Origin of the sequence: Granulicella arctica (genome assembly GCF_025685605.1) — a bacterium.
GTDB lineage: Bacteria > Acidobacteriota > Terriglobia > Terriglobales > Acidobacteriaceae > Edaphobacter > Edaphobacter arcticus.
Map to the genome: position 1 here is coordinate 1 of NZ_JAGTUT010000003.1, position 56,668 is coordinate 56,668.

At 55.3% G+C, this 56,668-nt stretch carries 57 protein-coding genes; 24 read left to right on the forward strand and 33 right to left on the reverse strand.

Going from position 1 to position 56,668, the window contains the following annotated elements:
- A partial coding sequence (locus OHL20_RS22140; RefSeq protein WP_263385489.1) for an alpha/beta hydrolase family protein occupies positions 1–502 on the reverse strand: 502 nt, incomplete at its 3' end.
- Between the two features lie 39 nt (positions 503–541).
- The gene (locus OHL20_RS22145) at positions 542–1,372 is read right to left on the reverse strand and encodes an SDR family NAD(P)-dependent oxidoreductase (RefSeq protein WP_263385490.1); all 831 of its coding nucleotides are present in this window, start codon (positions 1,370–1,372) and stop codon (positions 542–544) included.
- 108 nt (positions 1,373–1,480) lie between these two features.
- Between OHL20_RS22145 and OHL20_RS22150 the strand changes: the two genes are divergently transcribed.
- Complete coding sequence (locus OHL20_RS22150; protein WP_263385491.1) at positions 1,481–2,101, forward strand: TetR/AcrR family transcriptional regulator; 621 nt, start codon at positions 1,481–1,483, stop codon at positions 2,099–2,101.
- 43 nt (positions 2,102–2,144) lie between these two features.
- Here OHL20_RS22150 and OHL20_RS22155 read toward each other — a convergent pair whose 3' ends face one another.
- Both OHL20_RS22155 and OHL20_RS22160 read right to left on the reverse strand, forming a co-directional pair.
- Positions 2,145–2,573: a hypothetical protein gene (locus OHL20_RS22155; protein WP_263385492.1), complete on the reverse strand. Its 429-nt coding sequence runs from the start codon at positions 2,571–2,573 to the stop codon at positions 2,145–2,147.
- A 76-nt stretch (positions 2,574–2,649) separates the two neighbouring features.
- Complete coding sequence (locus tag OHL20_RS22160; protein WP_263385493.1) at positions 2,650–3,690, reverse strand: aldo/keto reductase; 1,041 nt, start codon at positions 3,688–3,690, stop codon at positions 2,650–2,652.
- Between the two features lie 84 nt (positions 3,691–3,774).
- Here OHL20_RS22160 and OHL20_RS22165 point away from each other — a divergent pair, with 84 nt between their 5' ends.
- Positions 3,775–4,338 (forward strand): TetR/AcrR family transcriptional regulator, encoded by a 564-nt coding sequence (locus OHL20_RS22165; RefSeq protein WP_263385494.1) that lies wholly within the window; start codon positions 3,775–3,777, stop codon positions 4,336–4,338.
- 18 nt (positions 4,339–4,356) lie between these two features.
- On the opposite strand, the gene OHL20_RS22170 is transcribed toward OHL20_RS22165, so the two are convergent.
- From OHL20_RS22170 to OHL20_RS22240, 16 genes are all read right to left on the reverse strand, one after another.
- Positions 4,357–4,824, reverse strand: coding sequence for an HNH endonuclease signature motif containing protein (locus tag OHL20_RS22170; protein ID WP_263385495.1), 468 nt, complete (start codon positions 4,822–4,824; stop codon positions 4,357–4,359).
- Positions 4,821–5,090 carry a helix-turn-helix domain-containing protein gene (locus tag OHL20_RS25450; protein WP_449555761.1) on the reverse strand — a complete coding sequence of 90 codons (270 nt, stop codon included), beginning with the start codon at positions 5,088–5,090 and terminating at the stop codon, positions 4,821–4,823. Before OHL20_RS25450 ends, OHL20_RS22170 begins: the two co-directional genes overlap by 4 nt.
- A complete protein-coding gene (locus tag OHL20_RS25455) occupies positions 5,072–5,515 on the reverse strand; it encodes a recombinase family protein (protein ID WP_449555762.1) in 444 nt (147 codons plus the stop codon). The genes OHL20_RS25450 and OHL20_RS25455 overlap by 19 nt, the downstream gene beginning before the upstream one ends.
- Positions 5,516–6,619: 1,104 nt before the next feature.
- Positions 6,620–7,552, reverse strand: a complete 933-nt coding sequence (locus OHL20_RS22180) for an alpha/beta fold hydrolase (RefSeq protein ID WP_263385496.1) — start codon at positions 7,550–7,552, stop codon at positions 6,620–6,622.
- Between the two features lie 255 nt (positions 7,553–7,807).
- Positions 7,808–8,560, reverse strand: a complete 753-nt coding sequence (locus OHL20_RS22185) for an SDR family NAD(P)-dependent oxidoreductase (RefSeq protein ID WP_263385497.1) — start codon at positions 8,558–8,560, stop codon at positions 7,808–7,810.
- Positions 8,561–8,615: 55 nt separating this feature from the next.
- Positions 8,616–9,485, reverse strand: a complete 870-nt coding sequence (locus tag OHL20_RS22190) for an oxidoreductase (protein ID WP_263385498.1) — start codon at positions 9,483–9,485, stop codon at positions 8,616–8,618.
- A 78-nt stretch (positions 9,486–9,563) separates the two neighbouring features.
- Positions 9,564–10,490, reverse strand: coding sequence for an oxidoreductase (locus OHL20_RS22195; RefSeq protein WP_263385499.1), 927 nt, complete (start codon positions 10,488–10,490; stop codon positions 9,564–9,566).
- Positions 10,491–10,683: 193 nt separating this feature from the next.
- A complete protein-coding gene (locus OHL20_RS22200) occupies positions 10,684–11,508 on the reverse strand; it encodes an enoyl-CoA hydratase/isomerase family protein (RefSeq protein ID WP_263385500.1) in 825 nt (274 codons plus the stop codon).
- A gap of 193 nt (positions 11,509–11,701) precedes the next feature.
- Positions 11,702–12,442: an SDR family oxidoreductase gene (locus tag OHL20_RS22205; RefSeq protein WP_263385501.1), complete on the reverse strand. Its 741-nt coding sequence runs from the start codon at positions 12,440–12,442 to the stop codon at positions 11,702–11,704.
- Positions 12,443–12,496: 54 nt separating this feature from the next.
- Entirely contained in the window at positions 12,497–13,462 is a 966-nt protein-coding gene (locus OHL20_RS22210) for an alpha/beta fold hydrolase (protein WP_263385502.1), read from the reverse strand.
- A gap of 54 nt (positions 13,463–13,516) precedes the next feature.
- On the reverse strand, positions 13,517–14,119 hold the full coding sequence (locus OHL20_RS22215) for a YkgB family protein (protein ID WP_263385503.1): 603 nt from the start codon (positions 14,117–14,119) through the stop codon (positions 13,517–13,519).
- Positions 14,120–14,212: 93 nt separating this feature from the next.
- Positions 14,213–14,893, reverse strand: coding sequence for an LVIVD repeat-containing protein (locus OHL20_RS22220; RefSeq protein ID WP_263385504.1), 681 nt, complete (start codon positions 14,891–14,893; stop codon positions 14,213–14,215).
- Between the two features lie 105 nt (positions 14,894–14,998).
- Positions 14,999–15,646, reverse strand: a complete 648-nt coding sequence (locus OHL20_RS22225; RefSeq protein WP_263385505.1) for an HD domain-containing protein — start codon at positions 15,644–15,646, stop codon at positions 14,999–15,001.
- 220 nt (positions 15,647–15,866) lie between these two features.
- Positions 15,867–17,321, reverse strand: coding sequence for a catalase (locus OHL20_RS22230; RefSeq protein ID WP_263385506.1), 1,455 nt, complete (start codon positions 17,319–17,321; stop codon positions 15,867–15,869).
- 49 nt (positions 17,322–17,370) lie between these two features.
- The gene (locus tag OHL20_RS22235) at positions 17,371–18,819 is read right to left on the reverse strand and encodes a dihydrolipoyl dehydrogenase family protein (protein WP_263385507.1); all 1,449 of its coding nucleotides are present in this window, start codon (positions 18,817–18,819) and stop codon (positions 17,371–17,373) included.
- Between the two features lie 130 nt (positions 18,820–18,949).
- Complete coding sequence (locus tag OHL20_RS22240) at positions 18,950–19,828, reverse strand: oxidoreductase (RefSeq protein WP_317891005.1); 879 nt, start codon at positions 19,826–19,828, stop codon at positions 18,950–18,952.
- 925 nt (positions 19,829–20,753) lie between these two features.
- Between OHL20_RS22240 and OHL20_RS22245 the strand changes: the two genes are divergently transcribed.
- Positions 20,754–23,870, forward strand: a complete 3,117-nt coding sequence (locus OHL20_RS22245) for a sensor histidine kinase (protein ID WP_263385508.1) — start codon at positions 20,754–20,756, stop codon at positions 23,868–23,870.
- Positions 23,867–24,496: a response regulator gene (locus OHL20_RS22250; RefSeq protein ID WP_263385729.1), complete on the forward strand. Its 630-nt coding sequence runs from the start codon at positions 23,867–23,869 to the stop codon at positions 24,494–24,496. Before OHL20_RS22245 ends, OHL20_RS22250 begins: the two co-directional genes overlap by 4 nt.
- A gap of 162 nt (positions 24,497–24,658) precedes the next feature.
- Here the strand turns inward: OHL20_RS22250 and OHL20_RS22255 are convergent, their stop codons facing one another.
- Complete coding sequence (locus tag OHL20_RS22255) at positions 24,659–25,618, reverse strand: GlxA family transcriptional regulator (RefSeq protein ID WP_263385509.1); 960 nt, start codon at positions 25,616–25,618, stop codon at positions 24,659–24,661.
- A gap of 144 nt (positions 25,619–25,762) precedes the next feature.
- Here OHL20_RS22255 and OHL20_RS22260 point away from each other — a divergent pair, with 144 nt between their 5' ends.
- The 3 genes from OHL20_RS22260 to OHL20_RS25325 all read left to right on the forward strand — a co-directional run bounded on the left by OHL20_RS22260 (position 25,763) and on the right by OHL20_RS25325 (position 27,941).
- Positions 25,763–26,059, forward strand: a complete 297-nt coding sequence (locus tag OHL20_RS22260) for an SDR family NAD(P)-dependent oxidoreductase (RefSeq protein WP_263385510.1) — start codon at positions 25,763–25,765, stop codon at positions 26,057–26,059.
- A gap of 623 nt (positions 26,060–26,682) precedes the next feature.
- Positions 26,683–27,198: a sigma-70 family RNA polymerase sigma factor gene (locus OHL20_RS22265; RefSeq protein ID WP_263385511.1), complete on the forward strand. Its 516-nt coding sequence runs from the start codon at positions 26,683–26,685 to the stop codon at positions 27,196–27,198.
- 344 nt (positions 27,199–27,542) lie between these two features.
- Complete coding sequence (locus tag OHL20_RS25325) at positions 27,543–27,941, forward strand: MarR family winged helix-turn-helix transcriptional regulator (RefSeq protein WP_396272840.1); 399 nt, start codon at positions 27,543–27,545, stop codon at positions 27,939–27,941.
- Here OHL20_RS25325 and OHL20_RS22270 read toward each other — a convergent pair.
- Complete coding sequence (locus OHL20_RS22270) at positions 27,928–28,341, reverse strand: ester cyclase (protein ID WP_263385512.1); 414 nt, start codon at positions 28,339–28,341, stop codon at positions 27,928–27,930. The two genes, OHL20_RS25325 and OHL20_RS22270, sit on opposite strands and share 14 nt — an antisense overlap.
- A 974-nt stretch (positions 28,342–29,315) precedes the next feature.
- Positions 29,316–29,876: a TetR/AcrR family transcriptional regulator gene (locus OHL20_RS22275; RefSeq protein WP_263385513.1), complete on the reverse strand. Its 561-nt coding sequence runs from the start codon at positions 29,874–29,876 to the stop codon at positions 29,316–29,318.
- A gap of 261 nt (positions 29,877–30,137) precedes the next feature.
- Here OHL20_RS22275 and OHL20_RS22280 point away from each other — a divergent pair, with 261 nt between their 5' ends.
- On the forward strand, positions 30,138–31,013 hold the full coding sequence (locus OHL20_RS22280) for an alpha/beta hydrolase (RefSeq protein WP_263385514.1): 876 nt from the start codon (positions 30,138–30,140) through the stop codon (positions 31,011–31,013).
- Between the two features lie 590 nt (positions 31,014–31,603).
- On the opposite strand, the gene OHL20_RS22285 is transcribed toward OHL20_RS22280, so the two are convergent.
- On the reverse strand, positions 31,604–31,960 hold the full coding sequence (locus OHL20_RS22285) for a helix-turn-helix domain-containing protein (protein ID WP_449555763.1): 357 nt from the start codon (positions 31,958–31,960) through the stop codon (positions 31,604–31,606).
- Here OHL20_RS22285 and OHL20_RS22290 point away from each other — a divergent pair.
- Positions 31,856–33,439 (forward strand): DNA methyltransferase, encoded by a 1,584-nt coding sequence (locus OHL20_RS22290; protein ID WP_263385737.1) that lies wholly within the window; start codon positions 31,856–31,858, stop codon positions 33,437–33,439. The genes OHL20_RS22285 and OHL20_RS22290 overlap by 105 nt on opposite strands.
- On the forward strand, positions 33,334–34,239 hold the full coding sequence (locus OHL20_RS22295) for a type IIL restriction-modification enzyme MmeI (RefSeq protein ID WP_317891000.1): 906 nt from the start codon (positions 33,334–33,336) through the stop codon (positions 34,237–34,239). The genes OHL20_RS22290 and OHL20_RS22295 overlap by 106 nt, the downstream gene beginning before the upstream one ends.
- A gap of 215 nt (positions 34,240–34,454) precedes the next feature.
- On the opposite strand, the gene OHL20_RS25330 is transcribed toward OHL20_RS22295, so the two are convergent.
- The 3 genes from OHL20_RS25330 to OHL20_RS22305 all read right to left on the reverse strand — a co-directional run bounded on the left by OHL20_RS25330 (position 34,455) and on the right by OHL20_RS22305 (position 36,407).
- The gene (locus OHL20_RS25330; protein WP_396272764.1) at positions 34,455–34,766 is read right to left on the reverse strand and encodes an NYN domain-containing protein; all 312 of its coding nucleotides are present in this window, start codon (positions 34,764–34,766) and stop codon (positions 34,455–34,457) included.
- The gene (locus OHL20_RS22300) at positions 34,763–35,083 is read right to left on the reverse strand and encodes a hypothetical protein (RefSeq protein WP_263385516.1); all 321 of its coding nucleotides are present in this window, start codon (positions 35,081–35,083) and stop codon (positions 34,763–34,765) included. The genes OHL20_RS25330 and OHL20_RS22300 overlap by 4 nt, the downstream gene beginning before the upstream one ends.
- 277 nt (positions 35,084–35,360) lie before the next feature.
- Complete coding sequence (locus OHL20_RS22305; RefSeq protein ID WP_317891006.1) at positions 35,361–36,407, reverse strand: Y-family DNA polymerase; 1,047 nt, start codon at positions 36,405–36,407, stop codon at positions 35,361–35,363.
- Between the two features lie 208 nt (positions 36,408–36,615).
- On the opposite strand from OHL20_RS22305, the gene OHL20_RS22310 reads away from it, so the two are divergent.
- The 5 genes from OHL20_RS22310 to OHL20_RS22330 are packed head-to-tail and all read left to right on the forward strand — an operon-like array spanning position 36,616 to position 40,342.
- The gene (locus OHL20_RS22310; RefSeq protein ID WP_263385517.1) at positions 36,616–37,302 is read left to right on the forward strand and encodes a TetR/AcrR family transcriptional regulator; all 687 of its coding nucleotides are present in this window, start codon (positions 36,616–36,618) and stop codon (positions 37,300–37,302) included.
- Complete coding sequence (locus tag OHL20_RS22315; protein ID WP_263385518.1) at positions 37,299–37,814, forward strand: SRPBCC family protein; 516 nt, start codon at positions 37,299–37,301, stop codon at positions 37,812–37,814. The genes OHL20_RS22310 and OHL20_RS22315 overlap by 4 nt, the downstream gene beginning before the upstream one ends.
- Positions 37,815–37,851: 37 nt before the next feature.
- A complete protein-coding gene (locus tag OHL20_RS22320; protein WP_396272842.1) occupies positions 37,852–38,763 on the forward strand; it encodes an epimerase in 912 nt (303 codons plus the stop codon).
- Entirely contained in the window at positions 38,760–39,668 is a 909-nt protein-coding gene (locus tag OHL20_RS22325) for a DoxX-like family protein (protein WP_263385519.1), read from the forward strand. The genes OHL20_RS22320 and OHL20_RS22325 overlap by 4 nt, the downstream gene beginning before the upstream one ends.
- Positions 39,665–40,342, forward strand: a complete 678-nt coding sequence (locus OHL20_RS22330; RefSeq protein ID WP_263385520.1) for a DUF4166 domain-containing protein — start codon at positions 39,665–39,667, stop codon at positions 40,340–40,342. The genes OHL20_RS22325 and OHL20_RS22330 overlap by 4 nt, the downstream gene beginning before the upstream one ends.
- A 384-nt stretch (positions 40,343–40,726) precedes the next feature.
- Here the strand turns inward: OHL20_RS22330 and OHL20_RS22335 are convergent, their stop codons facing one another.
- Together OHL20_RS22335 and OHL20_RS22340 are read right to left on the reverse strand one after the other, a co-directional pair.
- Positions 40,727–41,482 (reverse strand): DUF3883 domain-containing protein, encoded by a 756-nt coding sequence (locus OHL20_RS22335; protein ID WP_263385521.1) that lies wholly within the window; start codon positions 41,480–41,482, stop codon positions 40,727–40,729.
- Between the two features lie 49 nt (positions 41,483–41,531).
- The gene (locus OHL20_RS22340; RefSeq protein WP_263385522.1) at positions 41,532–42,239 is read right to left on the reverse strand and encodes a hypothetical protein; all 708 of its coding nucleotides are present in this window, start codon (positions 42,237–42,239) and stop codon (positions 41,532–41,534) included.
- A 223-nt stretch (positions 42,240–42,462) separates the two neighbouring features.
- Here OHL20_RS22340 and OHL20_RS22345 point away from each other — a divergent pair, with 223 nt between their 5' ends.
- Positions 42,463–43,557, forward strand: a complete 1,095-nt coding sequence (locus OHL20_RS22345) for a tyrosine-type recombinase/integrase (RefSeq protein ID WP_263385523.1) — start codon at positions 42,463–42,465, stop codon at positions 43,555–43,557.
- A gap of 123 nt (positions 43,558–43,680) precedes the next feature.
- Here OHL20_RS22345 and OHL20_RS22350 read toward each other — a convergent pair whose 3' ends face one another.
- Positions 43,681–45,063: a nuclear transport factor 2 family protein gene (locus OHL20_RS22350; protein ID WP_263385524.1), complete on the reverse strand. Its 1,383-nt coding sequence runs from the start codon at positions 45,061–45,063 to the stop codon at positions 43,681–43,683.
- A gap of 185 nt (positions 45,064–45,248) precedes the next feature.
- On the opposite strand from OHL20_RS22350, the gene OHL20_RS22355 reads away from it, so the two are divergent.
- Positions 45,249–47,681, forward strand: a complete 2,433-nt coding sequence (locus OHL20_RS22355; protein ID WP_263385525.1) for a winged helix-turn-helix domain-containing protein — start codon at positions 45,249–45,251, stop codon at positions 47,679–47,681.
- A 117-nt stretch (positions 47,682–47,798) separates the two neighbouring features.
- Positions 47,799–48,635, forward strand: coding sequence for an AraC family transcriptional regulator (locus OHL20_RS22360; RefSeq protein ID WP_263385526.1), 837 nt, complete (start codon positions 47,799–47,801; stop codon positions 48,633–48,635).
- Positions 48,636–48,648: 13 nt separating this feature from the next.
- Here the strand turns inward: OHL20_RS22360 and OHL20_RS22365 are convergent, their stop codons facing one another.
- Complete coding sequence (locus tag OHL20_RS22365; RefSeq protein ID WP_263385527.1) at positions 48,649–49,344, reverse strand: hypothetical protein; 696 nt, start codon at positions 49,342–49,344, stop codon at positions 48,649–48,651.
- A 178-nt stretch (positions 49,345–49,522) separates the two neighbouring features.
- Here OHL20_RS22365 and OHL20_RS22370 point away from each other — a divergent pair, with 178 nt between their 5' ends.
- The 4 genes from OHL20_RS22370 to OHL20_RS22385 all read left to right on the forward strand — a co-directional run bounded on the left by OHL20_RS22370 (position 49,523) and on the right by OHL20_RS22385 (position 52,332).
- The gene (locus OHL20_RS22370) at positions 49,523–50,062 is read left to right on the forward strand and encodes a nuclear transport factor 2 family protein (RefSeq protein ID WP_263385528.1); all 540 of its coding nucleotides are present in this window, start codon (positions 49,523–49,525) and stop codon (positions 50,060–50,062) included.
- A gap of 270 nt (positions 50,063–50,332) precedes the next feature.
- Positions 50,333–50,887: a helix-turn-helix transcriptional regulator gene (locus OHL20_RS22375; protein ID WP_263385529.1), complete on the forward strand. Its 555-nt coding sequence runs from the start codon at positions 50,333–50,335 to the stop codon at positions 50,885–50,887.
- A 65-nt stretch (positions 50,888–50,952) separates the two neighbouring features.
- A complete protein-coding gene (locus OHL20_RS22380) occupies positions 50,953–51,492 on the forward strand; it encodes a YybH family protein (protein ID WP_263385530.1) in 540 nt (179 codons plus the stop codon).
- Between the two features lie 186 nt (positions 51,493–51,678).
- Positions 51,679–52,332 (forward strand): AraC family transcriptional regulator, encoded by a 654-nt coding sequence (locus OHL20_RS22385; RefSeq protein WP_263385531.1) that lies wholly within the window; start codon positions 51,679–51,681, stop codon positions 52,330–52,332.
- Positions 52,333–52,560: 228 nt separating this feature from the next.
- Here the strand turns inward: OHL20_RS22385 and OHL20_RS22390 are convergent, their stop codons facing one another.
- Entirely contained in the window at positions 52,561–53,802 is a 1,242-nt protein-coding gene (locus OHL20_RS22390; protein ID WP_263385532.1) for a winged helix-turn-helix domain-containing protein, read from the reverse strand.
- 147 nt (positions 53,803–53,949) lie between these two features.
- Here OHL20_RS22390 and OHL20_RS22395 point away from each other — a divergent pair, with 147 nt between their 5' ends.
- Positions 53,950–54,972: an alpha/beta fold hydrolase gene (locus OHL20_RS22395; RefSeq protein WP_263385533.1), complete on the forward strand. Its 1,023-nt coding sequence runs from the start codon at positions 53,950–53,952 to the stop codon at positions 54,970–54,972.
- Between the two features lie 192 nt (positions 54,973–55,164).
- On the opposite strand, the gene OHL20_RS22400 is transcribed toward OHL20_RS22395, so the two are convergent.
- Entirely contained in the window at positions 55,165–55,584 is a 420-nt protein-coding gene (locus OHL20_RS22400) for a winged helix-turn-helix transcriptional regulator (protein ID WP_263385534.1), read from the reverse strand.
- A gap of 115 nt (positions 55,585–55,699) precedes the next feature.
- Between OHL20_RS22400 and OHL20_RS22405 the strand changes: the two genes are divergently transcribed.
- The gene (locus OHL20_RS22405) at positions 55,700–56,512 is read left to right on the forward strand and encodes an SDR family NAD(P)-dependent oxidoreductase (protein WP_263385535.1); all 813 of its coding nucleotides are present in this window, start codon (positions 55,700–55,702) and stop codon (positions 56,510–56,512) included.
- Positions 56,513–56,668 lie beyond the last annotated feature (156 nt).

The following is a 56,668-nucleotide window of genomic DNA, read 5'->3' on the forward strand; positions in this document are numbered from 1 at the left end:
CGAGCAGCATCCCGGCGGTGTGCCCTCCCATGGAGTGCCCGACGACCGCTACGCGGCCGATATCTAGGCGTCCGGCGATGTCTGGAACTGCAGCTTCGATCTGATCGAGGCGGTCCAGGATGTGCATCATGTCTTCGACGCGAGAGCGCCAAAAAAGCGGCGCGCCCCGAGTCTCTGGGGGGAGACCCAGGGACTTTGAACTCAAATGAGTGGGTTGTATGACGACAAAGCCGTGAGCAGCCCAAAAGTTGACGACTGGCCCATAGCCATTCAGTGAGGACAGGTGGTTCGATCGTCCCTGGCCGTGCGACAGAAGGATGATCGGCAAGTCTCGTCCGCTGGTCGGTGCGGAAACACGAACTTGCAAATCGACCAAGCGCCCCGGAACGGACAATGTGATCGGACTGACACTGACGACCGGCGTGGACGGCGAGACGGGTATTTTCCCGGCCTCACCGATCAACGCGTGATCTTGAAGCGCGAGTGGGTTGTTGTCATTCATGATTTTCTCCTGTGATCGTGAGGCAGTGTGTGAGACCCGCTAAGAGGCTTTGCTTTGGGCAGAGTTGGAGACAGATTCCCAGGCTTCCCATGTCGCCAAGCGTTCTGCATATGCGGCGCGTACCGAAGGCAGGTTGTGGCTACCGAGAAACAGTCTGAGCGGCGGATCTTCCGCATCTACAACTTTGAAAACGGCATCCGGCGTCGCACTCGGGTCGCCACGTTCCATCGTCTTCAAACCGCCGAAAACCTTCTCCTTCAGGTCTGCGTAGATGTCCAGACTGGCTGCGTGTTTCAACGACGACGGGCTTCCAAACTCGGTGGCATAGGCCCCAGGTTCTACGATCGTGACCTTGATCCCGAAAGTTTTTACTTCTGCAGCTAAACTCTCGTGGATCGCTTCAAACGCCCACTTGGAAGAACAGTAGTAGCCGATCAACGGCATCGAGACATGGCCGAGAGTGCTGGAGATGCCGAGAATGTGTCCACTACCCTGCTCTCGCAGCAGCGGCAAGACCTCTTGGATCACGGACAATGCCCCGAAGATGTTCGTCTCGTAGAGCGCTCGGACCTCATCAGCGCTGGCTTCCTCAACCGTGCCGACAAGGGAGTAACCGGCATTGTTCACGACAACATCAAGCCGTCCGAAGTGCGCGTGAGCGTTAGCCACAACCTCTTTCACCTGGTCGCGCCTTGTCACATCCAATTCGAGTGTCAAAACGTTGTCGCCGTACTTCTCTTTCAGGTCGGCAATGCTTGCAAGCGTGCGTGCCGTTGCCGCGACCTTATCTCCACGTTCGAGCGCAGCATCGGCCCAAATTCGCCCGAAGCCTCGAGAACAACCAGTGATAAACCAAACTTTATTGGACATCGAACTCTCCTTGCCGACCTCTGGCTGCCGCTGCCCTGATATGCTGGAAGCTTACGGAACCATGTTCCATATAATAAGCGGAACGTGGTTCCAAATGCAAGGATGCCTATGAAGAAAGAAACTGAAAAGCAGAACGATGACCGGACCGAAGGCGTCGCACCTCGCGTCAAGCGCGCAGATGCGCAGCGTAAGATGGCCTCGCTGCTTCAGTCCGCTGCCGAGATCTTCACCAAGTCAGGGGTCGATGCCCCCGTGCGGGAGATCGCGGAACATGCGGGCGTAGGTCTTGGAACGGTTTACCGTCATTTTCCGCAGCGTTCCGATCTCATCGTAGCGGTGTTTCAGACGCAGGTAGATGGCTGCGCGGAAGCGGCTTCTGCACTCGCCAGCAAGTATGAGCCTGCGGAGGCTCTGGCTCGCTGGCTTCATCGGTATGCAGATTTTCTTTCAACAAAACGAGGGCTTGCCGCAGCGCTACATTCGGGTGACCCCGCCTATGCCGCCTTACCGGCCTACTTCGACAAGCGTCTCCGTCCTGCACTTCAAGGGTTACTCAATACGGCGGTGCTCGCAAAAACTCTGCGAGCTGATATAGAAGCCGAAGACCTCTTGCATGCGGTCGCGAATCTATGCAGAAGTCGGCGTGACGAGGAACCCGCCTATGCCCGCAGGATGGTCGATCTGCTCGTGGATGGCCTACGCTATCGGGGTCAAAGCAAAACGCACTAAATGGTTAACAGAGACGCCATACGTTACCCGAGATCAGCTCGGTTCAGTGTGTTCCGATCCACACTGCCACGGCGAGCGCGATAAGACCGGAACCAAAGGTTAGCGCAAGTTCCTGAGAGTTCGCGTAATGAGGTGAGGAGTCACCCTGACTGACAGAGTCTTTCCGCTCCGCGTTTCTCCTCCAAAGGCGGTAATGCGCCGCAACGCAAAGCGGATAAAAAGCGATCAGGACAAACGCGCCGCCCAGAACCCCACGAGCAAGAGACAGAGGTGAGCCAATCATCATCGGTGAAACAATGACGAGAGCAATGGTCGCGAAGAGGCTCATGATGTTGAACACGTCTGGAAGAGCTATCACCTCTTGCTTGTGACCGCCCTGCGCGTATATCTCCCGGTTCACTGTCCAACCCAAGGCCAAGAGCTGCATGAGGACCACTGGACCGGCAAGGCTGTACACCACTTCAAGCGTCATAGTCCCTCAGCGTTTCTGATTTATTCGGGTGAAATTCAAGAGCCGCGTCCGGCGTTTTGAACGCGGCTTCTGGGTGTCAGGCAGATATTTTGAAACCTGTTGTGGCCTGTATGGCGCGCGCCAACATCGCCGGGTCAGACACGCCTTGATAGTCCATACGGGGTGTGTAGGGCGCCTCCAGCGTCGCAATCTCGTCGGGGGTCAAATTGACCGAAAGAGTTGCAACAGCATCGTCGATGTGACCGGCTTTTAGAGCGCCCAAAATAGGAGCGGCGACGACCGCCTTGCTACGCAACCATGCTAATGCGATGACTGCCTGGCTCACTCCACGCTCTTTTGCAATCGCGCTAACCGCCTCGACGATCTTCTGGTCGCTGGCCGCATTAGTCGTATCCTTGTAGCCTGCGGCTGCTTCCGACTCGGATCGAGCTGTAGTCGATCCCCAGGGCCGGGCCAGAACGCCACGGGCCAGCGGGCTATACACAAGTGTTTGCACGCCTTCGTCTGTGCAGAGCGGCAACATCTCGCGTTCTTCCTCGCGTGTGACCAAGTTGTAGGTATCCTGCAAAGAAACGAAGCGAGACCATCCATTTTCCTTTTGAAGGTGGAGTGCTTTGCTGAATTCCCATGCCTTCATGGACGATGCACCGAGATAGCGGACCTTGCCCATCTTGACCAGATCGTGAAGGGCTTCCAACGTCTCTTCCCAGGGCGTGAGCTGGTCGCGACGATGAATCTGGTAAAGGTCCACGTAATCCGTCCCCAGCCGCGTCAGGCTGCGGTCGATCTCCCTCATGATCGACTTACGGGACAAGCCAATGGCGTTCGGACCGTCGTGCGTGGCCGAGGCGACCTTCGTCGCAATCACCACACTGTCTCGATTCGTGAACTCCTTGAGCGCCTTGCCTACAATTTCTTCGCTGCCGCCGTTGGAGTACATATTGGCGGTGTCGAAGAAGTTGATCCCTGCCTCAACCGCATGGCGGATCAGCGTCCGGCTGGACTCCTCATCAAGCGACCAGCTCGGATAGGCGCGTGAAGGCTCGCCGAACCCCATGCAGCCGATACAGATGGGGGAGATGTCAAGACCTGTGGTGCCAAGCTTCTTATATTGCATGCAACCTCCGTGCCGGTGTAAAAAGGGATAACTCTCCGGTTAGGATTGAGCGTAGCGGAGAGTTCTCCGCTTCGTCAAGAGGCTATGACTAAAATTGACACGCTGCGCTCCGATGCGCAGGCAAACAGAGACCGGATACTGGAAGTGGCACGCGATGCGCTCGCGGCTGAGCCGACTACTTCTCTGAACTCGATTGCGAAGGAAGCTGGGGTAGGAGCTGGCACGTTGTATCGCCACTTCCCCAGCCGTGAGTCACTGGTACTTGGCGTCTACCGCAAAGAGATCGAAACACTTGTGGCCCTCGCACCGGCGCTGCTTGCGAAGCATCCGCCTCTCCAAGCCTTCAAGATCTGGTGCGACCGGCTGGCAAAGTTCGGAAGGATGAAGTATGGGGTAGCTGACATCGTCCATGCTGCGGCGTCGGAGCAAGATGCGCAGAGCTCGTATGGACCCATGCTCACTGTAGTTCGCCAGTTGATGAGCGCCTGCAAGCAGATCGGGGCGATTGATCCTGGAGCTGACCCGGAGGACTTCCTGGTACTTGTAGGTCTTTTGTGGCGCATTCCTCCAACTGCCGCTGGCGAGGCGCAGGTAAAGCGGATTCTCGCGATGATCTACAAAGGATTAGGGATAAAAGGCTTGACGTAATTACGTCAATACAGAAAGCTACTGCCGCCGCGTTCGTCTTGCGGCCGGTAGGTCACCCATTTCTTTGAAGAGCGACACGTTCTTTGCTTGGGGCGCCGTCGTCGCGAAGCTTAAGGCGCTCTGCTCATGTTCTTCAGGATGTTGCTCTCGCCACAGAACTCGCAGGAACTCCGGCCAGTCGTCCTGCACGTAGAAGGTGCGCGTCACCTTCGCGTGACACGGCAAGCACAGCGTCAGCATTTTTGCCGGATCGCTGTTCCCCGCTTCCCTGTGATGTACCGCTACTGAGCGCTTCCCACGCTTCAGAGTTGTGCATCCTGGAACGCGGCAACGGTAGTCGTCACGCTTCAGCACTTCCTCACGATGACCACCGAAATATTCCTCATCCTGGCGCTTCAGCGTATAGCACGTCGAGCACAGGCCCTTGGCGAGGACTTTGCCGTTCCCACAGGGGCAATGCATCACGATCTGCTTCGGCTTCGTCATAAGGAGCCCGAGCCGATCGCTTTCGTTCTATAGCGGTGCAGAGTCATTCGCGAGACCCCAAACTCTCGCGCAAGCACCGACGGTTTTTCCCCGGCTTCAAACCTCTGCACGAGCGAAGCGATGACTTCCGCACTCAACGTTTTTGGCCTGCCTTTGTACACGCCACGTTTCTTCGCCAGCTCAATTCCCTCTCGCTGGCGCTCACGTATCAATTGCCGCTCAAACTCTGCAATGGCTCCCATGACGCTCAACAGCAGATTCGCCATCGGTGAGTCCTCGCCGGTAAAGATGAGATTTCCTTGCGGAACTCGACGCGTATGCCGCGCTCCGTCAAGCCGAACACCAGCTTGCGAAGATCATCCAGGTTGCGGCCGAGCCGGTCCATCGAGTGACACACCACTGTGTCTCCCTCGCGGACGAACGAAAGCATCGCTGTGAGTTGGGGTCGTTTTACGTCTTTTCCTGAAACGTGATCCACGAAACGACGGTCCACCGTCACGCCTTCGAGCTGGCGATCCTCGCGCTGATCGAGAGTGCTCACTCGGATGTACCCGACGCACTGACCCTTCGCCGGCCGAGCCGACTTTGCGACGTTTGCCGGCTTCGTGGACCGAGCCGGTTTCGCAGCCTTCGTCGGCTGCGTCTTTCTCGCGCTCTTTTTTGTAACAGTAAGCTCTTTGACCCGCGCCATTAGCCGTATCATAAAGGAGAATTCAACCTTTTCGATACGGGATTTCGAGGTGCGCTGTTACGTATCGTTGAGGTATACCCCAACACCACGCGGCTGTAGAGATGCGGAGACCTTAGTCACGCCACGGGAACGGTAATTATGGAAAGATCAAACACTTTCGACCGTTGTGTATATACATCCCCTTCGGGTCTCTGCCCGGGAGTGTCACCACTCCATCCAAAGGAGCATTACTTACCAGCGGGCCTCGGAAACTTCAAAGACGATGTCTTGCACCGAAATTTCATCTGTTACGAATGCCAAGAACGCTTCAGCAAATGTGAGGCTGTGTTTCTGCAGAACAGCACTGAAGCGTTTTTCCGGAAGATCATTGGCGTTACCGGACGTAGGAGTCACAAGCAAAAGAACATCTTTACTGAGCCAACGCTAGGTCTACCTCCGCTGACGGTGCGAGCCCTTCATCCGACTCTGGGGTACGAACTTCTTTGGCAAATGACTTCTCAAGGAGAAGCGTTCCAGCTTAACCAACTAATTGTTTAGGAAAGCAGATGGCACTCTTGAGCATGTCCCTATCCGTGATGGTCTGCTGGCCAGAGATTTAGCTCGCTTTGGAGAGCAATGGAAGACATGGCAGCTCATTGCCTGCATTGCTGGAGCGGCAAGTGAAGTAGAGCTGCACACCGTTCTGGTTGCGGCTTTGGTCGGGATGAAAGACGTAGCTGAGGAGGTGCAGCCAGGACATGAGATTGAAGGCGAGATGCGAGCCCAGATCACTCTCCCGTATGTCCAGGCGATTTGCAAAATAGCATTCCACTCCGTACTCGCTCGTTTTCACTTCACAGGATTCGAGCCTGAGTTTGACACTTTAAAGCGCTACATCTACTCAGGAGTCGGAACCCAACGAGCACTGATTGCCAACGAACCCCTGCTGCCACAGTTGCTTCCAGCCACCGATGTACTGTCGTTCGACCACGACGACTCCAGCCCAGGTCGACACGCAGAAAAGTTGATCCGCCGCTCTCTAAGTAAGGCTTCTATGCGAGCGGTTGCTCTTCGAAGCCGATTGCAACAAGTCGTGTTCGAAGACGGTTCTCCATTTGACTGCCCCTACCGAGTTGTGTTGCTTTCCTGAAGGAAGAGTGTTGCGTGTGCTACGAAACGCTCTGCGTATTGAAAGATTGCGCCATGCCCAGCATCTGGGTACATGATCAGCTGGGCGTCAGGCAGCTGTTGGGCCAGCTCAAATGCATTTATGGAAGGCACCATAATGTCCTCGGAGCCGTTCACCACCAAAACAGGATGCTTTATCGTCTCTAGCTGTTTCTTGTAGGCACCGAGTGACCCGTGGCCCCAGGCGCCTATAGCGTCTCCCTGTCTCTGCATGGCTTGCATGTTCGTGGGAATGTCACGATCTTCTCTTCGAAGCAATGTTCGGTCGATAAACGCAGCTCCGGCCTCTTGGCTCGTTTTTGAAGTTGCAAAAAATAAGAATCCCTTTTCGCGACCTTCGAGCGGGAACTTGGTCGCGACAGCCGTTACATCCGGTGTGTACCCTTGCATGCCATGACCCCCCTGCGGGCCTGTACCCGCCAGGATCGCACGACGTACAAGTGAAGGCCGATCGAGCAGCACCTGCTGGCCTACAAACCCGCCGAGTGAAAAAGCAAAGAGATCGATCTGCTTCAGCCCAAGCGCGTCGACAAACACCAATGCGTCGTGCGCCATCGCGGCAACGCTGTCGGGAACCTCTCCACTTGACCGCCCGATCCCGACATTGTCGAAAAGGATGACAGTTCGCCCCAGCGCCAGGCCGTCCGTGATCCACGGGTCCCAATCGTCCATAGTGCCACGGAAGTGTTGAAGAAAGAGCAGCGGGGGGCCATCGCCCTCACCGAACCGCCTATATGCATAACGAACCCCGTTGGCTTCGAGGTATTCGGTAGGCGCTGTCGCATTTGTCGGCGTCGCCGAAACAAGCCTTGCATTTGGAAGACCCAATTCTAAATGTTTCAATATGTTGGTACTCGCTGCGTAAGGCATGGTGAACCTTCCTATGGGTTGAAGTGGCTGCGCTATTGAACCAAGATCGTATTCGTTATCAAGCCCGTTTCAGAGCATGGTCGAAGGAGTGACGAGAAAAGCCCGATAAGACCTTTGAGCATCGTGGGATGGTGAACAGCATCGCCAACGATGTGTAAGGTAAGCCCTACGCGTTGCGATCTGCACGGCTCCCACGATCTCGCCAGCGCTGACGAAGAAGGTGGTGAAGCCGAGGAGGAGTGCTGCGAATCTGCTTTAACGAGCTCCGCCCGAAGCATGAATAATTTCGCCGGTAAGCCACCTTGATGCATCCGAAGCCAGAAAGACGGCAACTGGAGCGACGTCATCTGGTTGACCGAAGCGTCCGAGGGGCGTTTGAGCGATGATGTGCTTTTCGAAATCGCTGCCGATCACTCCCAAGGCGCGAGCACCCTCAGTATCGGTCCCTCCCGGGTTGATCGAGTTGACACGAATCTTCTTCGGCCCAAGCTCTTTCGACAACACTCGGGTGACTGAATCGACGCCGCTCTTGGTCGCGAGATAAAGGACCATGTTTGGAGAGCCAGTCTGGGACGCAGCCGTTCCGATGTTGATAATGCTGCCGCCGCCGCTACCCTTCAGGTGCTTCACCGCCTCCTGAGTGACAGTGAGCAAACCGAGAACGTTCGTGTTGAACTGACGATGGAACTCTTCCTCCGTTACTAATTCCAATGGGCCAAACGAGTAAACCCCAGCATTGTTCACGAGGATATCGAGCGATCCCAGAGCCGTTACTGTCTCCGTGACTAAGCGTTTCGCTTCGCTAGCCTTCGAGATGTCTGCCTGAATCGCGACACCTTTGCCGCCTTTGCCCATGATTTCAGCAACGACCAGATCGGCACCGGTTTTATCGGAAGCGTAGTTGACCACGACGCTTGCACCCGCCTCTGCCAAACACTTCGCAATTGCTGCTCCTATGCCCTTTGAAGCGCCGGTAACCAGTGCGTTTTTTCCCTCAAGTACCTTCATAAATCCTCCTTTGCGGCTGAAAGCCGTCGTTATCACGTGGTGTCCACTCAGTTAATTACTGCAAAGAAAAGGGGGTGATTCCGGGATCTACGGAGACAAAGTCCGTGCTCCGGGCGACCGCTTCAGAAGCGGCATATTCCTGCTGAAGTGTAGCCAACTTCCCCATGATCCCGGCATACGCATCAGTCCCAAGCACAAGGCGGCGTGTCAATGTCTTCTCGTCAACCGCATGGAGAATGGCAATTGCTGCACGATCTGGATCTCCCGCGATGCTCTCCTCAGGCATCCCTTGTACGTATTGGCGAACTGCACCTGCAGTCTGCAAATAAGCGCTGATGGGATCAGAGGTTTTGCCTCGCTGTGCCATGCCGGTTCGAAAGCCACCGAGTTCAACCAGCATTGCCTTTAGGCCAAGGGGTTCGATCTCCTGCCAAAGAGCCTCAGTAAGCCCTTCCAACGCAAACTTGCTGGCGCTGTAATAGCCCATGCCCATCATTCCGATGAACCCGGCCACCGAAGATACATTGACGATCGTCCCTTGGCCACGCTCGCGCATTCCCGGCAGGACAGCTCGCGTAAGCGCAGCCGGACCGAAGAAGTTTGCCTCGAACTGCCAGCGAATCTCTTCCTCCTGACCTTCTTCGACTGCGGCGATGTAACCTACTCCGGCATTGTTCACCAGGACATCAATGGACCCAAAATGCGATTCCGCTATTGTGACGGCTTCGTGGATCTGTTCTGCTTTCGTGACGTCGAGCGGCAGGACCAAGCTGTTGCCGGGATACCGGGTTGCGAGTGGCTGCAACGTGTCGATTGTTCTTGCGGTGAGGACGACTCGATGGCCGGCGGATAGAACGGCTTGGGCCAGGGCGCGCCCGATACCACTAGAGCAGCCTGTAATAAACCAAACTGGGGACTTCACCATGATTTCTCCTATGCTAAAAAGCTTTGTTGTTGATGGCTGTAATTACGAAAACAGCTTCCTTATCGAAGGAAGTGGGCACTACTGCCCGTTCAACCAGGATGTTCCAGATAACTGCTCTGCCGTCCGCCATAACCGGCTTGCGGCTTCTTCGTCCAGCGCAGGCTTTGGGATTTCCACCGGCACGGGGTCGCCCTTGAGATGGAACATTTTGTCGGGGGCGTAATAACTTCCGGAGGCCGCGTCTGCCGCGGTGGCTGCCCGCAAAGTCGGTAAAGCTCCGTGAGCTGCATCGTGAGACATGAAGGGGGTCAAGAAGCTCTCGATCGCATTCAGTTCCCGACCCGGTCCCGACGTCTGGAGGTTTGTTCTCGCGTACCCAGGATGCGCTGCATTGCTTATCAATGGCGATCCTGCCGTTCTGCCGCGACGGCCCAATTCGATGGAAAACATGAGGTCGGCCAGCTTCGATTGGCAGTACGCCTTCCAGGGGCCGTACGACTTCAAGCCCTGCAGATCGTCGAAGTTGATCCGTTTCAACCCCATGTTCGCCGCTCCACTGGACAGGGTTGTCACTCGGGGCGCGTCAGAACGTAAGAGCGATGGCATGAGGAGCATCGTTAAGGCGAACGGGCCGACAAAGTTCGTTTCAAACTGCTTTTCGAAACCGTCTTCAGTCAGTTCGCGTGTTGGCACCCGCATCACGCCTGCATTGTTGACGAGCAGGTCTATCCTTCCTTCACTGCTAAGGTTCTTGGCAAATGCTCTCACCGATCTCAGACTTGCCAGATCCAGCGCTTCAAACCTGACGCTCGCGCCGGGTACTTCCTTCCTGATGCGTTCTACCGCGTCAATGCCTTTGGCTGGCGTTCGTGCCGCAACGATCACCTTGCCCCCAGCCCGCGCCAGTTCAAGCGCGGTATGCCATCCGATTCCACTATTCGCCCCGGTTATTACTGATAGGCGGCCTGCTTGTGAAGGAATGTCTGCTACTGTCCATGCTTTCATCTGTAATACTCCAGTTGTCTCGCTATTGCTCATGGGTCGCGAACCTTCTTGTCTCAACTCTAAGTAGCCTATGAGCATCTGACAGACGCAACACAAATACAGCTAGTCAAAACCTTCATCGCTGTGGACCTGATCCGCTGATCAGAAGATAGGCCTATAGAACTGATCTCCATATCCCTTTACGGTGGATTCTTCAGCCATCAATAAGGGTGACTTCTCGCTGCTCGGCGGATTGACTGGCAAAGATGTTCGAAGGTATGGGTTGGCCCAGGCTGATTGCCTCCACAGCGGTGCGCAGTGCGGACTGAACAGCAGTCGTCTCGAAGAGGGGCATGGTAATTTCATACAGTGCAGCGCGAGCGGCAGATGCGCCCTCCTGCTGCCATACCTGCAGTAATGACTTGGTGGCCGCATAGGCTTGAGGAGAGCCAGATGCCAGCCTTCGAGCCAGCGTCTCTGCCTCTGTTATCAATCGACCTTCGTCGACCACCTTGTTCACAACGTTCCACTCTGCCATTCGTGTTGCTTCCACCATCTCCGACAGAAGAACCATCTCCATCGCTTTATTACGACCGATTCGCTCCGCCAGCCGGTAGACGCCGCCCTGCAAGGTTGTGATTCCAAGCAGAGCTTCAGGAAACATGAAGCCTGCCGACGTACTAGCGATGATCAAGTCGCAGCTAAGCGCTAATTCGAATCCGCCCCCCATGCATCGCCCCTGGACCACTGCGAGCGTTGGAATCGTGAGGGTATCGAGCACGTCAATCGCTTTTGCAAAGACTTCAAGACGGGGTTGCAGTTCCGATGCCCTAAGACCCGGCCAGTCTCTTATGTCGCCACCCAAACAGAAATCGCGACCCTGAGCCTTTACCAGAAGCACTCGACTATCACTCGTCGCAACCTGCCCAAAAGCTTCGAGGAGTTCCTCGCGCATTTGAAAGTTTATGCGATTGCCTGCGGGATGATCTAATGTCACGGTTGCAATTTGTTCACTGAATTCGAGGTGGACGAACTTCATGGAATTCCTTACTGCTTCTGAGCACTGATGTCAGCTGCGGTTGCGATAGCGAGAGGGCGGACTACGGTTGGGCGTGCTCCCAATCATCCGCGTTGGTTGTAGCCCGGTTCACTATCTGGGCGAATAGTTCCTGAGGTTATCTGTGGTGGAAGGGTTGGCAAACCCGCCTCCACCAGAGCTTGTCGACAGCAGACTACCAAGGCAGTTCTTCGTCCATGTGAACAAAGCGGCCACTCGAGCCATCAGGGCCAAGCAGCGCGAGGGTGACGCTAGTCTTCGCCCCGTCCGAGATCTCCATGGGAGCCTGGTCTGTTCCGAGTTCCGTCTTTACCCAACCAGGATGTGCCGAGTTCACCTTGATCTTTGTATCCTTTAGCTCGGCGGCGAGATGAATGGTGAATGCGTTCAGCGCGGTCTTCGACACGTCATAAGAGAAGGTCTTAATCGAAGCGATCGGACTGTTCGGATCGGCGTGAAGAGTGAGCGAACCCAAGATGCTCGAGACATTGACGATTCGGCCTGCGTCGCTCTTCTTCAACAACGGAAGGAGAGCGCGTGTTACGGCGATAACGGCAAAGAGGTTTGTAGCGAGAACAGACTGAAGCTCCTCTTCTGTTGTTTCGATCGTCTTGGAATTGAACATACCTCCGACTGCTCCGACCCCTGCATTGTTGATGAGGATGTCGAGCTTACCGAATTGTTCCTCGATCGTTCTCGCAACAGCGATGCGGTCGTTTGCGTCGGTCACTTCCAGCTTCACTGGTACGGCCTTGATGCCTTCGGCCTTCAGTCTCGCGACGGTGTCCGAGGCAGCTTTCACAGTACGAGCTCCTACCACGACCGTAATGCCTTGCTGACCTAGTTGACGTGCGGTCTCATACCCAATTCCGCGATTTGCTCCTGTGACAAGTGCAACTTTCTCTGTGGTCTTCATGTGTATCTCCTTTGTGTAAGTTCGAATGTCGGTGCGTCACTGAGTTGCGCTCAGCTAGTGCGCATCGGCTTTTCTAAGGAATTGCTTCATCGCCGATGCAACTTCTTCGGCGTGAGTCTCCAACGCAAAATGACCTGTATCCAAAAACTGCACAGTGGCATTCGGGTTATCGCGTTTGAAGGCGTCAGCACCAGCGGGGATAAAGAACGGGTCATACCGGCCCCAGACCGCTAGTAGTGGTGGTTTGGCCCGACGGAAGTACTCCTGAAACGCGGGGTAGAGCTTCACGTTATTGGCATAGTCGAGGAATAGATCCAACTGGATATCCATGTTGCCTGGCCGTTCGATCATCGCTGCGTCCAAGGTGTACCCGACAGGATCAATCTGCTCTGGATCTGGTACCCCGTCGGTGTACTGAGAGCGCAATCCCGCAGGGTCTAATGCCTTCCTCAAGGTCTCGCGGTTTCCTTTTGTGGGCTCCCTCCAGTAGCGCTGAATCGGTGCCCACGCATCCCCGAGGCCTTCCTCGTAAGCGTTGCCATTTTGAGAGACGATAGCAACGACACGCTCAGGATTTGCCATCGCCAAGCGGAAGCCAGTTGGTGCGCCGTAGTCAAAAACGTAGAGGGAATAACGGGTCAGATGGAGGGCGTCGGTAAACTTCCCTATCGTCTTAGCCAAATTGTCAAACGTGTACTGATAGTTGCGTTCACTGGGAACTTTCGTAAAGCCGAATCCTGGAATGTCTGGCGCGATGACCCGGTAGGTGTCGGCAAGCAAGGGAATGAGGTTCCGATATTGACGCGACGACTTTGGAAATCCGTGCAGCAGGATGATTACTGGAGCGTCCACTGCGCCAGCTTCCCGATAGAAGACGCTGACTCCATCCACTTGCACACGGTGAATGCTGGTGTGCGGCACTTGGCGGAAGCTTTTATCCTTACGGTATCCGCCCTCAGCAGCTAGGGGTGCTAGGGCGATAAGCCCAGTGCTTTGGGAAAGAAAGCTTCTGCGGGTCATTGTTTTATCCTCGGGAACTCTACTGTGATGTGGGAACAGAATGAAACCTTTTGCTCAATCGTTGATTTGAGAGACGTAGGTCTTGGCAGCGTCCGCCATCGTCAAGATAGCCGCTCCAAGCATGATGCAATCCTTAACGATGAGTCGACCCACCCCTGAAAGGTATGGAAAGCCGTGGTGCGGATCACCCAAGGCGGGCACCCATGCCTCAGGAGTCGTCACCAGGAACGAAAGCGTCGTAAAGGACATCAGCACGAGAAGAGCACTGCCGATGGCTGAGGCTTGAGGAAGCACGGGGTAAAGGGCGATGAGCAGTCCTAAGCCCACGATAACCACCCCAAGGCCATAGGACACTGGATAGGTATTGTTGGATCTGTGCCATTCCTGATTCGCCGGCTTGACCTCGCCTTCTTTATTCATGTGAAGGCGGTACTCCGGAGCGGGGTGGTCGTACAAAAAGCTGGCCAGTGGGCTGTTCGCCACGAGAGGGACAATCCCGTCGGCCTCGTAATTGACAAACTTCAAACCGCCAATCCAAAGCAGAACGATAACCAAGCCTGCCCTGAGCATGGCCATGCCAAAGCGGTCAAGACCGGCAGCGAAGATGAAGGCCCGAAAGATCCTTGAAGTGGGTCTTGCTATAGAAGTGCGGTTCATGGTGTCTCCTTGAAAGTTGCGGAAAGGTCCAGCGAAACAGTGAGCAATACAGGGCCAGGCTAGGACTCAGAGAGACCAGCCCCTTTCACAGCTCTAGTTTCCTGATTGGGAAGCACGCTCTTGCTCTTCGAGCAGAGGTCTCCTCACGACGGTCAGCCCAGTGCTGCCTAAGAGATACGTGGTGCCGGTCGCAGCATTGGTGAGGCTCTTCTGGACCTGGGCTACCGTGGTTAGGACAGTGGGCGTAAGAGGGTAGGTGGTATCGACAACCTGATTGTCATGAATCGCGGTCTCTTCCTTGATGCGAGGCTCGTTGACCATCAAGAGGCCCGTCTCACCAAGGGCCTGCGTATTCGCAGCTTGATGTAAAGAGCTCGTCTTTGAAACAGTTGGCTGTTTTGCTTTGCGAAAGTCGACCACAGCCGAGCCCTGGTTGTCTCGAAAGCAGACCAGCACGGCGAAAGAACCAAGATCTCGTACAAAGTCAAAAGGTGCCGTAGTGTCGAGCTTGACCGAACCAACGCTCCTGATGTGACCAGGATCGGTGACGTCTAGAATCACGAGACGGCCAATCTGATGCTGTTCAATGTAAAGGTAAGAACTACCATTTCCAAGCTCCCGCAGTCTCATCGACTGCCCGGCAATCTGTGCTACTTCAGGGAGATCCTGCGGTTGAAGAACAACGATCTCTTTAGAATGAGAGACGATAGCGGCGTGTGCCCGAGGAAGGGCGAACGCAACCAACAATAGTGTGGATGAAATCAGACGGTGCATACAAAACTCCCTGTCCTTTGGCGATCGTTAAGCTGAATACGTTGCGAGCTTCTTTCGCGGGTCCGCTTTGCGTCACCCAAGAAGGCGCGAATCCCTAAACCTGACTTACTTTGGTGGCTCCGGAAATGGCGAGTTGGCGATCAGATCGCAAAAGTTCGGGCTTTTGTATCCAGGAATGAACCGCTCACAAACATCAGCCTTAACCGTGCCCCAGGTGCTGGCCGGCTTATGTGCAAACCCGCCGAAGAAAGCTTTGACGATCCCCTGCTTGAAATCAACGCGAGGATATGCCGCGACGATCTCCTCTCGCACGTCAGCTGGAAAGAGCTCAATACCCTCACCCAGAACGTCCAGTCCCACACCGCTAAAGAGCAGCGCGACCTCTGGCCGCATGTACTGTGTGACACCGGGAGTGGTATGCAGAGCGATAGCCTCCCATGCTGTCTGCGCTTTCTCTTCCGGAATGTCATGTGCGACAAGAAACTGTCGGACAGCATTCGCACCGTCCACTTCAAAGCGCTCTGTTCCGCTTGAATACTCACTCAGAAGGCCCAAGTCGTGAAACGCCGCACTCACGTACAGAAGTTCTGAGTCGAACGCAAGCTTCGTCTGAAGTCCCTGCTGCACCGCGAACAAGAAGACGCGGTTGGAATGGTTGTAGAGAAGCTCTGTCGAGAACTCACGCAGAATGTCATGCGCTTCTTTTGCAAGCTTCGTATCGGGGATCGTGGTTGCTATCGAGCTCTTATACATTTCTTACCTCACTGGAGTGCGTAACAGGATCAACATTAGGCTATGAACACGGCGGACACCACGACATCCATACAGCAAATTAGGACACCTCAGAAAGCTTTGTTCGTGATGGACACAACTCTCCCGAAGCGCGAGCAGCAACAGACAACACACCTATCTCCTGATAGTCATCGCGAAAGCTATACCAGTACCCACGTGGGCACGAGATTCACATTCGCGGCTAGTCGGGTTGAGATTCACCAGACGCAAATAGAGCCAATGCTTGCTGCACCCCCGTGCCGTAATTCGGATCTGCTTGGCTACAGTTAGAAACATGCCGTGCTTTAATTTCTCCATCTGCGTCGCCTAAAGCACGTGCAGTATTCCAGAACAACACCTGTTGTTCGGCCACACTCAGCAGCCGAAACAAATTGCCAACTTGGGAGAAATGATCACTGTCCACCAGGCGGTCCCAATGATCAGCGGCTCCTGTAATGGCAAGGGGAGGTTCACTAAAGTCTGGCTGTTCGAGCCACTCGCCCTGATTATTTGGCTCGTAGCTTACGGTCCCACCTAGATTCCCATCGACTCTCATCTGTCCGTCACGGTGGTAGCTGTGGAAGGGACACTTCGGCGCGTTGACCGGTATATGACCGTGATTAACTCCGAGGCGGTATCGCTGGGCGTCGCCGTAGGCGAACAAGCGTCCTTGGAGCATCTTGTCAGGGGAAAAACTGATGCCAGGGACGACGTTTGCTGGTGAAAATGCGGCCTGCTCCGTCTCTGCAAAGTAATTGTCGGGGTTTCTATTAAGTTCGATCGTGCCCACTTGGATCAATGGATAATCGGCGTGGGGCCACACCTTGGTGAGATCGAATGGATGAATGTGATACGTCTCAGCGTCGCGCTCTTCCATGACCTGAACAAAGAGCGTCCAGCGTGGAAAGGAGCCTTCCTCGATGCTCTCGTAGAGATCACGCTGGTGGCTCTCGCGGTCGCGACCGATAAGCTCAGAGGCTTCGGCATCTGTCAGGTTCTCTATACCCTGCATCGTCTTGAACGTGAACTTCACCCAGTACCGCACGTTATCGGTACTGATGAAGCTGTAAGTATGGCTACCAAAACCGTGCATGTGTCGAAAGGAACGGGGTATACCACGGTCGCTCATGACAATGGTGACCTGATGCAAGGATTCTGGTAGCCGCGTCCAAAAATCCCAGTTGCTCTGAGCGCTGCGTAACCCGGTTCGTGGGTCACGCTTGATGGCGTGGTTGAGATCGGGGAAGCGTGTTGGGTCGCGGAAGAAGAACACGGGGGTGTTGTTGCCAACCAGGTCCCAGTTGCCTTCTTCCGTATAGAACTTGAGTGCGAAACCGCGAATATCCCGCTCCGCATCCGCTGCGCCGCGCTCGCCGGCAACAGTAGAAAAGCGCGCAAACATTGGCGTCTGCTTGCCCACCTCCGAGAAGAGCCCGGCCCTCGTATATTTCGCGATGTCGTGAGTGACGGTGAAGGTGCCGTGGGCACCCGCTCCCTTGGCATGCATGCGGCGCTCGGGTATTACTTCTCGATCGAAGTGTGCGAGCTTCTCGAGGAACCATATATCCTGCAGGAGCGCAGGGCCGCGGGGTCCAGCAGTCTGGATGTTGTTGTTATCGACGACCGGCGCACCGAAGGCTGTAGTTAGTTTCTTCATAATGAGCTCCTGGATCAACGTTCTTTGTAGGGTGACGTGTTCGAGTAGGTCAGGCTGCTCTCAGGGTTGGGACTGTGGAGAACAATGGGATCAATCCCTCCAGCAGAGTGGGGTGTGTAAGAATCGCATCGCGCAGAGCGGTGTAAGGTAAGCCTGCGATCATGGCAATCTGTACAGCGCCCATGATTTCGCCGGCGTTCACTCCCACGGCGGTGAATCCAATGATCTGGTCGCTATCAGCTGCCACCAATGCTTTTAGGAAACCTTGTGTCTCTGAAAGAGTGCGCGCCCGCAGGTTTGCACTCATAGGGATCTTGAACACGCGGTAGGCAATGCTTGAGGATCTCGCCTCAGTCTCGCTCAGCCCTATTCGTGCGAACTCTGGACTTGTAAACAAGCAGAACGGGACCTGCCGCCCTGTCGTTAGACGCCTCTTCCCTGCGAGATTATCGCGCACGATCCTGAAGTCATCGAAAGCTATATGCGTGAATTGAGGGCTACCAGCGACATCTCCGACCGCCCAGACGCCGGTCGCAGTCGTTTCGAGGTACTCATTGACCTTCACAAAGCCAGACTGTGTAGTTTCGACGCCGGCTAGATCGAGCCCCAGCTCATCTGTATTCGGCGAGCGCCCTACCGCTACCAACAGATGTGACCCGCGCAGACTGCATTCCACTCCTTCCCGCGAGACAAGAAGCCGGACAAATTCTCCCGATTGGCCGGAAACGCTTTTGACGTCTGTGCTCATTTCGAAATGCACGCCTTCCGCTTCAAGAGCCAGTCGAAGGCTTTCGGCTACATCGTCATCCTCGTTGTGCAGCAACTTCGCATTCCGAGAAATGACCGTCACATCACTTCCAAATCGACGCATCGCTTGAGCCAGTTCAAGTCCCACGTATCCGGCTCCTAGCACAATCAGGTGATCAGGCACCTCTCCGAGATCTAGGGCTTCGATGTGTGTCAGCGGCTTGGATTCAGCGAGTCCTGGCAGAGGCGCTATCGTTGCACGGGTGCCCGTTCCAATAACGACATTTACTCCTCGGAGTATGCGCACGGTTCCATCATTCAATGCAACCTCTACTGTTCTCGCCCCAATGAATTGTCCGTTGCCAAGAACCAGTTCAGCCCCACTTTTTTTAAAGTTGTCGATGTGCAGGGCAACCAGGCTCGTGACCATATCCCGCTTTCGATCCCGTACCCCTGTCATATCGATGGTCGGTTTGAGTTCCGGGACCCCGAGGTATTCACTGTGACGAAAGAGCGCGGCGGTCCCTGCACTATGAATGATGTTCTTACTCGGAAGGCACGCTATGTTCGGGCAGGAGCCACCGATGTACTGTCGTTCGACCACGACGACTCGGAGCCCTTGCTTCGATAGGGTCCAAGCAAGGTATTTCGAACCTTCACCGCTTCCGATGATTACTAAGTCGTAATCTTCTACGGCGGGAGTTTGCGCACTTGCATCCGGGATGGAACGGGCGATCTGCTGTTGGTCCATATGTCCTCCTCGTACGTTGGCGTTTCACCATGTCGAGACAAAGCGATGGTCAGGATCTTATATTTCCTTCTGGGCGCGACTAGATGCAGACACTCGTCAAGGTTGTAGCGGGGAGTTCCGTTTCAACACTTCAGACTGGGAAGTCGGTGGAACAACTCAATTCCTTCCACTCGCGATCGCGCGTAGTCTTCAAGAGATCACTTTTCTCAATCGCTTGAAATGCGTCGCTTCCCAGAAGAAGTCGTAAGGGTGGTTCAGCCAGACTGGCCACATGGAGTATCGCAGCCGCGGCCTTCTTAGGATCACCTGGCTGTTTGCCGTCGTACTCTTCTTGAAAGCGGGCTGTTGCGCCAACGGTCGTCTCATATTCAGAACGGCCTTTGCGGATCGCCGTGGATGCACCAGCAAAGTCGGTACGGAATCCACCGGGCTCGATAAGCGTTACCTTTACGCCTAAAGGACCCACTTCTCGAGCTAAAACCTCAGAGAAACCTTCTACGCCCCACTTTGCTGCGGCATACGGGCCACGACCGGAAGGCCCGATCCTGCCGCCAACCGAAGAAATTTGGATAATATGTCCGGACCTTTGTTCACGAAACAGAGGGAGCGCGGCTTTTGTCACGCTGATGACACCAAATAAATTGGTCTCGATCTGAGCACGAAATTCGTCCATTGTCGTGTCCTCGATAGGCGAAATGTGTCCAAATCCGGCGTTGTTGACGAGGACGTCAAGCCGGCCAAAAGCATCTGTCGCTTGAGCAATGGCGGCCTGTGCCGCCTGCTCATCGGTGACGTCCAAGGCAATGACTCGTACTCTCTTCCCGAATCGCTCTACGAGGTCTGCGAGGTGTGCTGGATCACGAGCAGTCGCGATGAGACGATCACCGCATTCGAGGACCGCTTCGGCGAGGGCACGACCTAACCCTCGAGACGAACCTGTAATCAGCCACACTTTTTGATCTTGCACTTGGTTGGTACTGTTCATTGTGTATCCTTTCCCTGCTGACATATCGCTCTTTCGTGAAAAGTCGATGGGTGGCCTGGCCCCTATTTGTGCAGCCGGCAAGGGCTCTCTATCTCATTTGTGAATGTGGATTGCCTACTATGTAGGAAGGTCGCCGCTAGATCTGCTTGCCCAGCCGCATTCATTCACGAGCAGATAAAACACAAGTGCCTGAAATGACAATCGACTCAAAACGGCGAGTTCGAGTTCTGTCGCTGACATCAGTTGAGATACTGGCCTTTCCGGACTCAAAGGATTTGGGGGAGGGTTGGGTGAGACGGTATTCAGGACGGAATCAGGATGCATCGTACCTCCTACCCTCAGAACCTAGCGGCGTCTATTCCGCTGATCAAAAGATAGCCCCACGGAATTGATGTCCATATCCCTTTATGGTGGATTCTTCGGCCATCAATAGGGATGATTCCGCATTGCTCAGCCTCCAAAAGGATCGACCTACCTGCGTATGGGGGTGCGGCGTGGTGGACCGCCTAAACGTCGTCTCCCAAAGATCAGAGCATCGAGTGAGTACCCGCCTGGTCCAAGCATGGCGGCGGCAGCGCCATTGAGAACAAGCAAGAGAAGCCTCAGCTGGTTTGCACAGCCATGCCGTTCCGCACTGCCGAGAGCCAACAGACAAAGGAACCCCCAACAGTATGGTGTTAGCAAGCCGGCCGCGATGGCAATTGCTGCTAAGTAGCGGCAAATGAGCATCCAGCCTGCATCCCATCCGGGAGCCATCTGATTTGCCGTAAATGCTGCAGCCACAGATATGCGTAACAGCAGAAGAGCCACTCCTGGTATGCCTAGCGGAAACATGGAAAAAAGTCGTTGCACCCTAGGATCTTAGGAGACCGCAGACGGTGTACCAACCTCGGAAGGTTGGTTCGTGCCTCATCCTTTCGAGAGCATTCCCCCGTTGGGTGAGTGTAAAATGGTGCCGACAGGCACGGTATCAACAGTGATGCTAACAAGCCTTAGGACATCGATAAAGCTGTTCCTAGTGCGCCTGCGTGCGTCTGCGCTGTTCCTTCCTGTGTTTTCCCAAGCACTACATGCTCAGTCGTCTCCTCTCCTCTCGCAGTACACTCACACCGCATGGAAGATTCAAGACGGGTTCTTTAGCAGCGGTCCTACAGCCATCGCGCAGACCGTTGATGGCTATCTATGGATCGGGACCTCAGCGGGTATAGAGAGATTTGATGGACTTCATTTCCGAATTCCACCGTTTATCAAGGATTCGCAGATGCCTTCGGTGAGCATCTTTTCGCTGTTAGGAACCCGCGATGGCAGCTTGTATGTCGGAACTGAGTCAGGCCTGGTTCAGTGGAAGGACAATCACCTGACCTCTTTCCCAGCCATTCGTGGACGTGTGACGGACATTTCCGAAGACCTTGACGGTAACATCTGGATCGGTCAGTCAAGAGTGGGTAGCTCTCGCATCTCCAGCATCGTGTGCGAAGTCTCTGGAGGCCGCACAAAGTGTCTCGGACCGGACGATCATATGCCTGCCCTGAGCAATATATTCCCCTTGGCGATCGATCTCGGAGGAACGGTGTGGGTAGGAGACAGTACCAAGATCGTGCACTGGTCGCCAGGCTCAACAACTACGTACGAGTATAGAGATCTACAGAACAATCTAGACATGGATGGTGTGACAAGTATTGCTCTCGCGTCTAACGGTACAGTGTGGGTCGGTAAGGTTCCGAATCACGCGGGGGCCGGGCTTGTTCGATATGTCGATGGTGTTGCGATGCCATCCCCGGAACTGAGTGAAATAAGTAAGACGGATCTGAAAGTCACAGCGTTACTCCTTGATCAACGGAATGACCTTTGGATCGGAACTGAGAACGAGGGCTTATTACGGCTCTCAGACGGACGGGTCCAGCGCTACAACGCCTCGAATGGACTCTCGAGCGATTCCGTTATCCATCTCTTCCAAGATCACGAAGGAACCTTGTGGATTGCAACAACAAAGGGCTTGGACAAGCTTAGAAGACCTCCCATCATCACCTTTTCGAAGCAAGAAGGCTTAGCCATCGATGAAGTCGACTCTGTGCTCGCCACAAATAAGGGCGAGATTCTTGTTGGGACTCCCCTCGGGATCAACATTGTTGACGCAATCAGTGGTGCTGTACGGTCTCCCCCTCACAGTCCGCACACTCAAGTCACCGCTTTGTTCCAAGACGGTAAGAATCGGATGTGGGAGGGTTTTGACAACAACCTTTTCGTCCAAGAACATGGAAAACTTAGACGACTAGCTGGGATCGGCGGCCAGCCGATGGGGCTTGTAACAGGACTATCCGAAGATAACGGCCGCGACATCTGGGGAGAGATCACCGGCGCCGAGCACAAACTTGTACATATCCGGAACGACAACATTATCGAAAGCTTCTCGGAATCGCAGGTTCCAGGAGCCCGTTCCCTCGCCCAAGATGCTCGTGGCGGTATTTGGCTCGGTCTTCGAAGCGGTGATATAGCTCACTTTCGTGATGGTCAAACGACAGTGGAGCGTTTTCAACACGCCGATGCTGAGCGCTCGAACGCGCTGATCGTCGATTCGGGCGGAACAGTGCTGGACGGCACGACCTATGGTTTAGCTGGCTTCAAAGCAGGTACGAAACGGATCATGGCGGCGGTCAATGGTCTCCCTTGCGATGAAGTTGATTCTCTCGTCTTTGATGACCATCAGAACCTTTGGATGTCGATGCGTTGCGCTTTGGTCGAGCTTTCGGCTGAGCAATTGCAACAATGGTGGGATCATCCGGGCATCCAAGTACGTGCTCGTGTCTTCGACTACTCCGAAGGCTTTCAACCTGGACTCGCCGCTTTCCACGGAGCAACTCGGTCCAAAGACGGTCGCCTATGGTTTGCAAACGGGACCGTGCTTCAAATGATCGACCCCGCTTTAGCCAGCAATCACAGCCAGCCACCGCCTGTCTACCTGGAGCAGGTTATTGCTGACCGGAAGGTCTTCGATGGAGACCCCCAGTTTCGATTGCCGGCGCTTACGCGACAAATAGAGATCGACTACACGGCTCTAAACTTTATAGCCCCTCAGAAGGTACATTTTCGCTATCAACTGATTGGCCATGACACCTTGTGGCAGGACGCGGACACAAGAAGGCAGGCGTTCTACAACGACCTTCCCCCCGGGACATATCACTTTCAGGTGATCGCCAGCAACGGGGACGGGATTTGGAGCGAGCCCAGAGCCGCCGCCACCATCTTAATCGCTCCCAAGTTTTATCAGACGGCCTGGTTTAAGAGCGTGGCCATTCTTGGCTCAGTCGTCATGCTCTGGCTGTTGTACCTGTTAAGACTAAAACAGGCTACAGCAGAGGTTCAACTGCGGCTCGGCGAACGAATGATCGAGCGCGAACGGATTGCACGCGAGCTGCATGACACTCTACTTCAAGGTTTTCAAGGGCTGATGCTTAAATTCCAAGCGGTGATCATGAACCTAGCAGATCAGGATCTTGCCCGCACAATGCTGGAAAGTGCTCTTGATCGGGGAGATAAGGTGTTGGTCGAAGGGCGGATGCGGGTGATGGACCTCCGCGATGAAGAATTCATGCCCCAAGGCTTCCCTGAAGCTCTCCTGATCAAAGGGCAAGAGTTTGCAGAACTATCCTCCTCAATCTTCGGATTGACCGTAATCGGGACGCCGAAGTTGCTCAACCCAATACTCCGCGAAGAATTGTTTAGGATCGGCATCGAGGCGATCTCGAATGCTTTTCGCCACGCAAACGCCGCACGAATTGAGGTTGAGATTACCTATGGCCCCAATGAGTTCAGGCTGAATGTTCATGACGATGGATGTGGGATGGGCGAGAGACTCCTGAGAGAGGGTCGGACTGGTCATTGGGGTCTTCCGGGGATGCGAGAGAGAGCGGAAAAAGTCGGTGCTAGATTGTCTATCTGGAGTACTCCGAGAGCTGGAACCGAAATGGATGTGGTAGTCCCGGTAACGCTTGCATACTTTAACAGAGGATCAGTATCTGCGTGGACACTTCTCAAGCGCGCAGTCAACAGGGGCAAATCGATATGAACATAGACAAACGCATCCGCGTCCTTATTGCCGACGACCACCCACTGTTGCGGGAAGGCATTCTCTCAGTCCTCATGAGCGAAGTCGATATCACGGTCGTTGGCGAAGCGACAAATGGCCAGGAGGCAGTTGAGCTTTTTCGACTCAATCGTCCCGATGTCACCCTTATGGACCTGCAAATGCCCGTTCTCAATGGGATCGACGCAATCTGTGCGATTCGAGATGAGTTTCCAGACGCCCGCTTTATCGTTCTCACAACCTACCAGGGTGATGTCCAAGCTTTGCGGGCGCTTAAAGCAGGAGCGGCCGGATACTTACTGAAGAGTATGCTTCGAAGAGAGATGTCGGAAACGATAAGGATAGTCCATTCAGGGCGGAGACGCATCCCTCCGGAAATCGCAGCCGAGTTGGCGGAACACGTGACAGAAGACGCTCTTAGCGACCGCGAGGTGCAGGTCCTCAAACAAGTTGCCGTAGGCACGTCAAATAAGATGATTGCTTCCCAGATGTTTGTCTCAGAGGCGACGGTGAAAAGCCACATGAAGAATATCTTGGCGAAACTGGGAGCTAACGACCGAACTCATGCAGTCACCATCGCACTGAAGAGGGGGATTTTGGAAGGCTGACTGCAAGCATTAAAAAGATCAACGATATACGTCTATGCTTTCGCCCAGACAGGTAGAACACCCCGGTACGGGCTCGGCCTCGAAAAATCTATCATGCGCTACTCCTCCAAGGTCCCGATAATCTTGCTGCAATCCATCGAAGCACACAGGTCATATCGCTTGTCACTCATCAGATGATGTAGGGCTGCGCTTGAAGCGAGATGCATAAGCTGCAGCGCTAACGCCGAGAACACGCAGGAACGTACGACGCATCGAATCCGCTGATTGGAAGCCAGAGGTGTCCGCTATCTCCTTCATGCCCATAGCAGAGCTATCGATTGCTTGCTGCGCGGCCTCAACGCGCATACGATCGACGAACTGCCCTGGATTCATGCGGGTTTCACGTAGACAAACTCGTGTGAACTGTCGAGCACTCATGCCGAGGCGATCAGCAAGTTTCTCTACAGTGAGATCTTCCCGCAGGTTCTCCAGCATCCACACCTGCAGTTCATGTAACGGCTTTGAAGAGATCGACTGCCGCAAAAGCATGTGGCTATACTGAGCCTGCCCACCGGGCCGAACCAGGAACATCACCATAAAGCGTGCCACGTCAAGGGCGATATGGTGTCCATGATCCTCCTCAACAAGTGCAAGGCAAAGATCAATTCCAGCCGTGATGCCTGCTGAGGTGTACACGGACCCACTCTTCAGGAAAATAGGTTCCGGTCGTACTTCGGCTTTGGGAAATTCCCTCGCGAGTTGGTCACAGAATCTCCAGTGTGTGACCGCCTGCTTGCCATCAAGGAGGCCTGCCGCTCCCAATAGGAATGCTCCCGTACAAATAGAAGCCACACGTCGAGAGCGGGTAGCCGCCTCTGCGACCCAACTCACGAAAGCATCGTCATACACTCCAGCTTCTGAGCCGGGTCCGCCGGCGATGATGAGTGTGTCGATTGCTCCATCCAGAGTGGATATCGGAAGAGCACCCGATAGTGAAATACTCCGACTGGTCTGCAGACTATGCTCATTGGCCAAGCTGCCTAACTGTACTTCATAGCCCGGAGCATTTGAAAACACTTCTAGAGGTCCCGTCACGTCAAGAATCTGAACTGGCGGACACCCGACAATGACGATTCTTCTCATTCAGTAATTCTACCGACAGAAATTGCTCAGAGACCTGACACCGCGTCCTTCGTCAGGCGCGTCTTCCTTCAAAAGGAATGGAGGGTATGAGCACCTGCACGCCCGCCTGAGAAGCTGGGCTCCTGGAGTAAGAGAAGCGAATTGATGCTGCTCACCCTGGACGTTGCAAGCGAGGATTCCGTTTGCTCTGCAATCGCAAATCGCAATTCATATTGCGGGAAGGTCATGATCCTCGTCAATAATGCAGGCGCGGGTCTCGCCGGGCCTCTCGAAGCTGCTCCGATGGATGATTTCGAAGAGCCCTTTCAAGTCAACTTGTTCGGTGCAGTCCGAATGATCCAAGCGATCACACCAGTTTTCAGGAATCAAAAACATGGCGTCATCGTGAACATTTCTTCTGTTGTAGTGAGGTTTGGGGTTCCGTTCATGTCTCCTTACTGAGCTGGCAAGTTTGCCTTGGAGGGGTTATGCGAATCACTTTATTACGAACTGCTGCCATTCGACATTCGCGTTAAACTCGTCGAACCTGGTGGTATAAAGACAAAGTTTAGGCAGATCTTCAGACAGCATGATGCATTTGATGCTGATCTTCACGCCGTGAAGACGGTCGTTGAACAGAACCTGGGACCCGCATCTGCTCCCCCTGACCGCGCAGCGTGGCTGAGATCGCCTTCAAGGCCGCACCGGATGGAACATAGCGGCTCAGATACCTATCAAGACGCAGGGTGTGTCACTTCTTCACAGGTTTGCCTGAAAGTCTGTGGCGGTTCGCCATTGCATGATCAGTCGGCATTCGCCAATGCGGTGGTCTTGCGAAGGGTCGAAAACTCTTTTCCTACCGCAGACGTATGAGACGTGTGTAATGTTTGGTAGAGTGGTGCGTCTTTAGAGACGATGCTGCTTGTGAGCAGCACGGAAAAGGATTAACCCATGACGAAATGCTTTGATTGTTCCTGCGGTCATACCTGCAGTTGCATTGTTTGCAACTGCGCTAGCCGAAGCTAATCATAACGGGGGTGCGTCAACGTGCCCCCAACCAACCTATGTCTGAAACTTCAATCAGTATGATTCTCGACCACCGAGAGCAGTTCTTGCGCTTCCTGCAAAGGCGTGTACCCGAGCGTGCGATCGCAGAAGATATTCTGCAAGCTGCGTATCTGCGTGCGCTCCAGCATGACGGAGAGTTGCGGCAGGACGAGTCTGTCGGAGCTTGGTTCTATCGCGTGCTGCGTAATGCTGTTATCGACTACTACCGGCGCCGGAGCACAGAAGATAGGGCGCTACAGTCGTGGGGGCGTGAACTTGAGACTGTCGTTAGACCCAGCTCTGAGGAACACGATGAGATTTGTGGGTGTTTATCAGGTGTGCTCGATACGATTAAGCCTGCCTACTCCACATTGCTCCGCGCGGTGGACTTGGGCGAACAGCCGCTCACGGAATTCGCTCAGAGCAATAACATATCGACTTCGAACGCTGGCGTGCGTGCCCACCGCGCTCGGAAGGCTCTAAGGAAACAACTCATCAAAACCTGCGGTAGCTGCGCAGATCACGCCTGTATTGATTGCACCTGTCGCCGTTAGGAACATCAAGCTACTCCTAATTGTCCTTTGGAGACCAGGATAGGAAGATTCGGTCTGGTCAAGCTGGTAAGTCGAACACATCGCGAACCCGCCAACGATGACCAACTCACACAATCGGCTTCCAAGTCGCCGGGAAGATGGGTCCGCATGGTCATGTCGTGCAGCCCCGTGGCTTGATAAGAGTTGGTTTGGGTTCGTGAGCTTTGGTCAACAGATATCAAGGGGCAACGCAAGTGGAAGCGATCGGTAACCCAAGGCGTTGATAAACTACCTACATGCTAGCCCACAAAATCGAGCAGCACGTGTCGAAGGAACTGCTCGGTGTCGCAGAACGCTTTCGGCAGATGATTAGTCGATGGGTGCGTACGACACGCGATCAGGCTGGAACACCGACTTCGGCACAACTTGAAACCTTGAGCCTGCTACAAAACGAGGGTCCCGCAAGCATCGCTGCCTTGGCACGTAGACGCTGGGTGAAACATCAGAGTATGCGTCTGCTTGTCGAGCAACTTGCGGCTGAAGAGACAATACTAAAGACCTCCGATCCACAAGACCGCAGGAGCCAGATAGTCAGTCTTACAGCTAAGGGGCGATCCCTTTTGAGGCAAGAGCAACGCGTCCGCGCTCTTTGGATCGCCCAGGTCCTGCAGCAGAATTGCTCCACAGACGACCTGATTCAGGTAGTCGCAGCAATAGATACTCTGGATCGCGTCTTGCAGACCATCTTATCTAAGCCTGCTTAAGCATCGCGATGACAGAAGCCAGAGAGTTCATTCCCCAATGCTCGGCATAGCGTCCATTCTCGAGTCTTACAACATCGATTACATCGATGACAACTTGTTTATGAGTTGGCGGAATACCCAACAGTACCCCTTCGTGAATTCCGGTGATCGTCTTGCGAGTCGTGACCTTATCTCCCTCGGCGATCTGGTCTTGAATCGTCACGCGCAAATCCGACAAAGCAGGCTTTAGTATGTTCTGAAAAGTATGCCACATGCCTTCGGGACCATTAGAAGCGCCTTCCGGCGCAGAGTGATTGATGAAATTGTGTGCCATCAAGTTGTTAAACGAGGTCTTATTTCCCTCTTGTATGACTTCCAGATTGAAGCGACGCACCGCTGCCTTATTTGACTCAATAGACAAAACAACCTCCTGCAATTTCCTTAAATTGTACAGCACGCCTGTATACTGTGCGTAGGCGTGCGGCCGCTTCACAGACCACGGGCACATCGTGTCTCACGCGCACATGGTCTCTATTGATGCCCAACCCGAGATGCGGTCACGACGATCGCGGTAACAAGACCCTAGATAGTGCCGGAGCAGGGCACGGCCCCCGCAACAACAAAATATTGCGAGCATTCATGCCGGAAGTTGAAGCCAAGATGATGCGCGATCTTCCCATCTTCCACATGTCGCCAGCTCGTTGCCGAGAAAGCGAGATGACCATATAACCCTGGACGACATCTCTTCACTTCCCCGGCTCGGCTCATGGCTAACCTCGCATTATGAGGGTTCAGATCGAAGATTCAGACATCAGGGGCTCGTGCGGCCAACTTGGTCATGACCACGGCGCTGAGAGTATTTGTGACGGCTTTCCCAAATTATGTAGAAGAAGCGTTCTCAGTGGAAGAAACCGACTACCTGTTGAAGCCGATTGGCCTGGAGCGACTAGGTTAAGCGATTCAAAGAGCGGAGCTGCGAAAAGCAGAGAGGCTCGCCATACATGCGATGGATTTGTCGCATATGGGAGCCGAGATCCAAGATTGCAGCCATCGGTTGAAGGAGATCTCTTGAATCACTTCGTCAGCAGTCACTTCCTGGCGTGATATCGATGAGGCATACCGCGCACGTAATTCAAGAAGAGCTCACTTGCAAACACTGACTGATATATACCAAGGCCCTGATCGTCTACTTGCGGGCGGGGTAACGCATGAGCGATGGACCACGAGTAGTCTATAGGACTATGCTAGGCCTCGAGCCGAGGTGCGAACCTCATATGAGAGTGCTCAGCAGATTTCCGGACAGCGCCGCTAAGTGCATTAGTCTTGAAGTGTCGGTCGAAGAGCGCGTCGCGGCTTCCAGACATCAACCGATCTCAAAACCTGATTCGCGGCTAACTACCGGCGGCGCCTACTTGGTCCGGCTTCCCAATCGGGAGTTCGGATACACAGGAGCGCTTGATCGATCAATTCCCCGCTGTACGCTTGTGCTAATAAAGGGTGACCGAGCAGGAGCCGGAAATAAATTGGGGCAACGATCGCATCAAGTAGAAGTTCCGGGTCTGTCCCGGCTCGAAATTCCCCTGACGCTATACCGCGCTCAATGTCCCCCACGGCAGATGCTCTTCTCGGACGAATGTGGTTCTCGTAGAGTTCTTTCAGGATCGATGGATCTGCTTGGCCCTCTGCAATCAATTCGGCTACTACCTTTCCGAACAAACCATGGCATTGAGAGACGAGGTGATTGATCCTCGTCCGCAACGCCTCCTCCGCCGAAACCGCTTCCGGCATTTCAAGAATGGTACTAAAGCGCTCGTGGAACATGGCCATGATGAGAGCGGCTTTTGAAGGCCACCATTTGTAAAGTGTTGGCTTCCCAACACCTGCTCGTTGTGCGACGGCGTCCATGGTCAGGTCACGAGCGGGTTTCTCTTTCAGCAGCGCATGGACAGCGTTCATGATCGCAGCATGGGAAGCTGCCGCTTTGCTGCGCGGTCTTCCTATAGGGATCTGTTTGGATCTAGACTTCAGCACATCTTTAACTTACCTGAACGAGACGTAAATAGAAATGAATCTTATCCCTTTCCTTTACGTCTAGTAAAGTGGATTTAGTTGAACAGTCTTAAGAGAAGGGTTACCACAATGACAATATTACGGAAAGATTACAGTGAGACTTCGTGGCTTTTGCATCATCCATTGACCGCCGAGGATCGTGCGGCCATGGCCTCGATGCGCGCTATCGTGGAGCCAAACAAAGGGAAGCTTCAGGGAATAGCGGCCCGCCCTCTATTCGATGCAATGATGGAGCGCGTCGCTGTGCCGGCATCCATCGACTACACAGCCGACGAAATCGGCCGCGTACACGGATGGTGGTGTCGGCCGACGAATGCCGTGTCTGACCACGCAGTAATTCATATTCATGGCGGTTGGTTTAACTGGGGATCCGCCCAGGCTTTCCGCTACTTGGCGGGCCAGATCGCAGCGCAGATCGGTGCGGCGGTGTTTGTCCCGGACTACCGTCTTGCTCCAGAGTATCCATTTCCTGCCGCTACCGATGATGTCCGGTCCTGCTATTTTGGCTTAGTTGAGCGCGGCTACTCGAAGATCGCGATCACAGGCGATTCCGCGGGGGGAAACCTCGCGCTTGGCTTGCTGGTGTACCTTGCGGCAAACAGCGACATCCGCGGCGAAGCTTTGGTGGGTGGGGTAGCGATTTCACCTGTGACAGATCTGTCCCTATCGGGAGAGAGTTGGTCGACCCGTGCCGAAGCCGACCCTCTCTTTACTGTGCAGCAAATTGCCGGACTGACTCATTCCTACCTGGCAGAACAGGATCCAGTTGATCCGGTCGCTTCACCACTCTTCGCGGAATTGAAAGGCTTAGTGCCCATCCGCGTTCATGTGGGTAACGACGAAGTGCTGCTGGCTGATTCCGTCCGGTTTGTGGAGAGCGCGATCGCGGCAGGAGTCGATGCTCGTGTCGATGTATGGGAGGGCATGATTCATGGATTCTTGGGGAGCGTGGGACGCCTTACAGCTTCCAGGCAGGCTCTTACGGCCATTGGTGAATTTCTAAATGAACAATTCGCAGACTGACAGTCCGCACTTTTCCTCAAGTGTGACTCTCTGGATTGACGCAAAGCCAATCATGCACGCATTCGTATCGGGAGACAGCGAGGGATTAGTACAGCGCCAAAGACGCCCCTCACGACGAAATACCGACCGTCTGGAGTTGTGTGTAGCCCGATTTCACTCCTGGGACATCTCAGGCACAAACAAGGGCACCGATGCGGCAGCTGGACCTTGAACCTTGAAATTCAGAGTCGTCTGCTCATGGCCTTTTGGATGCTGCTCTCGCCACAACTTAAGCAGTAGCGGAGGCATAGCCGACATGACGACCCTTGTGCGATGGACCTTCGCATGACAGCCTGGACATAGCGAGATCATTAGATTCAGAACTGATTTACCCGGAACCCGATGGTGGACGATTATCGAGCGTTTGTCCCGGCCCGAAGCGTCACACACCCGACAACGCTTCCCGTCGCGCTGAAGAACCGCCTCACGCAAACCGCCGAAGTGCTCATCATCTTGCCACTTAAGCGTATAGCAGGTTGAGCAAAGACCCATTGCGAGGATTTTCCGATTCCCGCACGGACAATGCAGCGAGCGTTGTACTGGACCCTTCATTACCGCGCTCTCGATGAGGACCGGGCCCTTTTTGGGATCATTGGCTTCTTGGCAACGGCTGCAGCTTCAATCGCGGCCCAGCCCACATACCGATAGATCGTTGCGCGATTGACGCCGAACTCGCGGGCAAGACTCGTTTTCTCTTCTCCTTCGGCCAGACGGCGGCTCAACTCTGCCGTCCGCTCTGGTGAGAACTTCCGTTTGCGGCCCTTGTATGCCCCCGCTCGCTTTGCAAGTTCGATTCCCTCCCTTTGACGCTCCCGGACGCCGCCACCGATCTCCTCAAGCTCGCCCAGCAGCTTGAACTCGAACGCGCCGCCAGTCCCACACCCCACACCAAGGAAGAAATCGCCCACTTCCTCATCCGCATCGTCTTTTGCCTCTTTGCCGACTCCATCGGCCTCATCCCAAACAACGTGTTTCGCAGCCTCGTAGAATCAAGTCGCTCCTCACGCATCAACTTCAATAAGAAATTGCCTATTCTTTTCGAAGCCATGAGTCAGGAGGGCAGTTTCTTCGGCGCGGACGACATCCCGTGGTTCAACGGCGGCGTCTTCAATAACGCCCAGACCATCGAACTCAACAATGCCGACTGCGATATTCTTCGCAAAGCCGCCAAGCACGACTGGTCCCAAATCGAGCCCTCCATCTTCGGCACCCTCTTCGAGCGATCCCTCGACGCCGCTAAGCGCTCCATGATCGGCGCGCACTACACCTCGCCCGAAGACATCCTCCTGCTCGTCGATCCCGTCGTTATGACGCCGCTCCGCCGCGATTGGACTCGAACCCGCGCAGCCATTGAAGAAGCTCTCGCCGCTGAAGAGGAACAAACACAACGCCGCAACCTCCGCGCTAATCGTCCTGCCAGCAAGCTACTCACAGAGTGGGCAGAAAAGCTCAGCAAGGTTCGCATCCTGGACCCCGCCTGCGGCTCCGGGAATTTCCTCTACATCGCCATGAAGCAGCTTCTTGACCTCTGGCAAGAAGCTCGCGGCTTTGGCCTAAAACAAGGCCTAATTCTTCCCGTCGAATCCATGCCCACCCCGGCGCAACTCTACGGCATCGAGCTCGACTTCTATGCCCATGAGATTGCGTCAGCAGTGGTATGGATTGGCCTCCTCCAATGGAAGCGAGACCACAGCTACAACGACCAACCTAAACCCATCCTCCACAAGCTCGCCAACATCGAACACGCTGACGCAATCCTTCGTTATAACGAGTCGCTGAAATCCGATGATTACCCAAATGGCGAGCCTTACGAACCTGTGTGGCCGACAGCGGAATTTATCGTGGGCAATCCCCCATTTCTCCACGGGAGCAAGCTGCGTCGTGAGTTAGGTGACACGCTTGTAGAGGATCTATTTAGCCTTTACCGCGATCGTGTCGCGGGAGCCGCCGACTTGGTTTGCTACTGGCTTGAAAAAGGCCGCGCTCAGGTCGTTAGCAACGCAACCCAACGCGTCGGATTCATAGCTACGCAGGCCATTCGTGGCGGCGCTAGTCAAAAAGTTCTTGGACGGATAGAGGACACGGCATCAATTTTCTACGCTTGGAGCGATAGGAATTGGCTGCTAGACGGTGCGACTGTGCACGTATCATTCATTGCCTTTGATATAGGCGATGAGCAAAATCACACGCTCAACAACACTCCAGTCAAGAAAATTCACCGGGATCTGAGTGCTGGTTTCGACCTTACAACCGCCAAGTCGCTTGGCGAAAACCTCGGTGTTTGGGCTTATGGTTCGCAGACAAAGGCTCCTTTGATATTAGTGATGAGGCTGCGCAAAAGATTTTTCGTTCCCTCAGCCCTTTTGGACGGGATTACCGAGACGTAGTAAAGGTCGGTTTCAATGGCAAGAACCTTTTAGATCGCAAACCTCGATGGGTGATCGATTTCGGCGAAGATATGCCAGAAAAAGAGGCTTCGCTTCATGAAGCCCCTTTCGAGTATGTGAAAGAAGTAGTTTGGAAAGAACGTCGCGGACGGCGCGAGGTGAGACAAACATCGCTCTGGTGGCTCCATGCCCGACCTTCCCCAAAGTACCGACAAATTCTCGCTAAGCAGGCGCGCTATCTTGCGACCGCAGCTACCTCGAAACATCGAGTTTACGTCTGGCTCACTCCAAGGGTGCTTGTCGATCACGCGATTATTGTTTTTGCCCGCGAAGATGACTACTTCATGGGTGTTATGCAATCTTGCGTAAATGAGCTTTGGACCCGAGCCCGAGGAACGCAGGTGCGCGAAGCAGAGTCGGGTTTCCGCTACACTCCTACAACGACCTTCGAAACATTCCCATTTCCTCTATCACTAGGCAGCGAACCCGCCGAGAACGACTCCCCCGTTGTCCGCGCCATCGCCGACGCTGCCCGCGAACTCGACCGCCTCCGCGAGGCCTGGCTCAACCCACCCAACGCCTCCGAAGAGGACCTCAAGACCCGCACTCTCACCAAACTCTACAACGCCCGCCCCGAATGGCTCGCCAGCGCCCACCGCACTCTGGACCAAGCCGTCTTCGCTGCCTACGGTTGGGCTTCCAACCTCACCGACCAGGACATCCTCGGTCGCCTTCTCGCCCTCAACCACGAGCGCGGGACAATGAGACCTCAAGCCTCTTGCTCTAATGTCATTCTCTAAGACCTGGCTGTTTACGACTTCGAAATGGGTTCCGTTAAAGTCTTGTTCACTCAAGTCAACGAGCTGTGCAAAGACATGATCCATCTTGACTAAGTACTTAGATTTCGAGGTCACCGTAGGAGGCGTCCAGCCATTAAAACTCCTCACCCTGCGTACATAAAAAGACCGGTTTCTAGGTTGGTCTGAGTGGAAGGACGCAAGTTTACTTTGTACAGTTACGGCCACAGTACTGGTCGTTTAAAGTCGGAGTGCGAGAGAAGCTCCGGGGCGAGCCTCACTTTTGGAGGCTCGATCAAAACGGTTTGCAGTCCAGCTCTTCGTCCATATTTAAGAGCAGGTACACAATCGGTGTCGTTCGAAACAAGCACAATACGGTCGATAGATCGGTTTGCGGCGTATGCGGCGATGTCGAGGCCAATCCGCATATCGACGCCCTTTTGCTCAAAATCTGGATTAAAATTCGCATCTGTCAGAGGGGCGGTAGACGCAACAGGTGTTCTCTTTGGCTTGAAGCCCCGAAACTTCAAAACACCCCTTCGAACCGCAATAAATCTTTCCTAGAAAGCTCGTGTAACCATGCATCAGACGCTTGGAAGGTAAAGGGTGTTCCCGAGACAGGGAGTTTGACAGTGCCTGTGTACAAAGCACAGTCATAATAGAGAATTCTAAAAAGGTCCTCATCCCCACCCTTGCAGTTCAGCGCAAATCGCTCGATAAAATCCGGGTCATAGGTCTTGTTGGCTTTTTTAGCCTCCACCCTTACGAACCCTCCATCGATGAGAATTACAACCTTCGAATTGGCCACACTCACCCCAAAATGAATAAGCCCCCATTCGGGGGCCATATAGTGCTCGCCTACGAGCGTAACGGATAGCGTGTTTATAGGCCTTCCACGATCTGAAGTCAAGCTGCGTGGAAGTGTTCAGCTATGTTCATACGCTTCCCCTCCCTTCCATCCTAAAGACGTGGGGGGGGGGAAGTCTCCCCCAGACTCCAGAGATGCGCCGGCAAGAAGGACCGGCCCATCTCTTTCGCCACCCTCTTGTATGGGATCTTTCGCTGAAAGTAACTCCCAGCAAAAGAAAGACTTGCGGCTTTTCTCACTATCAGAACACCGTTCCCTATGCCCGCGCTATAGGCAGTTCATCCCATCGTGTCGTCCACCGTGGCGAGCGATGCTCTGCCCTGAGCTTCCAAACGGCCTCCTTCGGCCCTGCACCGAGGATGCGGACTGTATCGCGCCCGAGGGTGACGTTGAGCTTGTCCATGGCTCTCCAGGCCCGTTCCCGCTTCTCGCGGTCCAGCTCGCCCCACAGGGCCGGTTGGCGGATAGTTTCGGGCATCAGCTCCGTGATCATCACACCGCACTTCGAGTAGCTGAAGCCGTCGCGCCAGAGCCGTTCGCCCAGGCGCACGGCCAGAGCGACCACTTCTCCGGTGTCGTTGGTCGTCTCGGAGAACCGCGCCGAGGCTCCATTCGAGTAGAACGGGTCGTTGTTGAAGGTATTCGTGTGCATGAAGACGAAGATGTTCTCGGCGGCCACCTTGTACCGGCGCATCTTCTCCGCTGCTCGGGTGGCGTAGCTTGCGATGGCCTCGCGCATCTCCTGCCAGGACGTGACCGGAGCCCCGAAGCTGCGTGTCACCGCGATTCCCTTCCTGGTGGGCTCCATCAGCTCCAGCGGCAGGCAGGAGATCCCACGCAGCTCGTAGACCGTCCGGCCACCCGTCACCGTCAGCAGCGCCCGCGCGTTGTCCGGATCGAGGGCGGCGAGATCGGCGGCCGTCTGGACTCCGATCTTGGCTAGCTTTGCGGCTGACGCCGCGCCGATCCCCCAGACTTCATCGACCGGCACAGTGGACAGCAGATCGGCCCGCACTTGGTTGGAACGCAGATCGCAGACGCCACGATACTGCGGCCGCTTTTTGGCGATGAAATTGGCGACCTTCGCGAGCGTCTTTGTCGGCCCGATTCCAACGCAGGTCGGGATGCCAACCCAGCGCAGCACGCGCGCGAGAGGTTCCACTTCCCTTTCGCGGAACTCGCCCAGGTTCAGGAAGCTTTCATCGATCGAGTAGGTCTCAATCGTCGGCACCATCGAGTCAAGGGTCTGAACCACTCGATGACTTACGTCGCCGTTTATGTGGAATGGAAATGCAAGCCCTATTTATGTCTTGCTTCCCAGAACACTCGTCGTCGAAACGGCGGGAGTGTGGGAATCCCAAAGGGATTTCCAAGGGTTGAGGGAAGGGTGGGAGCCGGTCCTTTGGCTTCCATGCTTTCCTCAACCTGTCACTTCCACGGTCTGCCCGAAAGTAATTTGACCGCGTTCAATAGTTCTTGACCTCTGCGAACTGAGCGCGCATGATTTGACCATGGTCAAAAATGAGCTGGCAACGGATAAAGGTGAGCAAACCCGCAAGCAAATCTTTTCGAGCGCTCTTGAGCTCTTCCGGGAGCGCGGATTCGATGCCACCACCATGCAAGCCATCGCATCTCATGCCGGCGTCGTGAAGAGCGCCGCCTACTACTACTTCCCCAGCAAAGAAGCTTTGATCCAGGCTTATTACGAGAATGTTCAGGCCGCGCAGGAGCGTCTTTGCGAAGAACTCTTTGTCACGACCAAAGACTTGAAAACCCGTTTGGTCACAGCTCTGCATTCAAAGTTTGACTTGACCAAGGATGATCGCAATCTGCTCGGAGTGGTTTTCAGGTATACCGGTGAGCCCCACCATCCACTCTCCTGCCTCGGTCCTGGCACCGCCGAGATTCGCCGTCGTAGCACGCAGGTGTTCCAGGACGCCATCGCAGAGGAGAAGCTGCCTCAGGACCTTCGTGTCCTGCTTCCGCTTGCACTCTGGGCGTTGCAGATGGGACTGCTGGTGATGTTTCTCTACGACGACTCCGAAAACCAGCAACGAACACGCCGAATGGCGGATGGTGCCCTGAACCTGACATTGAAGCTGCTTGGGCTTGCAAAACTTGCCATCCTGAAGCCCATCCGGAGGGCGGTTCTCGAGTTGTTGCAACAAGCTGAACTGCTCCCAGGAGATTCCCTATGATCCAAATCGATGAAACCACTCTCATCCACGCCCCGATTGAGCGCTGCTTCGATCTCTCCCGAAGTGTTGAAGTGCACTTACTCGCAAACGTTCACTCCGGAGAACAAGCCATGGCCCTCGGCGGTGTCACGTCCGGCCTTGTGGGGCTCTCACAGGAGGTGACGTGGCGGGCGAAACACTTCGGCGTCTGGCAGACCCTGACCAGCAAGACGACCGCTATGGAGTCGCCTCGATATTTTCAGGTGACGATGGTCCGAGGGATCTTCCGCTTCATGCAGGCCGACCACCTGTTCCGCTCCGTCAAGCCTGGTATCACCGCAATGACCGATCGCTTCTGTATCGCGGCCCCTCTTCCGGTGCTTGGTCCGATTGCCGAGGCTATCTTCCTGCGCCGCTACATGCTTGCGCTTCTGCGTGAGCGAAACGCTGTCATCAAGCAAGTCGCCGAATCCGCAGACTGGCAGCGGTATCTGCAGAGCGAGCCTGATCAGGAAAGATGCTCGTCCTTATGAAAATTGTCATTCAGGTGGAAGCGGACAGGTCGGCACGATTCTCGCTCGACACTTTCACAACGAGGGCAACCAAGTCTTAGTCCTGAGCCGGCACGTGCAGAAAACGCCATGGCTTACGCTTCACTGGGACGGTGAAACACTGGGGCCTTGGCTCGCCGACCTAGACGATAGCGATGTCTGGATCAATCTTGCAGGCAGAAGTGTGAATTGCCGCTATAACAGGAAGAATCGCAGAGAAATTCTAGATTCACGTGTTCTGTCTACGTCAGTGCTCCATGAAGCCATCACACGGCTTGAGAGCCCGCCAGAAGTCTGGCTCAACGCCAGCACCGCGACTATTTATCGTCACGCGCTTGATCGCTCGATGGATGAAGCCAGTGGCGAATTGGGTGGAAACGAGCCGGGAGCACCGGATACGTGGAACTTCTCCATCGAAGTCGCAAGAGCCTGGGAAGAGGCGTTCTTCTCCATCAAGACTCCAGGGACGCGTCAGGTGGCTCTGCGAAGTGCCATGACCTTCAGTCCCGACCGCGGGGGCGTCTTCGATGTCTTCTCAAAACTGGTTCGTCACGGCCTGGGTGGTACGAATCTACCCGGAACACAGTTTGTTTCCTGGATCCATGAGGTTGACTTTATTCGGACAGTCGAATTCTTGATCGGCAATCCGGCCATTTCAGGACCTATAAACGCTGCGTCTCCTCATCCACTTCCAAACTCGCAGTTTCTCCGTATTCTGCGCAAGGCGTGGGGCGCTCGCTTTGGAGTGCCGACCCTACCGTGGTTGCTTGAGATCGGTACGTTCCTGCTCCGCACCGAATCCGAGTTGGTTCTGAAGAGTCGCCGCGTTGTGCCGGGTCGACTACTTGATGCAGGGTTTACATTTCGCTATCCAACATGGCACCAGGCTGCGCCGGACCTCGTTGCCCGCTCGCGGAGGTATGCCCTGTGACCGCAACGTCTGGTCTATACATTGAGATCGACATCCAAGCTGACATCGATCTAGTTTGGCGCCTCAGCCAGGATCCGGCTTCGCATCAGCGCTGGGACCTGCGCTTCAGCGAGATTGAGTACCTCCCGCGACCGAATCCTAACGAACCGCAACGTTTCCTCTACCAGACACGCATAGGCTTCGGTCTTGCTGTCGCTGGCACCGGCGAGAGCATGGGGCAGCGGGACTCTCCAGGAGGAGATCGAACATCTTCGCTGCGATTTGCGTCGGACGATGGGAAGTCGCTCATCACAACTGGGTCCGGTTATTGGCGCTACCTTCCTAACCAGCGTGGCGTACGTTTCCTTACCTGGTACGACTACGAGGTGCGCTTTGGCTCTCTGGGGCGCTGGGTCGACCGCCTGCTCTTCCGGCCCCTGATGGGCTGGGCAACTGCCTGGAGCTTCGACCGGCTTCGTCTTTGGGCTGAAACCGGACAGACACCCGAATCCACGCTCAGGTTCTCCCTTATCCATGGTGTGGCCCGCATCACTCTGGCGGCCATCTGGTTCTGGCATGGGCTTATGCCAAAGCTCCTCTTTCACCACGTTGACGAGCAGACAATGCTCGTTCAGGCTGGTTTTTCGATTAGGCTTCTGCCCTGGCTGGGTGGGCTTGAGATCGTGTTTGCCTTGATCATCTTGGCCAGTTGGAGTTGGCGCTACATCTTCCCCGTCAATATCGTGATCATGGTTTTAGCCACGCTCGGTGTCGCTCATTCTTCACCGGAGTACATCCGGGCAGCTTTCAATCCTGTAACGCTCAACCTCTCCGTCATCGCGCTCTCTCTTGCGGGCTGGCTTTCGTCACCCATGCTGGCCTTAGCGAGTCGCTGCCGTCGCAAGCCGGCCAAGGAGCAACCATGATCTCCATCTACGAACGCGCTCTTGGTGCCGATTTCTCCAGGCTTCATCCCCAGATTCAACGCCGCTTCTCCCTTCATTCACAGTCTGGGATCGGTGCAGTGGGCACCGGAACGATGAAACGGATATGGCACGGAGCTCCCTATACACTGCCCTTCTTGTACGTCGGCACTTGGAGGAGCATCATGTTTCCTGAACATGGAAAGGATGTTCCATTCAGGATCGAGAACTACGCCTACATTGATCCTCTCGGTCGGGAAACTGTGAGTTGGGTGCGGACCTTCGCCACGAAACACAAGCGCCGCTTTGACGCCTACATGATCTTCAGCGAAGAACGCGGCTGCATCATCGACTACCTCGGGACCCACCAGCACCTGGCGGTGGATATACAGGTGAGCGTTGCTGACAATGGCGGCCTTCGCCTCCGCTCTGGAGAACAGCGCTTCTACGAAGGACCGGTCGCCTTTCGCTTTCCATGGCTCTTCACTGGAGTAGCAGATGTTTGTGAGTGGTATGACGACGGTCAGGAATGCTTCTGCATCGATGTGAGTGCCAGAAACCGGATCTGGGGCGCGCTCTTCGGATACCGTGGTCGGTTCACAGTCGATTGGGTCAAGATGTCTCTGGAGCAGGTCCCGAGCGCGGTTTTGCCCAAGCGGCCGGAAGCGCGAGTGTGACACTGCATCAACCTAGCGTGAGGCGCCCCTTAACCCGAAGCCAGGACCGTGACGTGCATCGATCCAAGGACCGGAGTGACAGCAAAAAATCCATTATTTCCATTAGCGTTGAGAAAGCTGACGTCAAAGCCTGCGCAAAAGGTACCGTGGCCGCATATCTGCAACCGTGATGTTATTTGGAAGCCACTACCGTGAGTCTCGATGAGTGCTTTGGCCTGTTGTCGCCAGTCAAAAAGACCCGCTTCGGATGCTCACCGGTCGATCGTATGTAATACGGTCCACACGGTGGGGTACGAATGGTGGGGTGGTGGGCTGACATCCTGCGAAACCACATCTCCAGGTGCCGAGATGTGGGGGCACCCGGCAGTCTCCGGCGGATCGGAATTAATGATTCGCCAAGCTGTAGAAATAAGCAATTGGCCTCAACAGCTCCTCTTTGACTCGCCACGGTTGAATGACGCGAATTTCGCCGCCCGCGGCCTCATTCCCATTCTTCAGATGGATATTCGTGATAATCGCCAAAGCCATCTGCGCTGAACGCGCCTTGCTAAGTTCAACTTCGTTTCTCGTCAGGATGATTTCTTCAGCCTCGCCTTGCGTCGCCTTCACCTCAACCCAAAGACTCACGTTTCCCCGTCCGCAACGTAAATCATACGGTTTGCCACGTCGCTCCACCACGTATCCCTCTCGGGCGAAGTGTGCCTCCGCGAGTGCCATACCCCGCTCCTCAATTGCTTTCCGGGCAGAAGTCGACAGTAAGAATCCCCCACTACCAACCGCGAGATGAGTATCGAGATCATTCTGAAACGAGAAGGTCGCACGTTCATGGCGGATTGCTTTGGCGAATCCATACGCATAATTCTCAGTAGTGGTGTCGATCTTCAAACCGCCCCTGCGTCTGATCTGATTTACTGACTTCTGTATGGATCTCGGATTGATTTCCGCGAAGTTGGCCATAAGAAGATCAATGTAGTCGAAGTCGACGCGAAACTTGGATTTAGCGTTGATCGGCTGGAATCGAACTCCTTTTTCATCAATGCTAACGATTGCAAGCTTAGAGGCATTCTTGCGACTCGCATGACCGCCAGACTGGATTACGTCTCCGACTTTATACAATCCTTGAAACTCGCTGCGATCCATTAGATTCCTTCTTCCATAAAGCCTCTCAACCGAGTCTGGCTCACAATCTTCATTTGACGAAGGCTGAACCATTCACAAAACCAGCTGTTGATTCGCCGCAATGTGGACAGGATCTAGACGTTTTCCTGTTAAGCATCTCCGAGACGATAAAAATGCTCTGACACTTCGGGCACCGCACTGCCACGTTGTTACCGAGCTTATCGATTAGGAAACTGGGACACTCCTCCGCCATATTCTGAAGCCGTGTGAACTCGATAGTTCCCGGCTGCGCCCCATCCCTCGGCGCGATCCAGAAGTGATTTTCAAAGTGATCTCTTGACCATCGGAGGGCCAGAAATATTTCTCCCTTAGCAATCTGTGCATTCCGTTCAAGATATTTGCTGACGAGAGATTCCAGATCGCCGTCATTGCCTTCGTAGATAAAGAGCTTAACGTCGCTCTTCACCCCTCGTAACTTGTCAAACGCCCACTCCAATCCATGCAAAGGATCGGTGTCCCACCACCATTGGGACTCACATGCGATTCGACAGCCATAGTCAATTTCGAAGAGCATAAAGTCGCAGAGATACTCACCTCGATACGGCTTCTCTTCTGGGAAGATTTTCCAGCCTCTTGCGGACGCCACTTCTTGCAAACTCTTGTAGACCGCAGCCGTCCAGGGTCCATTGTTAGGCGAATTATTCGCATGACTCACGATTCTTTCGCAAAAACGAGCCGCAAACTCTCCGATGTTCTCTTCATTGAATGGGCTGTTCATCCAAACAGTATGCCTTATATGTAGACCATGGCAGATCAAGTTCTTCGGCGGTGTAGGCCAATCGTGGCTGACGCTTGGCCCCCATCCGACTCACCACCCAACCTGGGTGCCCGAAGCGTCGAGTCTGTGACGTGGGTCAGCAGGACGGCAAGACTGTAGACACATGGACAACTCGTTCGTCTCAGACCCCGGCGATTGAGCGGTAGTTCGCGGAAAAGTCCCTATGAACGCCGTTCTCATCATTTGTGATCTCGATGAGTGCTACATCGCCCGTGCGCTCATCCAGCCTACCGGCGTGAACTCTTTTCGGTTGGCGCATAGAGTGTTGGGCATGTCTGCGGCAGAGGAGGCCGCCAGTATGCCCAAGAGGACCAGAAAGCATGTCGCCCGGAAGACAGTCCTTCGCCTGCCAGACCTCGATCATTCGAAGACCTCAGTATTGAACAGCTTGAGTTCGCCGCGGTCGCGGCGCAACTACAAGTTTGCGATGGAGCAGTTCATCGACTGGTACTGTTCGGAACCAAGACTAGCCCTGAACCGGATAGTAGTGCTCCGTTTCCGCCTACACCTCGAATCGATCGGATTAGCCGCAGGAACGATCAATCAGAGGCTTGCGGCGGTCAGAAGGCTGGCCTACGAAGCGGCAGACTCGGGTCTGCTGAGTCCGGAACTTGCTGCAGGCATACGGCGGGTCAAAGGCGTTAAGCAACTTGGATGCCGTGCGGGTAACTGGCTCAACCAGGATCAGGCTCGGCTGCTACTTGAGAAAGCGAATGGGCAAGGCTTACGTCACGTTCGGGATGTCGCTATGATCGCGATCCTGCTCGGCTGCGGTCTACGCCGAGCTGAGCTATCGGGCCTGCGAAAGGAAGACATCCAAATCCGACAAGGACACTGGGCTATTGTGGACCTTGTCGGCAAGGGCAATCATGTTCGGACAGTTCCGATGCCGATCTGGGTGAAGTGTGCGGTTGACAGGTGGCTGACAGCTGCATCGGTGACCACGGGACGAGTGTTCAGGGCAGTAAGCCGTCACGGAACACCTTGGGGTACCGGCATTTCGGAGAACGTCGTCTGGTATGTTGTCCGGAGCTGTGCACTGCGTCTGGAGCTGGACCACCTCGCGCCTCACGATCTTCGGCGAACCTGCGCAAAGCTCTGCCACGCGAACGGAGGTGAACTCGAACAGATCCAGTTCCTTCTGGGGCACGCCTCCGTCCTGACCACTGAGCGATACCTGGGCTGCAAACAAAATCTGGAAGAACCCGTTAACGACCGCTTTGGCTGCCTGTTCTCCGGAGGGCTCGAATCGCGATAAGGCCTGTTCTCGCCAACCAAGCTTCGACCAGCCGAAGCTAACTGCCGACAGCGCGTAGCGGATCGGTCTTCAAACGCCAACTTGCTCCGCAACCTACCGCACGGATTTGGCTGAGCGCGTTCCTTAAACCTCCGGCGTCACTGCTACATTGTGAAATTCGGTGATCCACCAAACCCCATTTTCCTTGACGAGAACCAGCAAGAGTTTATTCCTTAGAATTCCATCTTTGCCGACTGGGAGTCCGGGGTAGACCTTTTGAAATCCAGTAAGCTCTCCAGCGCAATCGACAACGGCAACGTCTGGTCGAATGAAGCGCAGCTTCGTAATTGAGCCTCTTGCAGTTGTTCCCTTGAAGAAAGTGTCTGCAATCTCTTTGTGGCGCTTGATGAATTCCTCGCGCCCAAAGCGCACCGTGCCAAAGATGTTGGTGAAGCTTACATCTTCGGTGACATGATCAGATGGATTCGAATGCACCAACGCCTCAATGGCCTTGACGTCTTCTGAAGAACCCGAGAGAGCTGCGGTCTGAGCGGTAGCTGGCGCGGTGAGTGCCGCAGGATCAATGGTGGGATCGGGGTGACCGTAGACGGCACCGCCATCGATACCTACATAGGTGGCCTGACGAGCGATCAAGAGCCAACTCTCGCCAGTCTTCTGCCAGACATCGGTATAGCGGCGCTTGAGCGGTTGGCCCGCCATCGGGCCGTTCGCCATGACGATCTCTTCGTGGCCCATCGTGATGGCGAGGTCGTTGACGACGAAGAAGGTCTCAGGGAACGCCTTGCCGCTGGTGTACTTGAGTTTTTCCTCGCGCATGGCTGTGAAAACCCCTTCACGGGTGAGAACGCGGTTGCCTGGGCTGTTGACCACCAAACTGGGCGACCAGAGCTTTTCGAGAGTGGCAAAGTCATTGGTGGCGATGGCACGGCCACAAGCGCGGCCGTTGGCTTCGATCTGCGCTTGGATCGCGGCTGTCTCGGGTGTGGGTGCGGGGGGAGTGTAGTTTGCTGCGGTGGGGCCGGCCGGAGGGGTAGCGTCGAAGCCGACAAACGTGGCCTGACGGGCGACGAGAGGCCAGTCGTCGCCGGAGCGCTGGTAGATGTCGGTCGTGCGGCGAACGAGATGCTTCCCGGCCCGGGGACCGTCGGCCTCGACGAGGTCGTCGTGACCCATCAGGATGGCGGTGCCGTTGGTGACGGTGAAGAACTCTGGGTTTCCCTTCAGGCTGATGTAGTTGAGGCCGCCGTGGATCGAAGCCCCGATGATCTGCGAGCGGGAGACGATCGTGTTCGTCGGGCCGTTGACGATCAGTGTTGGCGACCAGTACCTGCTCAGGCCAGCCGCGTCGTGCGTAGCGATCGCTTTTCCAATGGCGACGCGCTCGGCTGTGATCTTGGCCTGGATGGTGGCGTTGTCGGGCGATGTACTCTGCCCGTAAGCCATGACTGTTCCGTGAGCGGCCACGATTGCAGCCAGGACAAGGGCGACAATGGCTGTTCTTTTCACAAATGGTGTCTTCTCGAGTCGAGATAATCTGAAAAGGGATCGGGTACGATTCATCTGGACAGCCTCCTGCGCTCTGAGCGTGGGGTCATCCTTCCTGATGTCGCTGGAATAGTCGCCTTTTTCCCATGAAGTTCTTCCTAGGCTTTTCCTAGGCCGTCACGGAGCATCAAAGTCGAGGGTCTCGATTGGTCTATCTCTTTCAAAAGTTTGAACTTGACGACTCAGAGTTCTGTCTCTTCCATGAGGGTCGGCGAGTCCCGCTTGAGCCCAGGGCGCTGCGAGTTCTGCTGCTCTTCGTCCAAAATCCGGGCAAACTGCTTCAGAAGGACTTCATTCTTGAGAGCGTTTGGAAGACCACATTTGTAGAGGAAAGCACGCTGACCCGCGCGATCACGATCCTACGCAAGCAGTTGGGAGATGACTCGCGCGCTCCGACCTATATTGAGACCGTCCCAACTCTAGGCTATCGGTTCATCGCAAAGGTCGAGACCCTGTCGATCGCCGGACCAGGCGAATCTCACCCCGATGCCAAGCTCCTCGTCAACCAGACTTTGGAACCCCAGCCGCACCCCCTCACGCCGGAAGCAGATCAAGATCGATTCCCTCCAGTGGCCACGGTCAATGAGGTCCTAACCTCAAATCCTTTGTCTCGAAGAAATGAGGGCCGGTCACTCCATTGGAGGAATTGGTACTTCCTGGCGGTTTTGCTCCCGGTTGCCGGAGGAGCTGCGCTTTGGTTGAGTTCTCACCATCGGCCAATTCTCGAAGAGAAGAAAGCTGTCGTGCTCAGCGATTTTGAGAACTCTACTGGGGATGCCGTATTCGACGGAACGCTTCGCGAGGGATTGACCGTTCAACTGGAGCAATCTCCCGTGCTCAGTCTCGTCTCCGAGCCGCGCATTCGGAATACGCTGCGCATGATGAGCCGAAATCCGGAGACGCGGTTGACGCCGGTGTTGGCTCGGGAGATCTGCCAGCGGACTGACAGTGCCGCGATGCTTGACGGCTCAATTGCCTCGCTGGGAAGCCAATATGTGGTCACGCTTCATGCAACGAACTGCAACACGGGAGAGGTTCTCTATACGGAGCAGGTCCAAGCCGCCAGAAAAGAGGACGTGCTTCATGCTCTCAGCACCGTTGCCAGCAACCTCAGAAGCCGTTTGGGTGAATCCATATCATCGATCAGAAGCCTGGACACTCCTCTAGACGAAGCAACCACCTCATCGCTTGACGCCTTGAAGGCATTCAGCGAATCGGCTCGGGTCGAAAATGAGAGCGGGAGCGCCGCCGCGATTCAGCTCGCGCAGCGCGCTGTTGAACTAGACCCCAAATTTGCAGTGGCCTGGGCGATCCTGGGCCGCCTGTATGGGGATATCGGACAGGAACAATCCTCCGCGGAGAGCACGGCCAAGGCCTATGAGTTTCGTGACCATGCCAGCGATCACGAAAGGTTTTTCATCGTGGCTTCGTATGAGATGCAGGTCACTGGAAATCTGGAAAAGGCAGAGGAAACCTGCGAGACGTGGGCCCAGGTTTATCCCAATGACGCCGGGAGTTACGGCTTCAGGGCCGGCCTGATCCTCAGGGTGTTCGGCCAGTACGAAAAGGCCGTCGAAAAGGCCGAGCATCTAGTTCTCATCCATCCAGACTTCGCCATGGCATACCACTTTGTCGCTCTTAATGACATAGCGCTTGGCCGCTACAGGGACGCTCAGCGCATCGGCGAGCGCGCGTCAGCAAGGAACTTTATGATTCCTTACTACGCCCTCGACCAGTTCCGCCTGGCTTCTCTTACCGGAGATGAAGCAGCGATGCAGCGAGTCGTCACTATGGCGGCGAAGATGCCGGGCAGCGAGGACATGATTGCCGGCCAGCAGGCATCTTCCTTCGCCTCCCACGGACAACTGGAAAAGGCTCGTGCGGTCTCGGCTGGCGCAATCAACTTTATGGTGCAGTCAGGTAGGCGAGAAGCGGCGGCGAGAGCGGAGAGCGGCTCTGCGCTGCGGGAGGCTTTCTTAGGCAATCCAGATCAGGCAAAGCGTCTGGCACTCGCCGCGCTGGGCCTTTCGAAGGGGCGGGATGCTCAGTACGGTGCAGCCTTCGCCCTTGCGCTTTCAGGCGATTCAACTAAGGCCGAGGCGCTGGCGAGTGACCTAGAAAAGCGTTTTCCCGAGGACACGTCAGTGCGTTTTCACTATGTCCCGACGCTTCGCGCGCTGGTCGCGCTCAATCGTCATAATGCGACAAAGGCAATTGAGTTGTTACAAGCCAATGTTCCTTATGAGCTAGGGTCTCCGCAAAGCAGCTTCTCCGGTTTCTACGGCGTGCTCTATCCCGTTTATGTGCGAGGTATGGCTTATCTCATGATGCATCGCGGCAACGACGCGTCTATTGAATTCCGCAAGATTCTAGATCATCCTGGAATTGTTGCGAACGACCCAGTAGGAGCGTTGGCTCACTTCCAGCTTGGAAGAGCCTACGTACAGTCGGGGAATCCAGTTGGAGCCCAAGCTGCCTACAAGGACTTTTTTGCTCTGTGGAATGTTGCCGACCAGGATCTCCCACTCTTGAAACAATCGCAGCTTGATTTCGCTCGCATTGAAGACCGTAATCATTGAAGATGACGTCTTTTTACTAGCGCGATGAAACACGTCTGCGTACGATCTACGAAACGAGGAGCGGCCTGCGAACGAGCAGCGGTTAATGTTCGTTCGTCCGAGCCTCGAAGGAGCCTGATGCTTACGGTTCAAAGCGCTTCCCCCAATCCCGCACTGTTGACTTACGTTCGGACGTATGTTCAGCGGGAGGCACACCTTGGCACACGAGAGCTTATTGAGCCTGTGGTCGCGCGACTTGGTGTGATGCTTGAATTTGAATTCGCTGGGTCCTACGAGGTTCGGAACTATGGATCGGAGACGGTGGAAGACCCGAACGTCATCTCTGTCATTGGACCTCAGGGATGGCGCCGCTCGCGGCTCATTATCAGGGGAGATATTGAGTCCCTGGTTGTCATGTTTCAACCCTTCGGCTTTCACGCGCTCTTTGGAGTGCCGACAGCATTGCTATCGAATGCCGGGACTGAGGGGCACTCGCTCCTGGGTCGAAAGGTGTCGCGCCTTCGCGAGCAGCTTGGAAATCTACCCACGTTTGCGCAGAGAGCGAAAGCACTCGATACTTTCTTCCTCCGGCAAGTATCAGTCCCGCAGTCGGTCGATCCACTACAGAAAGCGCTTCATCTGCTCATGGCACCAGGGACAGGTCTGAAAGTTTCCGAGGTAGCCAGACAGACGGGCGTCGGCCTTCGCCAGCTTGAGCGAAGATCCCTCGACTACGCAGGTATGTCCCCAAAGACCCTGGCCCGCATCGCACGTTTTAGTCATGCTCTTCGCCTCAGAACCGAGCGTTCCTTGAGTTGGACGCGGATCGCCCATGCCGCCCAATATCACGATCATATGCACATGATTCGGGACTTCCGTGAATTTGCAGGGGAGGCCCCAACGTCTGCGCTACAGGAGATCGAACCGGAGCATCTCATCCACTTCGCAATGGAGCCATCGTCCAGTCGCCGGTGAATCCGGTTCAGGCTTACAGCAACCACTTGTCCACAACATAGCGCCAGGCACTTATATGAGGTGCGAGGACGGCGAATGGCGGCATCGTGGCGATCAGGAGCGGCACGCCCCATCGGTAAGCACGGTGAATAGAACCTCTACTCAACAAATCATAGATTGGACCGGCGAAATAAAAGCATAATGCAATCCCAAGAGTCAGCGGATTGATCCCGTGCAAGAGCCTGCCGAACGCAGGGAAGAAGAACAGCTGCGTTGACATAAGGATCAGCCGCTTGTGCGTCTCTGCATCTCGCCGGAGTCGCAAACCAAAGTAGACGAAGATAGCGAAAAGCGCCATCTGGCCGAAGGAAACTGCCAGGAGACTGTACCCATCAGGGAAGGGGAAAAACCGCCCTTGACGTGCCTGGCGGAGCGCGATTGCGGATCCAAACACCACGACACCTGAGGCGAGCAGCCCACCAAGGATGCCAAGGCTGCGATGAAGCTTCATCTGTCCATACATCGCAAGCAGGTTCTGAAGCAGGTAGAACAGGATCCAACCGGTGAATACTGCTCCATGAACATGCACCCAGAACGGTATTGCCGGACTGTGGAAGTAAGTCTTTGCATAGTAGGTCTTTATGAAGCCGGCAAACACCCCAGCCGCCATTGCAAAGGCCATCCCTGTGTAGAAGCGATGATCCACTAGCCGTCTGCGTGCTGTCGGCATAGTGCACTGAGTCCCTAACATTCCCGTTCCGCTTGCCATTGCTCGCTCTTCCTTTCAGTCGTTCTGGAAAAAGAGTAGAAGCGCCCTTCAGGCTCGCGATAGTAAGAACGCGACAAACTTCCGCTTCGTGTCGGGTTTGTACTAGGCTCCAACTGATCCTGCTCGATACGCTTCGAGCATGAAAACTCCTACGACTTCCCGCCGCACTTTCCTCGTTATCGGGACCGCACTCGCGGCCTCCTCTGCCCTTAGAGGTGAAGAACCAATCAACCCAGAAGCATCGCGTGCAACGGCCAATTGGTTTCTGAGTAAGTGGATTGAAGCATGGAACCATCACGACGCTCATCAACTCGGCCTCCTGCAAACCTCCGACGCCAATACTGTCAACCGCTTTGGCACGCTGGTCCAGGGTCGCGCCGCTGTGGAGAAGGCCCTCGGCTTCCTGCACAACCCCGGCGGGCCGTATCATGACGTCACCGCCCCACCGTTACAGCTGCTCGATGTTCGACAGATTGCGCCGACCGTCATCATTCTGCAGGCAAGCTGGAAGAGTCCGGTGATGAATCCGGACGGTAAGCTCGACCTGGCGAAGGAGGACGATATGCTTGTGTCGTACACTTTGCTGAAAGCCGGCGGCGAGTGGAAGGGGACTCAGATGGACCTGCATAATGTCGAGAAGATGGACCTACCTTACTCGACCCCAGAGCAGAGAAGGTAGCCATGCTAGTGGAGGCACGATGCTGACAACGCAAAGCGCAACTCCTGATGCGGTCCTGGAGCCATTTGTCCATTGCTACGTGCAGCGAGTCTCGAAGGCCGGCGAGGTCATTGAACCGGTCTTTCCTCGCATGGCCACGATGCTTATCTTTCAGTTCGCGGCGATCTATGAGGTGAAGGAGTACGAGACGGAGCAGCGACGCCGCTCCTGGGTAGCAACGGTTGTCGGGCCTATCGCTGCACGCAGAACACGTCTAATCTGCGCGATCATGTGGATTCGCTCGATGTTCTGTTTCGGCCGCTGGGAATGTACCGTCTGTTTGGCGTGCCGATTTCGCCGCTTGTTGGCGGGGGCGCGGAAGGGCATGCGGTATTCGGCCCGCAGATATCGTCTCTCTATCAGCGTCTCGGCAATGCGGAGACCTTTGCCGATCGCGTACAACTGCTGGACAGATTTTTCCTTCATCGGCTGCAGCAGTCCCGCCCGCTCGATCCGACCGCTCGCGCCATGCACCGGTTGGCCTCTGGCAGATGCAACGTAGGGGACGCCGCAAGAATGATCGGGATCAGCGAGCGTCACTTGGAGCGAAGGTCCCAGCAGTGGGCCGGAGTGTCTCCAAAGGCCCTGGCCAGGGTCTCTCGTTTTCAGCGTGCCATTGCTGAGTACAGGTCAGGCCACGGCAGTTGGATGGACATCGCTCATAAAGTCGGCTACTACGACCAGATGCACATGGTGAGAGACTTTCATGATCTGGGAGGCGGTGCTCCGACCCAGGTCGTCAGCGAGATCCTGGATGAGCATCTGATCTCGTTCTGTTGTGGATGACAGAATCCTCCAAAATGTCGCACTGGTACTATTCCCCAATTGGCCGGGGTACTTATCCTCCCCTCATGACCACTTCAATCTCCAATCGCCGCTCGTTCTTCCTCTCTGCAGTCTCCCTGGCAGGTGCTGCGGCCACCTCCTCAAACTTAATCGCTCAGCTCACGCCAACCGATCTGACTGCGTTCCTCCGAACCTACGATGAAGCCTGGGTGAGTCACGATCCGCAAGCGATCGCTATGCTGCACGCCGACGACGTGTTAGTCGTCAATCGCTTTGGCTCCATGCTGGAAGGCCGGGCCGAGCTTGAGACGGCGATGCAATTCCTCCATGGGCCGGGAGGTCCATTCCATGCGGTAGGTTTCCCTCGCCAGCAGATCCTTCTAGGTCGTATCCTGAACCCCAATATGGCAACAATCCACGCCAGCTGGAAAAATCCAACGATGGGTCCCGGCGATCAGCTTGCGCACGGCGGTCAGACGCCATGGGTCGATCTGCTCTCGACTTACCTGCTGACCCGCCGTGGCGAAACCTGGCAGATCGCTCAGCACGATCTGCATAGTGTCGATCCCATCAAGTTCCCGTTCAAGACCAAATGGAACGCATAGACGTCGATCTCGCCACCACCGCGCCGCACCCGGCGCTGCGCCGCTTCGTGCGTTACTATTCGCAGCGCGCATCGTTCCCGGAGACGATCTTCAGGAGCCAGTCACCGCCCGTCTCGGCGGGCTTCTCGAGTTCCACTTCGCCAGCCTCTATCGCATCCCCATTGTCGGCACTGACCGCTTCGAGTCATGCGCTCCCATGCTCGTGGTGGGCCCAATCACCTACCGTCGCCTGCACCTTACCGCAACGGCACCGTCGAGTCGCTCACCGTCATGTTCCAACCCTTCGGCCTCTATGAGCTCTTCGGCGTACCCACGCAACTCCTCACAGAACACGCCGTCGAAGCCCACTCCCTCCCTGGCCGATCCATCTCGCAGCTCTACGATGCCCTCGGCGAGGCTCGCTCGTTCCGCAGCCGCGTCTGCCTGCTAAACCAGTTCCTGCTCAAACGGCTCTCCTCCCGCAACCGGATGCGCAACTCCCACTGGACGCAGTCGCTTACCTTCGTTGCTCAGGACCGCGGAACACACACCGTCCGCGAGCTCGCCGCATCGCTCAACACCAGCCCCCGCCAGCTCGAACGCAGATCTCTCGAACTCGCAGGCATGACGCCTCAGACCATGGCCCGCGTCGCCCGATTCGTCCATGCTCTGCGCCTTAAACGAGCCGCAAACGACAAACGCGTCACCTGGACCGAGATCGCCCATGCCTCCGGCTACTACGACCAGATGCACCTTATCCGCGATTTCCGTCTCATGGGAGGAGCAACACCCACGGTCCTCATCAATCAACTCCAGTCTCACCACGGTGCGTCGCTTCTGCTTCAGCCAAGCGAAGAATGACTTGATCACAGTGGTCGCGTCTCAGGAGCCGCGCACATCGCCAGCGTGACGCTCGATCTCCTGGGTTGCTGCGAAATCACCGAGTGATTCTTTGAGGCAGACGATGCTGGAAATGCGCTTTGGTTTGTTCTTGTTTTCGAAAGCGTGCCCGTTCAGACTGGCGCACTGTAGCTGATTTATTCGATGTCAGCATGACGCGCTTTTCGGGTGGCTGGGATCGGGCTGCGATCAAGCCTTGATACCCCCGTGGCCTGAACTGAGTCGAAGCGAGTCATAGATCGGAGCGACATGCGCCCAGGCGAGATATGGTTCAGCATCCCGGCTTGCAATTTCGAGCCAATCCATCGCGGAATCGTCGCGCCCGAGTGCAAGCTCAAGCCAGCAAAGTGTGATGGCTGGAACGTATCGATTCTCGCGACTCTGCTTCAGAAATGCCAAAGCAGAAACAGCCTCATCTCGAACGCCGGCCTTAGCCGCAATGTAGGAATTGAATGCCAACTCGACCGCTTGAAGAGGTCCAGGGCGCCTGGTCTGCAGGTTGAGCTGCAACGCTTCATCGGGCCTGTCGAGCTCCAGGAGAGCCAGCGAGGTGTAGATGCCGATATACGGATCCGGGCATACTTCCAGCCCCGCCCTGCCTGCGCGAACGCATGCTTCCCACTTGCGGGCGTAATAGAAGCACATTGTCAAATGCATCTGTGCGCGCGTATGCACCGGGTCGAGGTCTACAGCGGCCAACGCTTCCTGTACCGCCTCGTCGTGCCGCCCGCGACAGCTCAACAGCTGCGCGCGGATCATGCGCACATGCGGATTATGACGCTCCAGCGCCACAGCTTGCCCGCTTGCCTCCTCGGCTTCGTCCCAACGTCGCTCGAACGTCCGCAGCATGGCCAGCGTGTTGAACACCATGGCCTCCTTCTGCGGGCAACGCAATCCCTGCTGAAGATAATCGTCTGCCGCCTGCAGCGCTTCTCGGGGGCACAGATCATCCAACAGGCAACGCAGGATGCAAGTCAGAGCGGCTCCATGGTAGGCAAGCGGATAGAGCGGATCGAGAGCCATTGCTTCTTTGAAGAAGGCTAGCGACTTCTGCATGGAGTCCGGACTGTGTGGAGAAATGACGTGGTGTCCTTTGAGGTAAGCCGCGACCGCCGCAGGGCGCGGCAGCGAGCCTATAAAACGATATCCCCGCTTTGGGATCGTCTCAATCCACACCGGCTTGGTCGAGTCATCCTCCAACATCTCTCGTAAGCGGCTAATCGACGTGTTCAATCCGTTGTCAAAATCCACATAGGTGCTGTTACCCCAGAGGTTCTGGCGGAGCGTATCGCGCGATACCACCTCACCTGGATTGCGCAGAAGCGCAAACAGAACCTGGAGCGGCTGCTCGCGTAGCCTCACCTCGACGCCGTCTTTCCACAAGCGCACAGCCTCGGTGTCAGCGACGAACTGCCCAAAGGCGACTCGCATCAGATACCTCCTTCCGCAGTTTACTTGTCAAGGTTTTGTTATGGCACAAATGACGCTGGTTAATGCCAAAGTTCAGTCAGGACAGATCGACGAAAAGTACTGCCTGTGTTTGTCGATGCTTTCTAACCCAACTGCCAGGAGAAGGCCATGGCGCAATGGACTCGACGTCAGGTGATCGGTACCACAACAGGAGTTGCGGTGGCTTCGCTCGCTACGTATGTCTGGAATCTACATCAGCATCTTCCTGCTCGCGACCGAGATGCCGAAGAGAAATTTCTGCGAGCCCAGGACTTGCTCCTGGCTGGAAACGGTAACAGTGTTCACTCCCGATTTGTACAGATTGCAGAGCCCAGGTTGAGAGTGCAGGTGCTCGAGGGAGGACAAGGAGAACCCGTACTGCTGCTTCATGGAGGCGACGGCGTTGCCGCGCAGTGGGAACCTCTTCTGAGCCGTCTCAGTTCCCAGTTCCACATCTACGCGCCGGACCGGCCCGGGTGTGGACTGACGGACATGTTCAACTATCGTGATGTTCACTTACGAGAGCACGCGGTCAGCTTTGTTCGGACTACGATGGATGCGCTCGGACTCAAAAGCGCGAATCTCGTTGGAAATTCGATGGGCGGCTATTTCGCCCTGGTATTTGCACTGGCCCACCCGGAGCGGGTAAAGCGTTTGGTGACCGTGGGCGAACCGGCGGGCAGCTCTGCCACGATCCCGCCAGCTAATCGTGTGCTCGCAATGCGTGGTTTGAACGGCCTAATGTTTGCCACCCTGATGAAGCCCGGCGCTTCCGCCACGTATGAAGGTTTCAAAAGGATTCTGGTCGCGCACCCAGACCGTCTCTCTCATGCATATCTTGATTGCTGTACGGCCGCTTCGGAGATCCCGGGCGCAACAGAAAGCTGGCTCACTCTGCTTGAGGACTGTCACATCACGAGCGGCCGATCCACCTTAACGTACAGCCTGAGGCCGGAGCTGCCGAAGCTTCCAATGCCTACGCTGCTGATCTGGGGCGACAAGGACAGCTTCGGACCACCATCGCTTGCGGAGGAGATGGCGCAATCCATGCCCCACGGTCGTTCGGAGGTTGTGCCGGATGCCGGACATCTGGCATGGCTTGATCAGCCGGATAGGGTTGCAGGTTTAATCGCAAATTTCTTGCGAAGCTGAGAACTCGCGCTCTGATCTGAGCGGATCGCGCAAGACGCATGCGCCAGGATAGATTTTCCCTTGAGAAACGCGCATGTAGCCGGAGGATCTTGGCCTGACGCTAAATCGCCTGGTCACTCTCCGACGTGTGCTGGCTTCAAAACGTGCATTGGCCTGATATCACAAGTTGAGATCGCGATTAACAAACAAGGGCTACTTTTTTGGCGACTGTGATGGAGGAAGCTTCCTTTCATGAGAGGTGCTCAATTTGAGGGCTGAATCGAAGCTTCTCTGCGCCTTCTCTATCTCTCGTTGGTGTTTGACGGCCCAATCGTAGAGCGCCAGGAACGGTGCCTGCAATTCTCGTCCTAGCGGTGTGATGGAATACTCCACTGCAACTGGCGAAACTGGAATGACTCGCCGCGCCACGAGACCGTTTCTCTCCAGTCTCCGCAAACTCTCGGTTAACGCCTTCTGGGTAATGCCGTCCAGCCGACGTTTGAGTGCGTTGAAGCGCTTCGGTTGTTCACAGAGGAAGGTGAGGATCAAGATCGACCACTTGTTTGCGATCTGCTCAAGAATCGGACGAATTCCGGGCAGCGTGGCGAGAACTTGTTCTTCCGTGTAGGGCATGTGGTTTCCTCGAGTATACCTAGGCTAGAAGAAGTACCTAATTGACATCAAGTATATTCCGTATACCTTTTAGGAAGCGATTGAACGCAACTCACTCGCCCAGAAGGAGACACCTTTGAGCAATTCTCATCCGCATAAACTCGGCACCGCTATCGTCACCGGAGCCTCGTCCGGCATCGGCAAGGTCTACGCCGACCGCCTCGCCGCACGCGGCTATGATCTGGTTCTTGTGGCTCGTCGCGCGGACCGGTTGAACCAGATTGCCGATGACCTGGAGAAGCGCTTCTCGATTCGCGCGGAAGTTCTCGTTGCCGATCTGGCTGAACCAGCCGGGCTTTCCGCAACGATTGAGAGAATCTCCAGCGATCCTTCCGTGTCATTGCTGGTGAACAACGCTGGCTATTCCATATTGAAGACTCTGGCGGAGACACCGGACGACTTGTTTACGAATATGATTGCGCTGAACATTACTGCACTCACGGCCCTTTCAAAGGCAGCGCTTGGTCGTTTTCAGCAGAATGGTTCGGGAACGATCGTCAACGTCGGTTCGGGCGTTGGGTTTGCGCCTCTCTCCATGGTGCCTATCTACGGTCCTACGAAAGCCTACGTGCTTCAGTTCACGCAGATCCTGCAACAACAGGTTGCGGGCACAGGAATTCGGGTTCAGCTCGTTGTGCCCGGCGCAGTAGTTTCCGAGGGCTGGGATGTTGCCGGAGGAGCCTCCCTTGATGCACTCGACCCGAGCATCGTCATGACGACGGAGGATTGCGTCGACGCAGCGCTTGCTGGTCTGGATGACGGCGAGCTGATAACTGCTCCCTCGCTTCAAGACGAGACGCTCTTAAGGAACTACGAGGCTGCCTCTGGGTTGCTGCTGCAAGGGATGTTCGCCGGGAAGCCCGCCGACCGCTACGGAATAAAGAGGTAGTCTTAGGTTGGTCAATCCGACACATGATGCGCGCTGTACCGCGAAACCCTTGCGTGGCTGAAAGTCCGCTTCTCCGCTTGTGAATCGCCCTGTCCCTAGAAGCGCTTGATGTCACCTATCACAAATGGTCGGCAACTCTGCGAGTGAGATCGCCAT

Excerpts from the sequence above, each read along its gene's own strand:
- OHL20_RS22145 (WP_263385490.1), bottom strand. The coding sequence starts at position 1,372 with ATGTCCAATAAAGTTTGGTTTATCACTGGTTGTTCTCGAGGCTTCGGG.
- OHL20_RS22150 (WP_263385491.1), top strand. The coding sequence starts at position 1,481 with ATGAAGAAAGAAACTGAAAAGCAGAACGATGACCGGACCGAAGGCGTC.
- OHL20_RS22155 (WP_263385492.1), bottom strand. The coding sequence starts at position 2,573 with ATGACGCTTGAAGTGGTGTACAGCCTTGCCGGTCCAGTGGTCCTCATG.
- OHL20_RS22160 (WP_263385493.1), bottom strand. The coding sequence starts at position 3,690 with ATGCAATATAAGAAGCTTGGCACCACAGGTCTTGACATCTCCCCCATC.
- OHL20_RS22165 (WP_263385494.1), top strand. The coding sequence starts at position 3,775 with ATGACTAAAATTGACACGCTGCGCTCCGATGCGCAGGCAAACAGAGAC.
- OHL20_RS22170 (WP_263385495.1), bottom strand. The coding sequence starts at position 4,824 with ATGACGAAGCCGAAGCAGATCGTGATGCATTGCCCCTGTGGGAACGGC.
- OHL20_RS25450 (WP_449555761.1), bottom strand. The coding sequence starts at position 5,090 with ATGGCGAATCTGCTGTTGAGCGTCATGGGAGCCATTGCAGAGTTTGAG.
- OHL20_RS25455 (WP_449555762.1), bottom strand. The coding sequence starts at position 5,515 with ATGGCGCGGGTCAAAGAGCTTACTGTTACAAAAAAGAGCGCGAGAAAG.
- OHL20_RS22180 (WP_263385496.1), bottom strand. The coding sequence starts at position 7,552 with ATGCCTTACGCAGCGAGTACCAACATATTGAAACATTTAGAATTGGGT.
- OHL20_RS22185 (WP_263385497.1), bottom strand. The coding sequence starts at position 8,560 with ATGAAGGTACTTGAGGGAAAAAACGCACTGGTTACCGGCGCTTCAAAG.
- OHL20_RS22190 (WP_263385498.1), bottom strand. The coding sequence starts at position 9,485 with ATGGTGAAGTCCCCAGTTTGGTTTATTACAGGCTGCTCTAGTGGTATC.
- OHL20_RS22195 (WP_263385499.1), bottom strand. The coding sequence starts at position 10,490 with ATGAAAGCATGGACAGTAGCAGACATTCCTTCACAAGCAGGCCGCCTA.
- OHL20_RS22200 (WP_263385500.1), bottom strand. The coding sequence starts at position 11,508 with ATGAAGTTCGTCCACCTCGAATTCAGTGAACAAATTGCAACCGTGACA.
- OHL20_RS22205 (WP_263385501.1), bottom strand. The coding sequence starts at position 12,442 with ATGAAGACCACAGAGAAAGTTGCACTTGTCACAGGAGCAAATCGCGGA.
- OHL20_RS22210 (WP_263385502.1), bottom strand. The coding sequence starts at position 13,462 with ATGACCCGCAGAAGCTTTCTTTCCCAAAGCACTGGGCTTATCGCCCTA.
- OHL20_RS22215 (WP_263385503.1), bottom strand. The coding sequence starts at position 14,119 with ATGAACCGCACTTCTATAGCAAGACCCACTTCAAGGATCTTTCGGGCC.
- OHL20_RS22220 (WP_263385504.1), bottom strand. The coding sequence starts at position 14,893 with ATGCACCGTCTGATTTCATCCACACTATTGTTGGTTGCGTTCGCCCTT.
- OHL20_RS22225 (WP_263385505.1), bottom strand. The coding sequence starts at position 15,646 with ATGTATAAGAGCTCGATAGCAACCACGATCCCCGATACGAAGCTTGCA.
- OHL20_RS22230 (WP_263385506.1), bottom strand. The coding sequence starts at position 17,321 with ATGAAGAAACTAACTACAGCCTTCGGTGCGCCGGTCGTCGATAACAAC.
- OHL20_RS22235 (WP_263385507.1), bottom strand. The coding sequence starts at position 18,819 with ATGGACCAACAGCAGATCGCCCGTTCCATCCCGGATGCAAGTGCGCAA.
- OHL20_RS22240 (WP_317891005.1), bottom strand. The coding sequence starts at position 19,828 with ATGTCAGCAGGGAAAGGATACACAATGAACAGTACCAACCAAGTGCAA.
- OHL20_RS22245 (WP_263385508.1), top strand. The coding sequence starts at position 20,754 with ATGGTGCCGACAGGCACGGTATCAACAGTGATGCTAACAAGCCTTAGG.
- OHL20_RS22250 (WP_263385729.1), top strand. The coding sequence starts at position 23,867 with ATGAACATAGACAAACGCATCCGCGTCCTTATTGCCGACGACCACCCA.
- OHL20_RS22255 (WP_263385509.1), bottom strand. The coding sequence starts at position 25,618 with ATGAGAAGAATCGTCATTGTCGGGTGTCCGCCAGTTCAGATTCTTGAC.
- OHL20_RS22260 (WP_263385510.1), top strand. The coding sequence starts at position 25,763 with ATGCTGCTCACCCTGGACGTTGCAAGCGAGGATTCCGTTTGCTCTGCA.
- OHL20_RS22265 (WP_263385511.1), top strand. The coding sequence starts at position 26,683 with ATGATTCTCGACCACCGAGAGCAGTTCTTGCGCTTCCTGCAAAGGCGT.
- OHL20_RS25325 (WP_396272840.1), top strand. The coding sequence starts at position 27,543 with ATGATTAGTCGATGGGTGCGTACGACACGCGATCAGGCTGGAACACCG.
- OHL20_RS22275 (WP_263385513.1), bottom strand. The coding sequence starts at position 29,876 with ATGAACGCTGTCCATGCGCTGCTGAAAGAGAAACCCGCTCGTGACCTG.
- OHL20_RS22280 (WP_263385514.1), top strand. The coding sequence starts at position 30,138 with ATGGCCTCGATGCGCGCTATCGTGGAGCCAAACAAAGGGAAGCTTCAG.
- OHL20_RS22300 (WP_263385516.1), bottom strand. The coding sequence starts at position 35,083 with ATGGCCCCCGAATGGGGGCTTATTCATTTTGGGGTGAGTGTGGCCAAT.
- OHL20_RS22310 (WP_263385517.1), top strand. The coding sequence starts at position 36,616 with ATGGTCAAAAATGAGCTGGCAACGGATAAAGGTGAGCAAACCCGCAAG.
- OHL20_RS22315 (WP_263385518.1), top strand. The coding sequence starts at position 37,299 with ATGATCCAAATCGATGAAACCACTCTCATCCACGCCCCGATTGAGCGC.
- OHL20_RS22330 (WP_263385520.1), top strand. The coding sequence starts at position 39,665 with ATGATCTCCATCTACGAACGCGCTCTTGGTGCCGATTTCTCCAGGCTT.
- OHL20_RS22335 (WP_263385521.1), bottom strand. The coding sequence starts at position 41,482 with ATGGATCGCAGCGAGTTTCAAGGATTGTATAAAGTCGGAGACGTAATC.
- OHL20_RS22340 (WP_263385522.1), bottom strand. The coding sequence starts at position 42,239 with ATGAACAGCCCATTCAATGAAGAGAACATCGGAGAGTTTGCGGCTCGT.
- OHL20_RS22345 (WP_263385523.1), top strand. The coding sequence starts at position 42,463 with ATGAACGCCGTTCTCATCATTTGTGATCTCGATGAGTGCTACATCGCC.
- OHL20_RS22360 (WP_263385526.1), top strand. The coding sequence starts at position 47,799 with ATGCTTACGGTTCAAAGCGCTTCCCCCAATCCCGCACTGTTGACTTAC.
- OHL20_RS22365 (WP_263385527.1), bottom strand. The coding sequence starts at position 49,344 with ATGCCGACAGCACGCAGACGGCTAGTGGATCATCGCTTCTACACAGGG.
- OHL20_RS22370 (WP_263385528.1), top strand. The coding sequence starts at position 49,523 with ATGAAAACTCCTACGACTTCCCGCCGCACTTTCCTCGTTATCGGGACC.
- OHL20_RS22380 (WP_263385530.1), top strand. The coding sequence starts at position 50,953 with ATGACCACTTCAATCTCCAATCGCCGCTCGTTCTTCCTCTCTGCAGTC.
- OHL20_RS22385 (WP_263385531.1), top strand. The coding sequence starts at position 51,679 with ATGCGCTCCCATGCTCGTGGTGGGCCCAATCACCTACCGTCGCCTGCA.
- OHL20_RS22390 (WP_263385532.1), bottom strand. The coding sequence starts at position 53,802 with ATGCGAGTCGCCTTTGGGCAGTTCGTCGCTGACACCGAGGCTGTGCGC.
- OHL20_RS22395 (WP_263385533.1), top strand. The coding sequence starts at position 53,950 with ATGGCGCAATGGACTCGACGTCAGGTGATCGGTACCACAACAGGAGTT.
- OHL20_RS22400 (WP_263385534.1), bottom strand. The coding sequence starts at position 55,584 with ATGCCCTACACGGAAGAACAAGTTCTCGCCACGCTGCCCGGAATTCGT.